At 53.7% G+C, this 57,671-nt stretch carries 15 protein-coding genes (1 of these 15 only partly in view); 2 read left to right on the plus strand and 13 right to left on the minus strand.

The window, feature by feature from the left end; all coding sequences use genetic code 11:
* Positions 1-18 precede the first annotated feature (18 nt).
* The 7 genes from M2298_RS18780 to M2298_RS18810 all read right to left on the minus strand — a co-directional run bounded on the left by M2298_RS18780 (position 19) and on the right by M2298_RS18810 (position 38,672).
* Positions 19-753 (minus strand): thioesterase II family protein, encoded by a 735-nt coding sequence (locus tag M2298_RS18780; protein WP_173599363.1) that lies wholly within the window; start codon positions 751-753, stop codon positions 19-21.
* Positions 754-812: 59 nt separating this feature from the next.
* Positions 813-2,612, minus strand: coding sequence for an ABC transporter ATP-binding protein (locus M2298_RS18785; RefSeq protein ID WP_280648874.1), 1,800 nt, complete (start codon positions 2,610-2,612; stop codon positions 813-815).
* Between the two features lie 4 nt (positions 2,613-2,616).
* The gene (locus tag M2298_RS18790; RefSeq protein WP_280648875.1) at positions 2,617-4,404 is read right to left on the minus strand and encodes an ABC transporter ATP-binding protein; all 1,788 of its coding nucleotides are present in this window, start codon (positions 4,402-4,404) and stop codon (positions 2,617-2,619) included.
* An 85-nt stretch (positions 4,405-4,489) separates the two neighbouring features.
* The gene (locus M2298_RS18795; protein ID WP_280648876.1) at positions 4,490-23,950 is read right to left on the minus strand and encodes a non-ribosomal peptide synthase/polyketide synthase; all 19,461 of its coding nucleotides are present in this window, start codon (positions 23,948-23,950) and stop codon (positions 4,490-4,492) included.
* 105 nt (positions 23,951-24,055) lie between these two features.
* On the minus strand, positions 24,056-34,822 hold the full coding sequence (locus tag M2298_RS18800; protein ID WP_280648877.1) for a non-ribosomal peptide synthetase: 10,767 nt from the start codon (positions 34,820-34,822) through the stop codon (positions 24,056-24,058).
* 94 nt (positions 34,823-34,916) lie between these two features.
* Complete coding sequence (locus tag M2298_RS18805; RefSeq protein WP_280648878.1) at positions 34,917-38,183, minus strand: amino acid adenylation domain-containing protein; 3,267 nt, start codon at positions 38,181-38,183, stop codon at positions 34,917-34,919.
* A 174-nt stretch (positions 38,184-38,357) separates the two neighbouring features.
* Positions 38,358-38,672, minus strand: coding sequence for a hypothetical protein (locus M2298_RS18810; RefSeq protein WP_122966491.1), 315 nt, complete (start codon positions 38,670-38,672; stop codon positions 38,358-38,360).
* 859 nt (positions 38,673-39,531) lie between these two features.
* Between M2298_RS18810 and loaP the strand changes: the two genes are divergently transcribed.
* Together loaP and M2298_RS18820 are read left to right on the plus strand one after the other, a co-directional pair.
* Entirely contained in the window at positions 39,532-40,146 is a 615-nt protein-coding gene (gene loaP / locus M2298_RS18815) for an antiterminator LoaP (protein WP_173597330.1), read from the plus strand.
* Positions 40,147-40,208: 62 nt separating this feature from the next.
* On the plus strand, positions 40,209-40,901 hold the full coding sequence (locus tag M2298_RS18820) for a 4'-phosphopantetheinyl transferase family protein (protein WP_217020937.1): 693 nt from the start codon (positions 40,209-40,211) through the stop codon (positions 40,899-40,901).
* 160 nt (positions 40,902-41,061) lie between these two features.
* Here the strand turns inward: M2298_RS18820 and M2298_RS18825 are convergent, their stop codons facing one another.
* The 6 genes from M2298_RS18825 to M2298_RS18850 all read right to left on the minus strand — a co-directional run.
* Entirely contained in the window at positions 41,062-41,643 is a 582-nt protein-coding gene (locus M2298_RS18825; RefSeq protein ID WP_280648879.1) for a GNAT family N-acetyltransferase, read from the minus strand.
* Between the two features lie 236 nt (positions 41,644-41,879).
* Entirely contained in the window at positions 41,880-50,351 is an 8,472-nt protein-coding gene (locus tag M2298_RS18830) for a non-ribosomal peptide synthetase (RefSeq protein WP_280648880.1), read from the minus strand.
* 39 nt (positions 50,352-50,390) lie between these two features.
* Positions 50,391-54,686 carry a non-ribosomal peptide synthetase gene (locus M2298_RS18835; protein ID WP_280648881.1) on the minus strand — a complete coding sequence of 1,432 codons (4,296 nt, stop codon included), beginning with the start codon at positions 54,684-54,686 and terminating at the stop codon, positions 50,391-50,393.
* A 109-nt stretch (positions 54,687-54,795) separates the two neighbouring features.
* On the minus strand, positions 54,796-55,980 hold the full coding sequence (locus M2298_RS18840; RefSeq protein ID WP_254223105.1) for a DegT/DnrJ/EryC1/StrS family aminotransferase: 1,185 nt from the start codon (positions 55,978-55,980) through the stop codon (positions 54,796-54,798).
* Entirely contained in the window at positions 55,977-56,918 is a 942-nt protein-coding gene (locus tag M2298_RS18845; RefSeq protein ID WP_280648882.1) for an ROK family protein, read from the minus strand. The genes M2298_RS18840 and M2298_RS18845 overlap by 4 nt, the downstream gene beginning before the upstream one ends.
* Positions 56,915-57,671, minus strand: partial view of a Gfo/Idh/MocA family protein gene (locus M2298_RS18850; protein WP_280648883.1) — the 3' portion only. The gene runs 329 nt beyond the window's last position; 757 of the gene's 1,086 nt are visible here — the last part of the coding sequence; its start codon lies off the right edge, out of view; the stop codon is at positions 56,915-56,917. Before M2298_RS18850 ends, M2298_RS18845 begins: the two co-directional genes overlap by 4 nt.

Raw genomic sequence — 57,671 nt, forward strand, 5'->3', positions numbered from 1 at the left:
TTGTGCCATTCCCCTTTGCTAGAAAGAGGAATGGATTGCCACCGTTTTTTCTTCCTTCAGGACATTTTGAATGATTTCGAGAATCGAACTTGTTTGGTGGTGAATGAAAAAATGGCCACCAGACACCGGGAAAAACTGGCACGCTCCCTGGCAGTAGTCGCGCCACGCCCAAATATCTTCGAGTGCAATCGTATCCTCCGTACCGTACAGCACGGTCATGTTGACAGGCACCTGGCGAGGAAGATCGGGATTCATTTCGTATGTCTGCACCGCTTGAAAATCGGCACGCAGGATCGGTAAAAACAGCTCCAGCAGCTCTTGATTTTCCAAGACGTCGTCAGGAGTGCCGCCGAGCTTGCGCAGCGCTTCGACAAACTCGTCATGCGGCAGGTTGTACGTCTTGGCAAGTTTGCCATACGCATGCGGTGCGCGAGAGGCGGACAGAAACAAGTGCTGTGGCAACAGTGCGCCCTTTTGCATCAGCTTGCGGGTCAGTTCAAATGCGACCAGTCCGCCCATGCTGTGGCCAAAAAAGGCAAACGGCGTCTCAGCCAGTGCGGGCGTGATCCGGTCGCATACATCCTCCAGCAGCTCATAAAAGCTGGTTGGCAGGAACACGTCCCGGTTCGGCTGGGGAATGTGTGGGCGCACCTCGAATGCGTCGATTTCCAAAAAGGTCGGCGGAAGTCTCGACTTCCAGCTGTAGTAGATGCCGGGAAGTCCGCCTGCGTACGGAAAGCAAAACAGCTTCATTTCTTTCCTCCCATCTTTGCTGATTGATCGATTGATAGTTTGGCAGATGGAAAACAGGGTCAGATGAGACTTGCGCTGCTTTCCGGCGCCGACAAGGCGGGAGCAGGTCTGTCCTTTCTTTGCTGTACTTCATACATGCTGGCGTACAAGCCGTTTTGCGCCAGCAATTCCGCATGCCGTCCCTGTTCCATCACTTTTCCTTCGTGCAGCACGTAAATCATGTCCGCATGCTCGATGGTCGACAGGCGATGAGCGATGACCAGGACGGTTTTTTCCTGCATGAGAGCCGCCAACGCTCGCTGCACCCAGAACTCCGATTCCGTATCCAAAGCAGAGGTTGCTTCATCCAGTAAAAGAATCGGCGCATTTTTCAGGATCGCTCTGGCAATCGCGATGCGTTGGCGCTGTCCTCCCGACAGCTTGGCCCCTCGCTCGCCTGTGCGGGTCTGATAGCCGTCCGGCAGTTCCATGATGAAATCGTGAGCGTAGGCGGCTTTGCTCGCTCTTATCACCTCTTCTTCCGTGGCGTCGAGGCAACCGTAGCGAATGTTTTCTTCGATGGTTCCCTCGAACAAAAAGGCGTCCTGCGGCACGTAGGAAATCAGGCTCCGCATCTCCGCGATGGAATATTGGCCGATCGGTTTGCCCAGCAAGGAAAGCGAACCGGCAGAAGGCGGGTAATAGCCTAACAACAGCTTCATCACCGTGCTTTTTCCGCCTCCGCTCGTCCCTACCAGCGCAGCCATTTGACCTCGCCCGACTTGCAGCGACACACCTTGGAGCACCTTTGTATCGGCGGTGTAGCCAAAGTCGACCTGCTCCATTGTCAGCATGCTGTCGTATATCCGGGTTGCCGTGGGGGTGGAAACTGGTTCGTACCGTTTCGGTTCGAGCGGTTCCTGGAGAAAGCCGACAATCCGCGAAGCGCCTGCCAGCGAGCCTTGCAATGTCGTGATGACCTGCCCAAGCTGCAAAAAAGCCAGTGTCACCAGCATTTGCTGCTGAACCATCGCGACCAGCACACCGAGTCCGATCATTTGTTTGGCGACCATCATGATGCCAAACACAAGCATTCCCCCGAAGCTGACAAACTGGATGAAAAAGTTGGTTCCTTCCAACAGCGCGTGTTTATGTCCTTGCTTGATCGCGGACAAGGTCACTTGTTCATTGGCTTCCGTGTAGCGTGCCGTCACAACCTTCTGTAAATGAAACATCTTGATGACGGGCAAGCCTGCCAAAAAATCGCTCAGCCGTTCTGTGCCCGTTCCAAGCTGCTGCTGCATTTGGTCGCCAATGCGCCGCACCGACTTGGCAAACTGCGCATTCACGTAAAGGGTCAGCGTGCTCACGAGCAAAAGAACCGTGGCAATTTTCCCATCCAAAGCAAACATCCCGACGATCGAGCCAACCAGCGACAACATAATGATGCACAGCGTTTTCAACTGTTCGGCATACGCCCGCTCCATCAGCTGGACGTCGTTGCCCAGCCGCGACATCGTATCGCCCGAATGATGCTGCTCGTAGTAGGCGAAAGGCAAGCGGCTCAATCGCTGAAAGACAAGCAGCCGAATGTTGGCAACCACCTCGCGGACGCAGCGCCGATATATGTAGCTGAAAAAAGGCGACAGCAGACTGAACAAAAGAAACATCGCAGCCATGGTCACGATCGCTCTGGTGAGCAGTGCCGGGTCTTTCGAGCTCGCAAAGTCTGTCAAATCTTTAAACACAAATGGCAAAGCGACCAAAACAGCGGCTTGACCGATTCCATCACCGAGTAGCCCCAAAAAATACGCGCGCTTTTTCGCTTTCATCAGCGACAGCAGTTGCAGCAGCTCCTGCGTTAACTTCTGGATGAACACAACACTATACCCCCTCTGCTGCCAGCGCTTTTTGTTCATCTGTAGCAAACTGTTTTTGATACAAGCGGGTGTACACGCCGCCTTGGGCAAGCAATTCGTAGTGCGTGCCTCTTTCGACGATTTGCCCTTGCTCCAGGACAAGCACTTCATCCGCGTCTTTGATCGTGGAGAGACGATGGGCAATGACCAGCACCGTCCGATTGCGCATTACATTTTCCAGCGCTTCCTGAACGAGTGCCTCAGACTCTGTATCGAGGGCTGACGTCGGTTCATCCAGCAGCAAAATCGGTGCATCCTTCAAAAGCGCGCGGGCAATGGCAATGCGCTGTTTTTGCCCGCCGGAGAGACGGGAGCCTCGTTCCCCGACTTTTGTTTCATAGCCTTGGGGCAGCTCCAGGATGAAATCATGCGCATTGGCCGCTTTCGCCGCTGCGATAATCTCGTCTCGCGTCGCATGCACCCGGCCGTACGAGATATTTTCCGCAATCGATACCGGGAAGAGCGTCGTATCCTGCGAGACTAGCGACAAATAGTGGCGCATCTCCGCGGTATTCCAGTCGTTCAGGGAGTGTCCGAACACTTTCATGCACCCGTTGCCTGGCTCGATGCGGTAAAACCCGCACAGCAATTTCAGGATGGTGCTCTTGCCGCTGCCGCTCGCTCCGACCAAGGCAACGGTTTTGTTTGGCGGCAACACAAAGCTTACATTTTCGAGTATCTTCGTCTTTTCGTAGGCAAACGAGACGTTTTCAAACTCGACCGGAACGGCTGCTGGATCAATCGGAATAGCTGTCCGGCCATTTTCCTCCACAGGCTGCAAAAAAATGTCTTGCAGGCGCTTGGCTGCCCCGGAAGTCTCCTGAACTTGGGCAAACAGCAAAGGGGCGAGTGACAGCGGCTCGATAATAAAGTGAAGCAAATAGCTGAAAATGACCAGGCTGCCCAAGCTCAGCTCCCCGGTCTGAATCAAGTAGCCACCGTAGGCGACAAAAAACAGGATCGGCGCAGAAAACAGCAAAATTCCGGGAGCGGTCATCCAGGCGCGCTTTTTCTCAGCCAGTATGCCGTTTTTCAGCACCTGCTTCATGCCCGCTGCGTATTTGCGGTACATCACGTCTTCCAGTTGAAAAGCTTTCACCATGTGAATCCCGGACAAAGTGTCCTGGGCAACGGTATTGGCTTGCCCCAAATGCTCCTGCATGCGCTCGGCATACGTTTGCAAAGGTCTGCTCATTCTCCCTGTAATCACGATAGCAATGGGCAGAATCGCGACGCTGAAAATGATCAGCTTCCAATTGATCGACAGCAGCAAGGTCAGTGCCCCGGCAAACACAACCGGCAAATAGAACAGTTGGAAAAAGTGCTGCTGCAAAAAGCTTTGCAAGATTTGCGCATCGCTCGTCAAGCGAGAAACGAGATCGCCCGAATGATATTGATCCATCGTGGACATCGGGACTTTTTCGAGATGCGCCGCCATTTTGTTTTTCAAATCCCGCATGGCTCTGGCGCTAAACCGCGCGGCTGAGTATGTAATAAAATACTTCGCAAGAAAACCGACGATGGTGAGACAAAAAATGATCAGGGCGATATGGAGCAGCTTGTCAAAGTCGTTTGTATGTTCGACCATGCGCTGAATCAGGACCCCCATCAAAATGTCTGCCACCGCGACGAGCAGTGAAGCAAGGATGCAGATGACTACCCAATTTCGGTACGGCTTGACAAACGACAATACCCAGCCGAATACGGCGTTTTTCCTTTTCCTTGTCTGTGGATCTTGCTTGGTAACAATCATGTGCGGCTCCTCTCCAAGGATGTTAGGGATGGACTCCCCTCGGAACAGCTTTCTCCCAAGGGGAATCCCTTACACATTTGCCGTCTTATTTCAGGATGAACAGTTCTTGCAGGATGTTTTGCAAAATCGAAGCATTTTGCGACGCGTAATCGCCCGCCAGCATGCGCGAGTGGATTCCGTGCCCGCTGTACGTCAGCAGTCGTTGCGTTGCGTTTGCCCAGGCTGATTCGTTCCACTTGGCTGCCACCGGAGCTTCCTCGTCTGCTTCCAGCTCGGATTGGATGAGGTGGATCGCGGCAGTGGTCATTCCGGTATTGACCAGATTGTTATGGAACATCACATAGCTGACCGTTTTGCGAACGAAGCTTTGCTTGACAAACTCATTGGCGGCGTACAGCTGGAAGTCTTCTTGCGTCATGTTGAACATCTCGGTGTTTTCGCCAATCTCGGCGAATAGCTGGGCAATGTCGTTTTCTGTTTCCGCGACAGTCCGCTCAATCGCCTTGTCTTTCCAGTACGAGTCGAACAAGATGATGTCGGTGACGCCATAGCCCCGCTCCTCCAGTTCTTTCGCCACTTCAAAAGCCAGATTGCCTCCCGAGGAGTAGCCCATGAGCGTGTACGGACCGCTTGGATCAATTGCGGTGATCGCCGCGATATACTGCTCCATCCGGTTGTCATCCTGGATGAAATCAAAGCTGTACAAAGAGACGCCTTGAATTTCCGCCGCAAGCTTCTGGTAGTACACGCTTTGTGCGCCGATCGGCGTGAAGCAAAATACGTTTCGCGCCGTCTCCTGATTTAACAAAATGGCTGTGCCGTATCTGCTCTCAAAGCGCTTATGCGTGATGAAATCGGCCACCTTTTCGATCGTCGGATACTGGAAGATGAGATTCAGCGGCAGCTCGATTTGCATGTACTCATACACTTTGGCAATCAACAGCGTAGCTTTTAAGGAATGTCCTCCGAGTTCAAAGAACTGGTCGGTGATGCCGATTGGCTCTACTCCCAAAACTTCTTGCCAGATGGCTGCCAGTTGCTGTTCGGTCGCATTCCTCGGGGCCACGTATTCGCGCGTGGTCGCATCGGACTGTTGCGGCTTCGGCAAAGCTTTGCGATCCACTTTTCCATTGGCGGAAAGCGGCAGCTGATCCAGCTCGACGAAATAGCTCGGAATCATGTAAGCAGGCAGCTCTTTGGCCAGATGGCTTCTCAAGCCGGATACGGACACGGCTGTTGCTGCGACAAAGTAGGCGCAAAGATAGGAACCAGCCGTAGCGTCATCGTCTCGCGCAACGACCACCGCTTGATCGATGCCCTGGTAAGCGAGTACGGCGCTCTCGATCTCGCCGATCTCGATGCGATACCCTCTCACCTTGACCTGTTCGTCTGCGCGGCCGATGTACTCGATCGTGCCATCCGTCCGCCATTTTACCAAGTCGCCTGTTTTGTACATGCGCTCGCCTGGTCGGAACGGATTTGCGACAAACTTCTCTGCGGTCAGCTCCGGTTTGTTCAGATAGCCTCTGGCAAGCCCGGCTCCGCCGATGCACAGCTCACCGACCACGCCAATCGGCTGCAAGTGATGCTGCTCATCTACAATGTAGACTTGGACGTTCGCAAGCGGTCGGCCAATCGTGATCGCTTGCCCCGCTTCAATCGAGCGCGAGATGGTGGTGACGACGCTGTTTTCCGTCGGGCCGTACTCGTTGTTGATCTCGATTGCCGGATGCTTTTCTTTTGTTTTTTGCACAAGCTGCACAGGCAGCTTCTCGCCGCCCAAAGTGACGCAACGCAACTGATTGAAGTCGGTTGTCGTCGAGCAATCGAGAATGGCCTGGAACAGACTCGGTACGCCGTAGTAATGGGTGACTTCCGTTGCGGCCATCAGTTTTTTCAGCGCGACCGGGTCTTTGGCAGCTGCTTCTTGCGGCAACACGCACGTTGCCCCTCCGAGCAGCGGAGCGAACAAGCTGGCTACAAAACCGTCGAAGGCAAAGGAGAACACTTGCAACGCCTTGTCACTCGGCCCGAACCCGTATTCGTCTCTTCTCCACTGCAAGCAGTTCACGATTCCTTGATGCGGGATCATGACACCCTTCGGCTTGCCGGTCGTACCGGATGTATAGATGACGTAGGCAAGGTCAGTCGGTTGGTTGACAGCTGGCAGGTTGGAGCCGCTCAGTCCGGCATCCAGTTCAGCGTTCAGATCAAGGCACTCCGGCAGCTCGCTTGACACCTGGGCCAACAGCGGCAACAGATGCGCCTGGCTGAGCAGCAGGGCTGCGTTGCTATCTTCGAGCAGGTACTGAATGCGCTCCTGCGGATAGCCGGGATCGACGGGAACATAAGCGCCGCCTGCCTTCAAAATACCGAGAATACCGATCACCATTTCCGGCGAGCGCTCCGCCATGATCGCTACCAGACGGTCCGGTCCGACTCCTTTTGCGCGCAGGACCCTTGCCAGTCTGTTTGCTCGCTCGTTCAGTTCGCTGTACGTCAGCGATTGCTCGCTAAAGAGAAGCGCTGCCTGATCCGGTGTTTTGTCGACCTGCTCTTCGAATAGCTGGTGCAGCGTTTTGTCCAGCGCATAGCTGACTGCCGTATCGTTGAACCCGGCCAAAATCTGCTGTTTTTCTTCTGGCAAAAGCATGTCGATCTCGCCCAGACGGATGTGCGGATTTTGCACGATGCTCGCTGCAATCGTCAGGAAGTGGCGGCTGAACCGTTCCATCGTTTCCCGCGTAAACAAGCTTGTGCTGTACTCCACGCCAATCGTCATTTCTTCCCGCTCTTCCGTAGCGCTGAAAGTCAAGTCGAACTTGGCGTGCTGGCCTGTTTCGTCCGTCATAAACGGCGCAAGCGTGCATTCAGGCAGCGTCATGACCTCTTCCGTGCTGTTTTGGAACGTAAACACGGTGTCAAACAGCGGATTTCGGCTCAAATCGCGCGCGATCGCGAGCTTTTCCACCAGCTCTTCAAACGGGTAGTCCTGATGGCCGTACGCATCCAGCGCATTTTGCTTGACTTCTTGCAAAAACTCGCTAAAAGTCTTTTCGCGCTGCGGTTTGTTACGCATCGCCAACGTGTTCACGAACATGCCGACGATCGGTTCGAGATCGGCATGGGATCTGCCTGTAATCGGCGTGCCGACGATGATGTCCTCCTGCCCGGCATACTTGGCGAGCAGCACGTTGTACGCGGCGAGCAAAACCATGTACAAAGTCGTTCCCGTCGCCTGCGCCAACTGGTGCAAGCCTTCCGTGAGCGCTTTGCCCGCGCCGATCGTGTACTGATCCCCGGCAAAGCTTTGGGTGCTGGGGCGGGTGAAATCGTTCGGCAAGTTCAGCACAGGAATGTCATCGGCAAACGTTTGCAGCCAGTACGCTTCCTGCTTGTGGAAGGCGGTCGACTGGGAAAACTCTTGTTGCCACACAGCAAAGTCCTTGTACTGGATACGCAGCTCCGGCAAAACGTCGCCTTGATACAGCTGCACCCACTCTGCCAGAAGAATGCCGGAGGATACGCCATCGGAAATGCTGTGATGCATGTCGGTAAAGAGCACGTAACGATCCTCGCCGATTTTCAGCAGCGAGACGCGCAGGAGCGGTGCGACCTCCAGATCGAACGGCTGCACGAGGGAAGAAACGAGTTCGCGCGCCTCCTGTTCTGTGACTTCCGAATAGGCAAGCGCAAACGGAACGTCCTCGTGAATGTTTTGCACAGGCTCTCCGTTGACGACGGCAAACGAAGTGCGCAGGCTTTCATGTCGCGCAATCAAGCGCTGGAACGCCGCTTCCACCCGTGTTCGCTCCAGCTTGCCTTCGATCAGCATGGTCGATGGCATGTTGTAGCTGATGCCGACTCCCTCAAATTGATCGAGGATGTACATGCGCTTTTGTGCCGAGGAAACCGGATAGTACGCTTGCTTTTGCACAGGCTCGATCGAGAAGACATTCCCTTTGGCTGTCTCTTCGATGAACGCCGCCAGTTCCTGAATCGTCGGTTTTTCGAACAAGATGCGCAGCGGGATGTCGACCTGGTATTCGTTGTGCATGCTGGAAATGACGCGCATGGCACGCAAGGAGTGACCGCCGAGCGCGAAAAAGTCGTCTAGCGCACCCACTTGCGGAACATTCAGCACCTGCTCCCATACTTGGGCCAATCGGGCTTCCCAGACGGAGCGCGGCGCTACATACTCGGTCGTTCTCAGCATGGTGACATCCGGCGCTGGCAAGGAACGTCTGTCTACTTTGCCATTGGCAGTCAGCGGCAGCGCATCCAAGGTGACGAAATACGCTGGAATCATCGCTTGCGGCAGTTCCTTCAGCAAATTCGCCCGCAATTCTGCGGTGTCAAGCTTGTGGTCCGCCACGACGTATGCGCACAATTCCTTTTCCTGCCCGTGATCTTCTCTTGCGACCACGACTGCTTCCGTAATTCCGTCCAGCTTGCGCAGCTGTGTCTCGATCTCGCCCAGCTCGATGCGAACACCCCTGATTTTTACCTGGTGGTCATTGCGTCCGAGGAACTCGACATTGCCATCTGCGCGCCACTTCGCCAGATCACCTGTGCGGTACAATCGTTCACCTGGGGCGAACGGATTCGGCACGAACTTCTCTTCCGTCAGCTCAGGTCTGTTCAAATAACCGCGCGCAACCCCTGCTCCGCCGATGCACAATTCGCCTACGACGCCGACAGGCTGCAAATTCAAATGCGCATCGACCACGTACATCGTCATGTTCGGAAGCGGTTTGCCGATCGGCACCGTTCCCGAGCGGATGGCGGTGACGTCTGTTTCTTCGTAGTAGCTGGTGTCAATGCACGCCTCTGTCACGCCGTAGCTGTTGATAATGCGCATCTTCTGGCCGAAGCGCGCGAGCAACGTTTTGAAGTCTTCCGCCGGGCAGCTGTCTGCTCCGAGAATCAGCAGCTTCATTTGACTCATATCCAGTTCGTTTTCGTAAACGTAGTGCATCAACGGCATGATCAAGGCTGGTGTCGCTTCGAAAATGGTAATTTCGTGACGCCTGATGATCTCGTACAGCGAAGCTGGGTCCATTTTGACCTCATTCGGGCAGATGACCAGTTGCCCGCCTGTCAGCAGCGCCCTGGCAAAATCGCCCGTCGAGACGTCGAAGGCGAAGCTCGCCATTTGCAGCAAACGGACCGGGAAGCTGTCCAGGTGATATTCGTCTTTCCAGGCAAACGCGACATTGGCATAGCTGTGGTGCTCGAGGACGACCCCTTTTGGCTTGCCCGTCGTACCGGATGTGTAGATGATGTAAGCGGCGTTCTCCGGCTGCGCAACGTGCTCCAGATTGCCCGTCTCCTCCTGATCCACTGTCTCTGTATCCAGATAAAAGGTTTCATAAGGGAAGGCAACTTGACTGTTCATTTTTTGCAAGGTGAGCAGCAGCTTCGCCTCGCTGTCTTCGAGCATGAACGCTTGGCGCTCCAGCGGGTAGTCTGGATCAATCGGGACGAATGCCCCGCCTGCTTTCAACACAGCCAGCATGCCGATGACCATGTAGAGCGAGCGGTCTACGAGAATGCCGACGGTGCTCTCCGGCTTGACGCCTTTTCGCCGCAGGACGCGGGCGAGCTGGTTTGCTTTTGCATTTAATTCCTGATAGGTCAGCTGTTCATTGCCGAACAGAACGGCAATCTCGTTCGGTGTTTTTTCCACTTGCTCCTCGAACAGCTTCTGGAACGTTTTGTCCGTCGGATAGGCCGTTTTGGTTGCGAGGAAGCTGTGCAGCATGTGCTCCGTCTCTGCTTTGGACAACACGCTGATCCGGGCGAGCTCGATGTCGGGATCGGCTGTGATTGTTTGCAACAGCTGAACGTAATGGGCGGCCAGTCGATCAACCGTTTCTTTTGCAAACAGCTTCGTGCAATAGCTGAATTGAACAAGAAGTCCATCCTGTTTTTCCATCGCATCCAGGGAAAGGTCGAATTTGGCGATGTGGCCGTTCACCGGATAAGGCGACACTTTCAGATCCGCTACTTCTCCTTCGGCTGATTCGGCAAGCCCCAGGCTGAACATCGTATCAAACAGCGGGTTTCTGCTCAGATCGCGCCGCACTTGCAGCTTCTCGACCAGATGCTCGAACGGATAGTCTTGATGCTCGAAGGCATGGAGCGCATTTTGCTTCACGTCTTCCAAAAAGGCGCGGAAGCTCAGGCTGCCAGCGGCCGTATTTTTCAAAGCGAGCGTGTTGACGAACATCCCGACAATGCGCTCTACATCTGCGTGCGAGCGGCCTGCGATCGGTGTGCCGACGACGATTTCTTCCTGTCCGGCGTACTTGGAGAGCAACACATGGTAGGCAGCCAGCAGCACCATGAACAAGGTCGTGCCAGTCTCGGCAGCGAGCTTGCGCAGTTGTTCCAGCAGGTGATGTCCGGTGCCAAGCGCGACCGTGTCACCGTCAAAGCTCTGCACAGAAGGTCTTGGATAATCATGGGGCAGATTCAGCAAAGGAATCTCCCCGGCAAACGTCCGGGTCCAAAAATCCTCCTGTTTTTGGAAGCGATCCGACTGAGCCAGCTTGGTCTGCCACACAGCAAAGTCTTTGTACTGGATGCGCAGGTCGGAAAGCTGTTTTCCTGCATACAAGCTGGCAATTTCCTCGACGATGACCGCAAGCGATACGCCATCGGAAATAATGTGGTGCATATCCATGAAGAACAAGTGCCGCTCTGCGCCAAGCTTGATCAGATTCACTCTGAACAACGGGGCTATCTCCAGATCAAACGGCTGGATTAGCTCCTGGATGAGCGATTCGCTCTGATCTTCTGTCGCCTCCAAAAGGCGGACAGGCAGCTCGACATCCGGATGTACTCGTTGCAGCGGTTCCCCGTTTACCGAATGGAACGAGGTGCGCAAAGATTCATGCCGTTTAACCAGGCTCTGGATGGCAGCAGCAAAGCGGTCATAATCGAGCTTGCCTTCCAGCACCAGCACACTCGGCACGTTGTAGCTGATCCCGCTTCCTTCGAACTGATGCAGGATGTACATTCGCTTTTGGGCAAACGACACGGGATAAAACGCGGCAGGCTCGACTGGCTGGATCGTCTCGAACTGCTCGAATGCGCTCTCGGCAATATGCGCAGCCAACTCATGGATCGTCGGAGTGGCAAACAGCGCTTTTAACGGCAGCTCCACCTGGAATGTTTTATGGACTTGCGTGATGACGTTCATCGCCTTCAAGGAATGACCGCCGATTTCAAAGAAGTTGTCGTGAATGCCGATTGCCGGAATGCCCAAAACTTCTTGCCAAATCTGTTGCAGCTTCGCTTCGGTATCATTTTGCGCAGCGACAAAGGCGCTTCCTGTCGTCCGCTCGCCGGATGGCTGCGGCAATGCCCGGCGGTCGACCTTTCCGTTCGCGGTCAACGGCAGCTTTTCCATTTGCACATAGTAAGCAGGGACCATGTAGCCAGGCAATTGTTTGGACATCGCTTCTCGCAGCTCTGCGGCGTCGACGGCCTGTTCTGGCACAAAGTAAGCGCAGAGAGCTTTTTGCCCGTTCGCCTCCTCGATCACGGCCACGACTGCTTCTTTTACTTGTGCCTGCTGGGACAAGACCGTCTCGATTTCCCCAAGCTCGATCCGGTATCCCCTGATTTTGACCTGCTGGTCGATTCGGCCCAAATACTCCATCGTCCCATCCGGCAGCCATCTCGCCAAATCTCCGGTGCGATACATCGTTTCGCCAGGCGCAAACGGATTGGGCACAAACTTTTCGGCGGTTAATTCCGGCTTGTTCACATAGCCTCTTGCGACACCGTCACCACCGACGCACAGTTCACCCGGTACGCCGATCGGCTGCGGCTGATTGTTGCCGTCGACGATATACGCGGTGGAGTTTGCAATCGGCTTGCCGATCGGAATCTGCTCTTCAAAATGCTGCTCAATCAAATAGCACGTCGAGAAGGTCGTGTTTTCGGTCGGGCCGTATCCGTTCCAGATTTCCAGGTCAGGAAGGGCACTTTTTACTCGGTTGATGTGCTTCGGCGACAACGCTTCGCCACCGACGATCAAGGCGCGCAAGCTGTCAAACATCGCCGGATTGTCTTGCGAAAGCTGGTTGAAGAGCGGCGAGGTCAGCCACATGGTCGTAATCTGATTCGTCCGCAGGAAGTCGCCCAGCTTTTCGGCATCCAGCAAGACGTCCTTGCTCACCAAATACAGGCTGGCCCCGTGCAGCAAGGCTCCGAAAATCTCAAATGTCATGGCGTCGAAGCCAATCGCGCCGGTTTGAATCATCCGGTCGCTCTCGCGCACTTGCACGTAATTCGTATGCGTAACCAAGCGGGTGACGTTGCGATGCTCGACCATGACTCCTTTTGGCTTGCCTGTAGAGCCTGAGGTGTACATCACATAAGCCAGGTCACTCGCACCGTTGACAATCGCCGGATTGCTGCAATCTTCCCGGTGCAGGCTCTCCTCTTCCAAAACGATTGGCATCAGCCCTTCGCCGACGAGCGGCAGCAAGTGCTTTTGCACGAGGACAACTTTCACGCCGCCATCTTCCAGCATGTAAGCCAGGCGTTCGGACGGATGCTCCGGGTCCAGGCCCAGGTAGGCGCCGCCCGCTTTGAGAATCCCCATGATGCCAGTTATCATTTCCAGCGAACGATCTGCGAGCAGACCGACGATGCTCTCTTTCCCGACTCCGTTTTGACGAAGGACATGGGCGAGCTGGTTCGCTTTTTCGTTCAGCTCCCGATACGTCAGCATCTGTCCGTCCATCACGACCGCAGTATGCTCCGGAGTTTTTGCTGCCTGCTGCTCGAACAGCTCCTGAATCGTCAGATCGCGCGGATACGCGGCAAACGTGTTGTTGAAATCAACGGTCACAATTCGGCGCTCTTCCTCGCTGAGCAGGCTGATCTCGCGCAAGGCAGTTGCTTGGTCGGCAACGACTTGGCGCAGCACTTGCAGGAAGTGACCCGCCATTCTTTCGATTGATTCTCGCTGGAACAATTTGGTCGAGTAGACGAGCGCAAAATGAATGCCTGTCTCGTCCTCGTGCGCTTCCAGCGTGAGATCGAATTTGGCGTTGCCTGCTTGTGCCGGATATGCCTCCAGTTTCAGCCCATCCAGCTCGTAAGCTTTTTGGTCCAGGTTTTGCAAAATAAACATGGTGTCAAACAGCGGATTGCGGCTGAGATCCCGCTGGATGTCCAGCTTTTCGACCAGTGCTTCGAACGGATAATCTTGATGGGCGTATGCTTGCAGCGTATTTTGCTTGACCTCTTCCAAAAATGCCTGGAAGTGTTTCATCTCGGCCGGATAGTTGCGCAAAGCGAGCGTGTTGACAAACATCCCCAGAACGTTCTCGATATCGGCGTGCGATCTGCCCGCAATCGGTGTGCCGACGACGATGTCTTCCTGTCCGCTGTACTTGGCAAGCAGCACATTGTAAGCCGCCAGCAATACCATGAACAACGTCGATTGGCTCTCCTGGGCGAGCTTGTGAAGATCGTCCAGCAACGCTTTGTCTGCCTGGAACGAAACGCAATCTCCTTCAAAGCTCTGTGTCAGCGGACGAGAAAAATCGGCTGGCAAGTTAAGCACCGGAATGTCGCCAGAAAACGCGTTCAGCCAGTAGTTTTCATGCTCGGTATAGACGTCGCTCTGGAACAGTTCAGACTGCCAGACGGCGAAATCTTTGTAATGGACGGAAAGCGCAGGCAGTTCTTCGCCTCGATACAGCTTCGAGAACTCTTCCATAATGATTCCGGCCGAGACGCCATCCGAGATGATGTGATGCATATCCAGCAGGAACAGATGCCGTTTCGCTGCCAGCTTGAAAAGTCCGACCCGCAATAGCGGAGCTTTTGTCAGATCAAATGCTTGCACGAACGACTCGACGGTTGGCTCCACTTGCGCTTCCGTCACTTCCGCGTACTGCACATTCAGCTCGACATGCTCGTGTACGCGCTGGACAGGCTCGCCATTTACGGTGTGGAAGGATGTGCGCAGCGATTCGTGCCGCTGGACCAATCCGTGGATGGCGGCTTCAAAACGCTTCCGATCCAGATCGCCTTCGATATACAACGCGCTCGGCATGTTATAAACCGTGCCTGTGTCCGCAAACTGGCGCAGGACATACATCCGCTTTTGCGCAGATGAAACAGGATAATACTCTTGCAACGGTGCAGGCTCGATCGGCACATACGTCTCTTTTCCGCTCGTGGCGACATACTGGGCCAACGCCTTGATCGTAGGCTGCGCGAACAGCACTTTCAGCGGAAGCTCAACCTGATACTCGCGATGCACCTGTGCAGCGACAGCCATCGCTTTCAAGGAATGTCCGCCGATCTGGAAAAAGTTGTCGAGAATGCCGATGCCGCTAACACCGAGCACGCGTTCCCAAATCTCTGCCAGCTTGCTTTCCACCGCATTTGTCGGCGCGACATATTGCGCTTCGGTTACGGGCTTGCCTTCTGGCTTCGGCAAGGCTTTCTTGTCGACTTTGCCGTTTGGCGTAAGCGGAAGCTGATCGAGCTGCACAAAATGCGCAGGAATCATGTACGACGGAAGTCGCTTCGACAGATGCGACCACAGCTTCGTGACATCAAGCTGTTCGTCGGCGGTAAAATACGCTGCCAGAGCCGACTGGCCAAGCTGATCCTCATAGACGACCACAACAGCCGCTGTCAGCTTTTCCGCTGCCAGCAGAGCCAACTCGATCTCGCCGATTTCAATTCGGTAGCCTCGGACTTTGACCTGTTCGTCGATGCGCCCAATGTATTCAATCGTTCCGTCCGGGAGCCACTTGCCAAGATCGCCCGTCTTGTACATGCGCTCGCCTGCCGCAAACGGATGGGAAACAAACTTCTCTTCCGTGAGCGCTGGCTTGTTCCAATAGCCTCGTGCCAAGCCGCGGCCGCCGATGCAAATCTCCCCGACCACGCCGATTGGCTGTAGCTGGTGATATTGGTTCACGATGTACAGGCTGGTGTTGGCAATCGGCCGCCCGATGGTGATGGCAGCATCCGGACCCGCAAGGCGCTGCCAGGTGGCGACGACACTGCTTTCTGTCGGGCCGTACTCGTTGACGATGACCAGATCGGGATTCAGCTGCTTGCATTTTTCAACAAGCTGCGCCGTAATTTTTTCTCCGCCGAGTGTGACGGTTTGCAGCGGACGGATATCCGCTGGCGTGCTGCATTCCAGAATGGCCTGGAACAAGCTCGGCACGCCTGTCATCAAGGTGCAGCGCGAAGCGGCGATGAGCTTTTTCAAAGAGACTGGGTCCTTGGCTTCTTCATCCTCCGCCAGTACGACAGTTGCCCCGGAAAGCACAGGCGTAAAGAAGGACAGAACGAAAGCGTCAAAGGCAAAGGACAGAGACAGCAAGCTTCTGTCGCCAACCTTCATTTGGTACTCCGCTTTCTTCCACAGCACGTTGTTGACGATGCCCCGGTGCTCGACCATGACCCCTTTTGGCTTGCCAGTCGTACCCGATGTGTAGATGATGTAAGCCAGATCGGAAGCGGTATTGATCGGCTGCAAATTCGAACGGTGCACACCATAGTTGCTCTCGTCGTCGAGATACAGGCATTCCGCGGTCACGCTGGAACCAAGCTTCGCTCCCAGATGCTTTTGCGTCAGCACCAGGCGGGCTTGGCAATCCGTCAGCATGTAGGCGACACGCTCCTCCGGATATTCCGGGTCGATCGGCACGTAAGCTCCGCCTGCTTTCAAGATGGCGAGGATGCCGACGACCATCTCCACAGAGCGGTTCGCCATAATCCCTACAGGTTGGTCAGGCTGTACTCCCCGCTCCCGCAGCGTAGCGGCAAGCTGGTTGGCTCGCTCATTCAGCTCCTGATAGGACAGGGGCTGCCCGCTGATTTCCACGGCTGTTGCCTGCGGCGACTTTTCCGCTTGTTCTTCAAAAAGCGCCTGAAGCGTTTTGTTTTGCGGAAAATCTTTGTGCGCACCGTTGAAGTCGACCAGCAAGCGCTGCTTTTCCGCCTCTGTGAGCATGGTGATCTCGGACAACGGCATTTCCGGTTCCGCAATGACCGCCCGCAAGATTTGGATAAAATGGGTCGCTATTTTTTCGATCGTCTCGCGCGAAAACAGCTTGGTGCTGTAATCCAGGCTAAAGATGATTTCCGCGTGTTCTTCGTACGCCTCCAGCGACAGGTCAAATTTGGCTTGCTTCACCTCTGCCACATAAGGAGTAATCGTCAACTGCTCCATTTCGAACGGCTTTTGCTCCATGTTTTGCAAAATGAAAACCGTGTCAAACAAAGGGTTGCGGCTCAAATCCCGTTGCATGTCCAGCTTGTCGACGAGTTCATCGAGCGGATAATCTTGATGCTCAAACGCTCCCAGCGTGTTGGTTTTCACTTCGGCCAAAAAGTCGCGGAAAGTTTTGCCCCCGGCTGGCTCGTTGCGCAAGGCCAGTGTGTTGACAAACATTCCGACGATGGACTCCGTTTCGGCATGGGACCTGCCAGCCGTAGGAGCGCCGACGATGATGTCCTCTTGCCTGGAGTATTTGGACAGGAGCACGTTGTAGGCGGCCAACAGAACCATGTAGAGCGTCGTGCCTGTCTCTTGGGCGAGCTGATGCAATTGTTTTGGCAAAGCAGTGCCGGAGCCAAAGACGAAGCGATCTCCCTCAAAGCTTTTCACAGACGGTCTTGGATAATCCGTCGGCAGATTAAGCACGGGGATTTCTCCCGTAAAGGTGTTGAGCCAGTAGGCTTCCTGCTCGGCAAATTCCTCGGTCTGGAACCAGTCCTGCTGCCACTTGGCAAAATCTTTGTACTGAATGCGCAGCGCTGGCAGCTCTTCCCCGTGATAGAGCTGGGCAAATTCCTCGATGAGCAGGCCGATGGAGACGCCATCGACGACAATATGGTGCAAATCGAGCATGAACAGGTGACGCTCTGGCGCCAGCTTGATGAGTCCGGCGCGCAACAGCGGGGCTGTTCCCAGATCGAACGGCTGGATAAACCGCTCGGCTATTTGCCGGGTCTCTGCTTCGGTCGCTTCGCCAAACGAGATAGCCAGTTCGACATCGTCATGCACACGCTGAACCGTCTCGCCTTGCACGGAGTGGAACGAGGTGCGCAACGATTCGTGGCGTTGCACCAAACTTTTCAGCGCCTGTTGCAGCCGCTCTGTATCCAGCTTGCCGTCGAGATACATGAAGCCTGGCATGTTGTAGCTGATACCTGCTCCTTCCATTTGCTGCAGAATGAACATTCGCTTCTGTGCCGCGGAAACCGGGTAATACTCCTGCTTTTCGACAGGGGGGATCGCTGTGTACGTGCCTTTGCGGGCAGCCGCAACAAGTGGGGCCAGGCCCGCGATCGTTGGCGATTCAAACAGGACTTTCAACGGTACGTCCACCTGGAAGCTGCGCTGGAGCAAAGAAATGACGTGCATCGCTTTCAAGGAATGTCCGCCCAGTTCAAAGAAATGATCGTGAACCCCGATCGGCTCGACCCCAAGCACACTTTCCCATATCGCTGCGAGCTTGGCTTCCCATTCGTTGCGCGGCGCCACATACACGGCAGCAGAGGCGGCGGCATCCTCCGGTTGAGGCAATGCCTTGCGATCCACTTTGCCGTTCGCTGAAAGCGGCAACTGCTCCAAGAAAACAAAAGCGGACGGAACCATGTAGGCTGGCAAGGTGGCAGACAGGTACGTTCTCAGCTCCGCTGTCTGGATGTCCTGTTCCGCTACGACATAGGCGTACAGGCTGTTTTGCCCTTTGCCATCCTGGCGGGCCATGACGACGACCGCTTTGACCGCTTCATGCTGCAAAAGCGTGGCTTCGATTTCCCCCAGCTCGATGCGGTGACCTCTGATTTTGACTTGATGGTCGATGCGTCCCAAATACTCGATATGGCCATCGGGCAAATAACGGACCATGTCTCCGGTACGGTACATGGTGCCGCCCGGCTCAAACGGGTTGTCGACAAAGCTTGCTTTCGTCAGCTCCTCGCGCTGCCAATAGCCGCGGGCCAAACCGTCTCCGGCAATGCACAGCTCTCCCGCTACGCCTACTGGCTGAAGCTGGTTGCTGGCATTGACGACATACAGCCGGACGTTGTCGATCGGTTTGCCGATCGGAATTGCGCTGTATTCCTGCTGGCGCGGGCAAGGCCAATAAGTCGCATCAATGGTTGTCTCTGTAGGGCCGTACAAGTTGATCAACTGAGCTTGCTGTGTCTCGTAAAAACGCGAGACGAGGGCAGGCGTCAATGCTTCCCCGCCGCAGAACACTCGCTGCAAGCTCGTGCATGCGCTCCAGCCCGGGTCGGTCATGACCAGATCCAGCAAGGACGGAACCATCTGCAAGGTCGTGATTTTCTCATCTCGAATGAGACGAGTCATGTAGGCGATGTCGCGATGCCCGTCCGGCTTTGCCAACACCAGTTGTCCGCCGGTGATGAGCGGCAAATAAAACTCCCATACGGAAGCGTCGAAGCTGAACGGCGTTTTTTGCAGGACAGCATCCTCGGTCGTCAGCGGGAACGTCTCTCTCATCCACAACATGTGATTGCAAATCGCCTGATGGGAGATCATGACGCCTTTCGGATTGCCCGTCGATCCCGATGTGTAGATCACATAGGCCAAGTCGTCTTTGCCAGCGACGTTGTCCAGGTTCGTGTCGGCTCCGGTGTAAATCGCTTCCTCGTCTACGTCGATGATCTCCCCTTGATAAGCAGCCAGCTCCTGCAAATGACGCTGCGTCAGCAAAATCGGCGCCTGGCTGTCGCTGAGCATGTACTGGATTCGTTCTGGCGGATAGCTTGGGTCGATTGGCGTGTACGCGCCGCCTGCTTTGAGCACAGCCAGCATCCCGACGACCATGCCTGGCGAACGGTCCACCATAATGCCGATCAACGTATCTGGTCCGGTTCCGTGACTGCGCAACAAACGGGCCAGCTGGTTCGCCCTGGCGTTCAGCTCGCGATAGGTCAAGGCATATTCTTCGTACACGACGGCCACTTCATCAGGCGTGCGTGCTGCTTGCTCCTCCACTAATTGATGCAAGGCGGTCGCGGCGGTACGCTCGACAAACGTATCGTTCACGTTCAGAAGGAGTGTGCGTTTTTCCGCTTCCGTCATCATGTCGATGTCCGCGAGGCTTGCCGTTGGCTGCTCACTGATCCAGCGCAAAATTTCCAGGTAATGCCGGGCCATTCGCTCGACCGTTTCTTTCTTGAACAGCTTGGTTGCGAATGTGAGCTGGAACTGAATGTCCGCTGGCGATTCGCTTGCGTTCAAAGCGAGATCGAACTTGGAAATTTTGTTGAACAGCTCATAGGGCGACGCTGTCAGCTCGGCGATGGCAAGCGACTGCTGGTTCGCGTTTTCCAAAGAAAACAACGTGTCAAACAACGGATTTCGGCTAATATCCCGCTGAATCGCCAGTTTTTCCACGAGTTCTTCAAATGGATAATCTTGATGGTCATAGGCTGCAAGCGCGTTTTGCTTGACTTCCTGCAAAAATTGCGCAAACGTTTTGCTGCTGGCAGGCTGGTTGCGCAGCGCCAATGTGTTCACGAATATGCCCATGATGTCTTCCACGTCCGCATGGGAACGTCCAGCGACAGGCGTGCCGACGATGATGTCTTCCTGGCCGGTATACTTGGACAGCAGCACATTGTAGGCGGCAAGCAAAATCATGTACAAGGTGGTGCCAGTCTCTGCCGCTACCTGTTGCAACCGCTCCAGCAGTTCTTTTCCGGCGGCAAAAAGGACGAGATCGCCTGCAAAACTTTGCACGCTAGGGCGCGGATAGTCAGTCGGCAGGTTCAAGAGCGGAATTTCATCAGCAAACGTGTTCAGCCAGTGCTGCTCCTGCTTCTTGTATGCCTCCGTCTGAAACAGCTCATTTTGCCAAGCAGCAAAATCTTTGTATTGCAGCGAAAGCGGCTGCAAGTCTGCTCCCTGGTACAACTCGGCAAATTCACGCAGCAAAATTTGCGAAGAAACGCCGTCCGAGATGATATGGTGCATGTCGAGCAAAAACAAATGGCGGTCTTTGCCCAGCTTGAGCAAACCTGTTCGCATCAGCGGAGCGACCCCGAGATCAAACGGACGGACAAACTCGCGCATGATTTTCTCCGCCTGGTCTTCGGGAGCCTCCAGCATGAAAAGCGGCACTTCTACTTCCTCGTGCACTTTTTGCACAGGCTCGCCGTCGATCCGGTGGAACGAGGTGCGCAAAGCTTCGTGGCGCTCTGCCAGCTGTTGCACAGCGCTGGCAAACCGGGCGTAGTCCAGCTTTCCTTCCAGGAGAATCGCACCCGAAATGTTGTAGCTGATTCCGTTGCCTTCGAACTGTTGCAGGATATACATTCTTTTTTGCGCAGATGAAACCGGGTAAAACTCCTGCGCTGCCACGGGTTGAATCGCGGTGTACTCGGTTTTTTCCGACCGCGAAAGGAAGCGGGCCAGCTCCGCTACGGTTGGATGTTCGAACAAGGCCTTTACGGGCAATTCCACTTCCAGCGCTTTCGAGACTTGGAAAACGACAGTCATCGCTTTCAACGAGTGTCCGCCCAAGTCAAAGAAATCGTCGTGAATCCCTACCTGGCTTATGCCCAGCACTTGCTGCCAAATTTCGGCCAGCTTTGCCTCGATTTCATTTTGCGGAGCTGCATACGCGGTGCCTGTAACGACTGCGCCAGCTGGCTTCGGCAATTTTTTTCGCTCTACTTTTCCGTTCGCGGTCAGCGGAATTTCCGCCAAGCGAATAAAGAAGGAAGGAATCATATAGGAAGGCAGCGTGCGCCCCAAAAATTCTCTCAGCTCAGCTACCGTCAGTTCCCGCTCGGAAACAAGGTACGCGTACAGCACGTTTTGGCCGCTCTCATCCTTTTCCACGATCACGACCGCTTCCTTGACCGCCTCATGCTGCGTCAGGCGCGTTTCGATTTCGCCCATCTCGATCCGATGGCCGCGAATCTTCACTTGATAGTCCATTCTGCCTGCATACTCCATGTTTCCATCAGGCAGCCATTTTGCCAGGTCGCCTGTTCGATACATTTTGGTTCCCGGACGGAACGGGTTGTCGATAAACTTTTCCTTCGTCAGCTCCGGTCTGTTGAAATACCCTTTGGCTACGCCGTCTCCGGCTATGTACATTTCGCCAAGCGAGCCGACGGGCACCGGCTGCATGGAAGCATCGAGCAAATAAAGCTGGACGTTGTCTGCCGGGACACCGATTGGCACCGACTCCTGGGTCGTTGTTTGCGGGTCATACAAGTAAATCATGCAACCGACAACGGTTTCGGTCGGTCCGTACTCGTTGAAAATTTGCACGTTCTCTCCGAAATGGTCGTAAATTTGCTTCGCCAGCTTTGTCGGCAAGTTCTCGCCGCCGACGATGAACCGCCTGATGCTGCTGGCCTTGCCGTCGATGTGTTCAATCAGCTTCAGGTGTGTCGGCGTCAGCTTGATGATCCCGACTTTGTTATCTTTGATGATGTCCAAAATGACCTGTACCTTGTCTGCCCCTCTGTACACATGGATCGTGTTGCCGGACAGAAGCGGCGTGAAGATCGAGGTGACAGTCAAATCGAACGAAATGGAAGAGTACAGCGGAAAGTCCACCGCTTCGCCTTGGACGTACACCTTGTTGGCCCACCAGATGTAATTGACCAGGCCTTGATGAGTAATCATCGCCCCTTTTGGATTGCCGGTAGAACCGGAAGTGTAGATCATGTACGCCAAATCATCAGGCTTGCTCTCGGGTGCGAAGGATGTGCTGCCGCCTTCGTACAAGGAACGATCGTCCAAATAAAGCACGCTGCCTGCAAACTGGATGTTTGGTTGCAGATGCGACTGGGTTAACAGCAGCGTGGTCTGGCTGTCATCGAGCAAATACTGGATGCGATCTTGCGGGTACTCGGGATCAATCGGCAAGTAGGCAGCACCTGACCGCAGGACAGCCATGATCGCCACGATCAGCTCCAGTGAATGTTCCGCCATAATCGAGACGATGCTGCCGCTGGCGATTCCTTTTTCGCGCAAAGCATTGGCAAGCTGGGCAGAACGCTCCATCAGCTCCCGATAGGTCAGGGTGTCCTCGCCGCAAACAGCTGCTGCTTTCGCTGGTGTCCGGCTCGCTTGTTCCGCGATCAGCTCGAAAATCGTTTTGTCCCGCGGATATTCAGCAGCCGTGTCGTTGTAGGCGACGAGCAGTTGCTGCTTTTCCTCTTCGGTGATGATGCCGATCTCGTGCAGGTGTACATGCGGATTGCCGATCACCTGGTCGATGACGGTGCGGAGATGCCCTTCGATTCTGTTTACGAATGACGATTCATACACCGCGGCATTGTAGCTCAGTTTCACGTACAGCTCGTTCGAGGGAGCGAGGGCGACGACCACGTTCAAATCATAGGAGGTCTGCTCATCTCCGCTTTCTACGGTAAATTGAAACCCTAATGATTCTTCCAGATGCTTCATCGAATGATCGGGGTAATTTTCAAACGTGACCAAATGATCGATCAATTCCTGTTTCAGCACCGTTGTGCTCTGAATTTCGTACAGCGGCGCGAAATCGTAGGTGGCAGACGCCAGGGCTTGCTTTTGCACAGTTTGCAGCAGTTCGCTGAACGTCTGTTGTTTGTTCGTCTGGACGCGGGTCGGAATCGTGTTGATGAACAAGCCGACCATGCTCTCAATTCCTTGGATTTGCGGCGGGCGGCCTGATACGACCGAGCCGAAAACGACATCGTCCGCATTTTTGTATGTGCTGGCCAAAATGCCCCAAAGAGCTTGAAACACGCTGCTCATCGTCGCCTGATTTTGGTTCGCGATCTGGATCAGCTGCTGCGTCTTCTCGGGAGCGATCGTGAACATCGCCTCGACATGTTCATAGCGGCTTGCTTCCGTTCCAAGCTTCTTTTTCGGAAAAGCAGCCTGATGGTCATACCCTGCCAGGTAGTTTTGCCAATAAGCGAGGGCCTCGTCCTTGTTTTGCTTATCCAGCCACTTGATATATTCGCTGTACGGCTTCGTCGCTTCCCGCGGAATCGGCTCGCCTTTTCGCAGCGCTGCGTAATAGGTCAGCAGCTTATGCAGCAAGACGCCCAATGTCCAACCGTCCACGATAATATGATGGAAGGCCCAAACCAATCGGTACTTGTTCTCGGCCGTTTGAAAAATGGCTGCTTTCATCAAGTTGTCTTTTGTCAGGTCGAATGCATGATGTTGCTTCGTGTACGCTTGTATGTACGCGTCCTGCTCTGCGCTTGGCAAATGCGCGATGTTTTCGCAAGGAACGGTCACTTTTCTTTCCTTGAACACGACTTGGCGAGGTCGCTGCATGTTTTGGTATACAAAAGCCGTGCGCAATACTTCGTAGTTTTCCACGAGCTTGTTCAGACTCTGCTCAAAAAGCGGCAGGTGAAAATCGCCCTCGATCGTTGCAGACATCTGGAGGCAATAGGCGCTGCTGCCCGTGTCCGTGACAGCGTGAAACAACATACCCTCTTGCAATGGGGTTAGCGGGTAAATTTTTGCGATGTTTTCCTGCTTTTTCATTTGGCACCTCAACTCTGTGATTTATCGGTTCAAAGAGGGTTCCTCCAATAAAAGCGCCGCGTGCCCCACTTTTATTGGAGGAAAATCAATTTTGTTGTCGCCGGATCAAATCCATTCCAGGATGTTTTCCAGCTCCTCCATGGACAGCTCTTCATCTCCCAGGTCGCTCGGGGTGTACTCGCCTTCTTCTTTTGCCATGCAATGCTCGATGATGCCTAGCAAGTGCTTCCGGTAGCTGTCTGCCAGGCTGGCAATCGTTTTTTCCTCATATTGGAGACGGCTGTACCCTACGCTGATCCGCAGCTCGCCGTCCTCGATCATGGCGGAAATGTCCAGCAGGAACACTCGCTCCGATTCCGGGCTGAACAACTGCCCTGTTCCGAGCGGCGAGAATGTAAACCCGCCTGTTTTTCCGTCCGACTCGAATTGACCGAGGTAGTTAAAGCTGATTTCCGGCCGTAGCGTAAAAGCTAATGGCGGTTGCAACTGGCTTGTCGTCAGCGTGCGCAAAATCTCGTAGCCGATCCCTTTTTTCGGAATCCGCCGCAAGTTTTCTTTGGTTTGCTTGATCTGGTACGGCAAGTCCTCGGCTTTTTCCATGTCGAGCACCACCGGATATTGAGAAGTGAACCAGCCAATCGTGCGCGTGACGTTCATTTCGTTCTGGATGTCTTCGCGCCCATGGCCTTCCAGATTGATGACGACGCCATTCGTATGTGCCCAGTCTTTTACGGCCAAGCCGAGCGCTGTCAGCAGCAGGTCGTTCATCTCTGTGTGATAGGCATGATGAACGTGACGCAAAAGGTTTTCTGTCTGCGGGACTGTCAGCGCGAACGACAGTGTCCGCGTATGTTTTTGCTTGCGATCTGCCGTGACAAAATCTGTTGGCAGTGCCGCAGTCGTCGTTGTAGTCTCCAAGTTGTGCCAATATGCCACTTCCCGCAACAGCTCGTCGCTGTCCGCGTACTTTTGCAATTGAGCCGCCCAGTCTTTGAAGGAGTCCGTCTTTTTCGGCAAGACGATCTCCTGCTGATGGAGAGCCTGCGAGTAGGCTGAGGAAAAATCTTCGAACAAAATGCGCCAGGAGACGCCATCCACGACAAGATGGTGGATCGCGACCAGCAAATGATCCCCGTCTTTTGTGGCGAACAGAGCCACGTGAACGAGTGGGCCGTGCTCCAAATCGATGCTGCTCTGGATCTGATCAGACAGCTCCAGGATGCGAGCTTCGCTGTTCGCGTGATTTTTCAAATCATAAGAGTAGAAACGGAAGCGCTCGTCGATCAGTCCGCGGTTGATTTGCTTGATCGCCCCGTCCTCTTGCTTGTAGACCATGCGCAGCGCATCGTGATGCTCGACGATTTGCTGGAACGCTTGCCGCACGAGTCCCTCGTCAAAGCCGTCCTCGCGAAACAGCATGACAGCCTGATTCCAATGGTGACGATCCGTGAAGTTGTTCGCGAAGAACCATTTCTGGATCGGTGTCAAGGCAATCTCGCCTTCTACGACACCCTGCTCGCTCTCTCGGCTGTTCGGGATGACGCGCAGAGCAGCTTCTTCAATCGTCGGGTACTGGAACAATTCTTTCATCGCAAGCGTCCAGCCTGACGCATTCAGGCGGGTGGATACCTGGATCGCTTTAATCGAATCGCCGCCCAATTCAAAGAAGTTGTCTTTCGTTCCGACTTGCTTGATCCCCAGTACATCTGCCCAGATGCCAGCCAGCAACTGTTCCAGCTCGGTTTGCGGCGCTGCATATTGCTCAGTCCGGTTCTCCTCCTGGTTCGGCTTCGGCAGCGCTTTTCGGTCAATCTTGTCATTCGGTGTCAGCGGCATCTTTTCCAACTGGATAAAGAAGGCAGGAACCATGTAGTTCGGCAACTCGTTTTCCATATAGGCTCGAAGTTGCGCAGGCGTGGCTTCTCCCTCCGCCACGTAGTAGGCGCACAAGTAAGCTTGGCCGCGGTCGTCCTCGTGTGTGATGGCAGCTGCCTCTTTGACCGTGTCGTACCGCAGCAGCACGCTTTCCACTTCGCCGAGTTCCACACGATGTCCGCGAATTTTCACTTGGTGATCGATTCTGCCCAGATACTCGATAGTTCCATCTGGCAGCCATCTTGCCAGGTCGCCTGTCCGGTACATCTTTGTTCCTGGCACAAACGGGTTGTCGACGAACTTCTCGGCGGTCAGCTCTGGACGATTCCAGTAGCCTCTCGCCAGCGACAAGCCGCTGATGCACAGTTCTCCCATCTGCCCCGGCGCTTTCAACTGCAACTGGTCATCCACGATGTATAGCTTGGTGTTCTGAATCGGTTTGCCAATCGTGATCGTTTCGACTGGCTCATCCGGTTTGGCTTTCCACAGTGTCGCGCAAACGGTGCTCTCTGTTGGGCCGTATCCATTGACATAGGTGACTTTTTCTTTCCATTTATCCACCAGTGCAACGGAGGAAGCCGATCCGGCTGTAATCAGGGTGCGTAACGACGGCACCTGCTCCGGCTCCAGATAAATCGCGTACGTCGGCGGCAAAGTGAGGAAGGTGATCGCGTTATCGCGAACGTATTCGGCGAATCGCTGAAAATCGTTGATGACGCCTCGGGACAAGACGTACAAGGTCGCTCCCGACAGCAACGGGCCAAACATATCCCACACCGATGCGTCAAACGAGATGCTGGCAAAATGCCCTGCCCGATCTTGCGGCGTGACGCCCAGATGATGGGCAAATACCGCTTGCAGATTCGCTACCCCTTTGTGCTCCAGCATGACGCCTTTTGGCTTGCCCGTCGTACCGGACGTGTAAATGATATAAGCCAAATCGGACGGCGTGTTTGCGCACGGCAGGTTGCCTGTCTGTGTTGCGTAGCTTCCAGGGTCATCCACATCAACGACTTCGGACTGACTGCTCACTTTGTGCAGCAAGTGCGCATGGGTCACCACCAGTTTTGCCTGGCTGTCCTCCAGCATGTAGCGGATTCGCTCTTCCGGATAATCAGGATCGACGGGCAAAAAGGCGCCGCCCGCTTTTAACGTGGCAAGCGTGGCAATGACCATCTCGGCGGAACGCTCTACCAGCAAAGCGACGATCTGCGCTGGCCCGACTCCTTTTTCCCGCAAAACGGCTGCGAGCTGGTTCGCTCTTTCATTCAGCTCCCGGAACGACATGCGCTTTTCTTCGAATACGAGCGCCGTGTGCTCAGGCATTTTTTCCGCCAGCTCTTCAAAAAGTTGCTGGATCGTTTGATCTGCCCGGTATTCTCTGTGCGTATCGTTGAACGCCACCAGCAGCATTTGCTTTTCTGCTGCTGTCAGCATCTCGATCTCTTGCAATTCATTTTCCGGATTGGCCGTGACCGCTCGCAAAATTTGCAAGAAGTGGTGCGCCATTCGTTCTACGGTTTGTTGCTTGAACAGCTTGGTGCAGTATTCCAGGCGCAAGAACAGGTCGGTTTCCCGCTCGGTCAGATGGAACGACAAGTCGAATTTCGCCACGTCAAGCGCGCTGTCCGATTCATAAGGGCGATAGACGAGCTGATCCAGCGTTTTTGCGTGCAGCTCATCGTTTTGCAGGATGAACATGGTGTCAAACAGCGGATTGCGCCCCGGATCGCGCGGAATGCCCAGCTTTTCCACAAGGCTTTCAAACGGGTAGTCCTGGTGGTCGAAAGCATCGAGCGCGTTTTGCTTGACCTCCTGCAAAAACTGCTTGAATGTCTTCTCGGCGGTCGGTTTGTTGCGGATCGCCAGCGTATGGACGAACATGCCGACGACAGGCGCAAGCTCCGCACGTGACCTGCCGGAGATCGGCGTTCCCACGATGATGTCGTCTTGCCCAGCGTATTTTGCGAGCAGCACGTTGTAGGCGGCCAGCAAAACCATAAACAGCGTCGTATTCGTATGCGCAGCCAACTCGTGCAAAGCACTGAGCAGCTCTTGGTCCATGGACAGGGTGACTTGCCCCCCTGCAAAACTTTTCACGGCTGGGCGCGGAAAATCTGTCGGCACATCGACAGCGGTGATATTTCCAGCGAACGTGCTCAGCCAATACGCTTCCTGCTGCTTGAAGGCATCCGACTCATGCAAGGCTTTTTGCCAGACAGCAAAATCTTTGTACTGGATGCGCATTTCCGGCAGTTCTCTTCCCTGGTACAATTCAGCCAGTTCATCGAACAGGATCGTGATCGATGCGGCATCGGCAGCAATATGGTGCATGTCGTACAGGAGCAGGTGACGCTCATCCGCGAGTTTCACCAGGCTCATGCGGAGCAATGGCGGCACAGAAAGATCAAACGGACGGACGAACGCGTGGAAAAGGTCATCGATCTGCTGCTCCGCTGCCGTCACATACTCCATGTTCACGGCCACGCGGTCATGAATTTTTTGCACCAGCTCGTCTCCGACCATCTCAAAAGACGTCCGCAAAATATCGTGACGATCTACCAACGCTTGCAGCGCAGACGCCAACCGCTCGCGATCGAGCTTGCCTTCCAGCATGATGATGCCCGGTGTGTTGTAGCTGATTCCGGCACCTTCAAGCTGATGGAGCAAGTACATCCGCTGCTGAGCAGAAGATACCGGATAATACGCTTGCGGCTCTGCCGGTTGAATGGCGGCGCCGGCTGCCTGTTCGCTGTGTTCGATCAAGCGGGCCAAGTCCCGGATGGTTGGCGCTGCAAAAAACTGCTTCAGCAAAAGGTCGATTTGAAACTCGCGATGCACTTGCGCCACAACCGTCATCGCTTTCAAGGAATGACCGCCCAGCTCAAAAAAGTGATCCAACACCCCGACGCCGGAAATCCCCAGCGCATTCTCCCAAATGGCGACCAGCTTCGCCTCCACTTCTGTAGCGGGTGCGACATACGCTGCTCCTGTTGCAGGCTTTCCTTCCGGCTTGGGCAGTGCTTTGCGGTCGACCTTGCCGTTTGGCGTGAGCGGCAAAGCGTCCAGTTGAATCAGGTAGGTCGGCACCATGTAGGCCGGAAGCTCTCGCAACAGATGCGCGCGAAGCTCGGATTCCTCTATCGCCGCTTTTCCCGTGACATACGCAGCCAGATAGGAATCGCCGCGATCGTCCTGATAAGCAACGACGATAGCTTCATTCGTCTGGTCATAAGCGAGCAAGACCGCTTCAATCTCCCCGACCTCAATCCGGTATCCTCTCACCTTGATCTGGTCATCGACGCGGCCTATAAAATCAATCGTGCCGTCGTGGAGCCATCTGCCCAGATCGCCTGTTTTGTACATGCGCTCTCCCGGAACAGCTGGATTGGCCACGAATTTCTCCGCAGTAAGCTCCGGCTTTTTCCAATAGCCCCGCGCCAAGCCGTGACCGCCGATGCAGATTTCCCCTACCACCCCGACAGGCAGCAGTTGATGGTGCTGGTCTACGATGTAAATGGCGGTGTTGGCAATCGGCCGCCCGATGGTGATCGGCTGATCTGGCTGTGTATCTCGCAGGTAGGTGGCCATGACGCTGCTCTCCGTCGGACCGTATGCATTCATCACGCTCATCTGCGGATGCATCGCTTTGCACAGCTGAACAAGCTTCGGCGACAGCTTTTCGCCCCCGAGCATGACTGCCTGGATAGAGCGGATGTCTGCCGGAGTGCTGCACTCCAATATCGCCTGGAACATACTGGGCACGAAAACGACGTAGCTGCATTCCCAAGTGGCAATCAGGTTGCGCAGCGTGATCGGATCTTTGGCTTCGTGATCCGGCATCAGGACGACCGTGGAGCCTGATACAATCAACGTAAAGAAAGTAAGGGCAAAGGCATCGAAGGCAAAGGATAGCGACAGCGTTCCACTGTCCCGGACAGAAAGGGCAAACTCGTCCCTGTTCCACGTCACACTGTTGACGATTCCCCGATGCTCTACCATGACGCCTTTTGGCCTGCCTGTCGTACCGGATGTGTAGATGATATAAGCGAGATCAGCAGCGGTATGGATCGGCTCGATGTTTTCCGTCTGAGGCGAGTAGCTGCCCTCCTCATCCAGATACAGGCATTCCACGTTTGCGACCAGCTTTTCGGCGAGCTGCTGCTGGGTCAGCACCAGACGGGCTTCGCAATCTTCCAGCATGTAAGCAATCCGCTCATTCGGATAATCCGGATCGATCGGCACATACGCCCCGCCCGCTTTGAGAATAGCGATAATTCCGATCGCCATTTCCAACGATCTTTGCGCCATGATCCCTACGCTTTGCTCAGCCTGCACGCCTTTTGCCCGCAAAGTGTGCGCGAGCTGGTTGGCCCGCTCGTTCAGTTCGCGGTACGTCAGTCGTTTGTCGCCGAAGACGACGGCGGTTTGCTCAGGAGTTTTCTGTGCCTGATCTTCAAACAGCTGCGACAGCGTGCTCTCCGCTGGATACAGGGCGGCCGTGTCGTTGAAGTGAACGAGCAGCTCCTGCTTCTCATGCGCAGTCAGCATCTCGATTTGCGCCAGCTCCTGTTCCGTGTTTGCGCTGACTGCCTGCAAAATTTGCAAGTAATGAAGCGACATGCGCTCGATCGTCTCGCGTGCGAACAGCTTGGTGCAAAATTCGAAGCAGAAGGAAAGTCCCGCCTGGTTTTCGCTTGCTTCCAGCGACAGATCGAACTTGGCGACTTCCCCCTCTGGCACATAAGGAGTCACGGTCAGTCCATCCAGCTCGATCAGGTCGGCATCCATGTTTTGCAAAATGAACAAGGTGTCGAACAGCGGGTTTCGGCTCCGGTTTCGCTGGATCGCCAACTTTTCGACAAGCTCTTCAAACGGATATTGCCCGTGTTCAAAAGCGGCCAGCGTGTTGTCTTTTACCTCCAGCAAAAATTGCCGGAACGTTTTGGTCGGCGCAGACTGATTGCGCATCGCCAGCGTGTTGACGAACATCCCCGTCATGCTCTCCGTATCCGGGTGCACCCTGCCGGCAGTCACGGTGCCGATCATCACGTCATCCTGCCCGGAGTATTTGGAAAGCAGCACATGATAGGCTGCGAGAAGCACCATGTACAAGGTCGTGCCTGTCTTTTGGGCTACGTCCTGCAAACTTTCCAACAACTGTTTTTCTGTGCGGAACAAATAACGTTCGCCCTCAAAGCTTTGAACAGCTGGCCGCGGGTAATCCATCGGCAGGTTCAAAACCGGGATTTCGCCCGCAAATCGATCGAGCCAATATTTTTCCTGTTTTTGGTAATCGTTCGTTTGTGTCCACGCTTTTTCCCAAACGGCGAAGTCTTTATAGTGAATGCGCTGCTCTGGCAAAGCTTTGTTTTGATACAAACGGGAAAAGTCATTCAGGATGAGCTGAGAAGAGACTCCGTCCGAAATGATATGGTGCATGTCGATGATCAGGACGTGACGGTTCTCTGCGAGCTTCACCAAGCCAACCCGGCATAGCGGAGCTGTTTCCAGATCAAACGGCTGCATGAACCCCAAAATGACCTCGTTCACTTGCTCTTCCGCCGTTTCCAAGTAAACAATCGGCAAGTGGCCTTGCTCATGGATGCGCGAAACTGGCTCCCCGTTGATCGTATGAAACGACGTGCGCAACGACTCATGGCGAGCCACCAGGCTGGAAATGGCGTGCTCCAGCCGAGCTTTATCCAGCGTTCCTTCGAGGATCATCGCGACAGGCAGGTTGTAAACCGTACTGTGCGGATCGAGCTGGTTTAAGATGAGCATGCGTTTTTGCGCAGACGACACGGGATAATACGCTTGCGGCTCGGCCTGGGGAATGGCGAGATACGCGCTTTCCTCCCCGCCTTCCACATACGCTGCCAGCGCTTGAATCGTCGGTTGCTCAAACAGGACGCGCAGCGGGACATCCGCCTGGCATTCCTTTTGGATGCGGGAAATGAGCTGAATCGCTTTTAACGAATGGCCGCCCAGCGTGAAAAAATGATCTTGAATGCCGATCGGCGACACGCCAAGAATTTGCTCCCAAATCGCGACCAGCTTTTGTTCCAGCTCAGTCGTCGGGGCGACGTAATCCGCTTTCGTCTTGGCACTTCCTTCCGGCTTCGGCAAAGCTCGCCTGTCTGTTTTTCCGTTCGGCGTGACTGGAATCCGCTCCAGCGTCACGAAAAAGGAAGGGATCATATACTCCGGCAACGCTTGCGCCAAGTATGCCCGCATCTCTTCGTCGCTGAGCGGTTTTTGCAGGACGACATAGGCGCACAAAAACTTGCCGCCTGTCTCGTCTGCTCGGTCGATAACCACCGCTTCCTTGATGGCGGGATGGTTGAGCAGGCGCGATTCGATCTCTCCCAGCTCGATGCGATGGCCCCTGATTTTTACCTGATGGTCGATTCGGCCCAAAAATTCGAGCTGGCCATCCGGCAACCAACGCGCCAGATCACCCGTTCGGTACATTCTTTCGCCTGGCTGATACGGATTGTCGAGAAACTTCTCCGCGGTCAGCTCAGGCTGGTGCAAATACCCTCTCCCTACGTTTGCGCCGGAAATGTACAACTCCCCGACGATCCCTTCCGGCTTCAATTGCAGCCCTTCATCCAAAATGTAAATGCCTGTGTTGCTGATCGGCTTTCCGATGGGCGGCAGCTCTGGTATCGCCTGTCCCGGGTCCATCGTGCAGGTCGTCACCACATGCGTCTCCGACGGGCCGTAGTGATTGTGCAAAAATACGCGATGCTGGCGCAGATACTTTTGCAGCTCGTGTGTGACGACGAGTTGTTCCCCGGCCGTGATGATATGTTTGACACAACGCGGGAAGCTTTGCGCGTAGTCTTGTTCGTTAAAAATAAATTTCAGGAAGGACACCGGGAGAGACAAAATGCTGATCTGCTTTTCCTGGATGAAAGCAAACAGCTTTTCCACATGCCGTCTCAGCTCGTTCGTGATCAGGTAGAGCTGGCCCCCGGATAGCAGCGTGGAGAAAATTTCCTGGTAGCAAACATCAAAGCTGCACGTGGTATACTGCAACACTTTTTCATGAAAAGCGATGTTCGTCTGATCAAACGTAAAATGCATCAGGTTCGCCATGTTGCGATGCTCCAGCATGACGCCTTTCGGTTGTCCCGTCGTTCCGGACGTATAGATGATGTAAAACAAGTCATGCGGCTGATTGAGCGATTCGATAGGGGCGCGGCTCTCTTCCCCGATCACCGCTGTGTTGATGTCGATTGTTTCTGTAGGCGTGGTCACTTTTGCCCGCAAATGATTTTGCGTCACGACCAATGGAACTCTGCTATGCGTCAGCATGTAAGCGATTCGTTCGGCAGGCAGCTCCGGGTCAATCGGCACAAATGCGCCGCCTGCCTTCAAGACGCCGAGGATTCCGACGATCATGTCCAGCGAGCGATCCAGCAGCGTGCCGACAAGACTGCCCGTGCCAATGCCTTTTTTGCGCAAAAAGCGGGCGAGCTGATTGGATTTTTCATCCAGCTCCCGATACGTCAGGTGCTGATCCGCGAAGACCACCGCCACTTGCTCAGGCGTTTTTTCTGCCTGCCGCGAAAACAGCTCGTGCATGGTTGCGGCAGGATAGTCAGCCGCTGTTTCCGTACGCTTTGCCAACAGCTGGCTAGTTTCTGCTTCTGTCAGCAACGGAATCTGGCAAAGCTCGACTCCCGGATTGTTTGCCACGCAATCCGCGATCTGTTGGAGGTGCCCCGCCAGTTTTTGCACGACCTGTTCGTCAAACAGAGCCGCATTGTAGTCAAAACGGAAGGCAAGCTCTTCTTTTGGCATCACCATGACAGTCAAGTCGTAATTGGTCGGCTCGAACATTTCCACAGCAGTAATCGTGAAGCCGATCTGCTGGTTCAATGCTTTTTTCTGCAAAGCCTCTACCAGCGGGTAATTTTCGATGACCAGCAGGTGGTCAATCAGCTCCTGCTTCAAGACGGACTGAGTTTGAATGTCGTACAAAGGCACGTGCTCATACGGCTGTGATTGCAAAGTTCTTTTGTGCACAGCTTGCAACAGCTCGGAAAACGTTTGACCAGCTTTCGCTTGCACCCGGAATGGAATCGTATTGATAAACAAGCCAACCATTTTGTCGATTCCGACGATGTCTGTAGGGCGTCCGGATACAACAGAGCCGAACAGCACATCATGGGCCGCATTGTATTTTTGCAGGAGAACTCCCCAGATCGTTTGAATCACCGTCGATAGCGTCACTTGATTTTGACTGGCGATGGTCCCGAGCTGCTTGGTCAAGGTGCGGTTCAGCGAAAAGCGGTATTGGGTTGGTTGAAATGCTTTGGCGAAGGCAGCTTCCTTCTTCGGCAAGGTAGTCTTTTGTTCATAGGCTTCCAGATAGTCGCTCCAATAGTTGAGAGCGGCCTGTTTATTTTGTTTTTCCAGCCAGTTGATAAAGCGACTGTATGGCTGTACGGGCTCCAGGGAGAGTGCCGTCTTGTTTTGCAAGGACAAGTAGATGGCAAGCAAGTCATCAAAAATAATGCTGAAGCACCAGCCGTCCATGAGGATGTGATGAAAGCTCCAGATGACCTGGTAGTCGTGCTGGGACATTTGGAAAAGGGCGACCCGCATCAACGGGTCTTTCGCCAGATGAAACGTCTGCTCCTGATCCGCCCTTTTGTATTGCGTATAGCGAAGTTGCTTCTCGGACTCGTCGCAGGCAGACAAGTCGTAAAATTCGATCGGAATAGGCCGTTGCTTCAAGACAACTTGCAAAGGCTGCTTCAGCTTTTCATAGAGAAATAACGTGCGGAATACATCGTATCTCTCTACCAGCACATGCAGGCTATCCGTAAATAGCCCAACATCAAGATCGCCCTGCAACGAAATCGACATCTGTACCAGATGCGAGTTGTGCTCTTGATCGAGCAAGGCGTGAAACAGCATCCCCTCTTGCATCGGGGTCAACGCATACATATCCTGAACTTGTTCTTTGCTAAATACACTCATTACGGCACCTCGGATATATCTTTATTTGTTATAAATGTATAAAAATGGGAATGAAAGCACGCAGTTGCCCCTGAAAATGGTGGCCAACATCTGTTTAGCGCAGTGTATTTGCAAGCAATTCGAAGATATCGTCCATTTCTTCCATTTGGAGACCTTTGACGCTGAAATCGCTGGGCGTTCGCTCTACTTCTTTTTTCTCGGTGCAATGCGCGATGATGGCAAGCAGATGCTTTTGATAACTTTGGCTCAATTGCTGGATGGACTCTTCCCGATACTGCTCCGAGCTGTAAGAGAATGTGAGGACGAGCTCTCCGCCTTCAATCAATCCGGTTATATTCAAAGCGGTGTACACCTCCGACTCAGGACTCAGATTGTTTTTGCCATCTGCGCCTAACGTGTTGCCGCCGCTGTAGGGTGAGCGGGTAAACAGTTCCGTTCTCATGTCCGCATCAAACTGTCCCAAGTAGTTGAACGTCACTTCCGGCTGCACGCGGAAGGATAAGGAACCGCGATTTTCTGGAAGTGTCACATGCTTCAAGATGTCGTAACCGATCCCTTTACGAGGAATCTTCCGCATATTCTCTTTGGTGAGCTTGATATAGTCGGACAAGGGAGCGGTTTGCTTCAAGTCGAGCAATACCGGATATTGCGACGTAAACCATCCGACCGTTCTGGCCACGTTTGCCTGTTCGATGATGTCCTCGCGCCCGTGCCCCTCCAGATGAATGACGATTTGCGCAAGCTTGCTCCACTCGGCAAAAGCCAAGCCGAGCGCCGCCAACAACAGATCGTTGATTTCCGTTTGATAGGCCTGATTGGCGTGCTTCAACAACTGCTCGGTCTCTTCCGGGCGCAGCCGTATCCGCATGTTTCGCACGCTCTTTTGTTTGCAGTCAGTCACTTCATAGTCTTTCGGCAGGGACACATTTTTTGCTTGCGATTCGAGACTCTCCCAGTACGGAATCTCGCTCAGCAAATCCGCCTCGTTCGCATATTCTTGCAACCATTGTGACCAGCTTTGAAAAGAATCCGTTTTTTCGGGCAGACTGATCGCTTGCCCTGCAAGTGCCTGCGCGTATCCGGTTGCCAAATCTTCAAACAAAATGCGCCAGGAAATGCCATCCACGACCAAATGATGAATTGCGAGAAACAAATGATCGCCATGTAACGTCTGAAATAAGGCAACCTTCACCAGCGGTCCTTCCTGCAAATTCATGCTGCTGTGCAGACGTTGCGTCTCTGCTTCGATCGCCTGCTGGACGTCTGGTTGCGCGGTCAGATTATAAGAGAAGAAATCGTATAATTGGCCACCCAAACCGCGGTTGTGCTGAACGACATTTCCGTTTTCGTGCTGGTAGACCATGCGGAGCGCGTCATGGTGTTCGATGATTTTGTCCATGACACTTTGGATGACTTTAGGATCAAAGCCTTCCGGGCGATAGAGCACAGACGATTGGTTCCAATGGCCTGTATTCGTAAAGTTTTTCCCGAAAAACCACTTCTGAATGGGTGTAAGCGGTACGTTTCCAGCGATGATGCCCTGATCGCTTTTTCTCGTCGTGCTCTTGACAAAAAGAGCAACCTGCTCGATCGTCGGGTAATTCAGCAAGTCTTTCGTCTCTAGCTTCAATTGATAGGAATGCAGACGAGCCACGACCTGGATCGCTTGGATCGAATCTCCGCCGAGCGAGTAAAAATTATCGCGAATCCCGATCTTTTCAATTCCCAAAACGTTTTGCCAGATGGAGACGAGAATCGATTCTGTCTCGGTTCTCGGAGGATGGTAGGCAGCCTGGCTTTGGTTTGCCGTAAGATCAGGCTCGGGCAACGCTTTGCGGTCGATCTTGTCATTTGGCGTAAGCGGCATTTTGTCCAGCTTGACGAAATAAGATGGCAGCATGTAAGCCGGAAGCTTTTGGGCGGCGTAGTCTCTGAGCTGCGCAGGAGTTGCTTCTTGTTGCGAAATATAATAGGCGCACAAATACTGTCCCGCGTGTTGATCCTCTCTGGCAATGACCACGGCCTCTGTGATGTGTTCATGTGCCAACAAAACAGACTCGATTTCGCCAAGCTCGATGCGATGACCTCTGATTTTCACCTGATGGTCGATTCTGCCGAGAAACTCGATCGTTCCATCCGTCAGCCATTTGGCCAAGTCACCTGTGCGGTACATTTTTTCGCCTGGTACGAACGGATTGTCTACGAATTTTTCTGCGGTCAAGTCGGGCCGATTCCAATAGCCTCTTGCCAAGCCGACTCCGCCGATGCACAATTCGCCTTCGCTGCCAGTCGGCAGTAGCTGCAAGTCTTCATTGACGATATAAATATGTGTATTTTGAATCGGTTTGCCGATCGGAACCGATTGCACGGAGAGCTGATTGGACGGGGCTTCCCAGATCGTCGCGCAAATGCTCGTTTCCGTCGGGCCGTATGCATTTATGTACCTGAGTTTGTCTTTCCATTTGTTTACCAAGGGTGCGGAGGAAGCTGATCCTGCCGTAATCATGATGCGTAGCGAGGTGATGCGTTCTGGGGTGAGGTGAGTCAAATAAGTCGGCGGCAGTGTGATGATGGTCAATTCATTTTCACTCAAATAGTGTTCAAATGCAGCGAAATCATGGATCGTCTGTTTGGAAAGGATGTACAGGCTGGCGCCAGACAGCAAAGCCATGAACATTTCCCAAACGGATGCGTCGAACGACATGCTGGCAAAAAGCCCGATCCTGTCTTGCTCGGTGACGCCAAACGAATTTTGGAAAAAGGATTGCAAATTGGCGATGCCTTTATGTTCAAGCATGGTGCCTTTTGGCTTGCCTGTCGTGCCTGAGGTGTAAATGACATAGGCAAGATCCGTAGGCTTGCTGGGCTGGTGCAGATTGGCAGTCTCGCGAGCGTCCAACTGTTCTTCGTCGAGTACAACTACCTCTCCGCTGTACCCGACGTCATGCACGAGCTGGCTGACGCTTTTTTGGGTAAGCACGATTTTCGTTTGACTATCCTGCAAAATATATTGGATGCGATCGCGGGGATATTCGATGTCGATGGGCACATAGGCTCCGCCTGCTTTGAGAACGGCCAGAATCGCGATGACATTTTCGATGGACTTCTCCATCATCACACCGACGATGCTGTCTGTTTGCACCCCTTTTTCGAGCAAGGCTCTTGCCAGTTGATTGGCTTTCCTGTTCAACTCCTGATACGAAAGCCGCCTGTTTTCAAAAACGATGGCAACGCGGTCTGGAAAAGCCTCTGCTTGTTCCTCGAACAATTGATGGATCGACTTGCCCTGTGCATATGGAACTAGCGCATGCTGCTCCAGTTCCCGCTTGTTGTCGATGAGATTGGCCTGATTTGCTAACATATGTCCCCTCCGATAATGGAATTACTTCTGCTTATCATGAAGTGTGACGAAATGGTTGCCAACAAGAGACAGGCAAGGTCAACGTTCCATTCCCAATTTCCCATTTTCCATCATTTGGGTAATTTTAACAACAAGAAAATTTCCTGTTTCTGGGAATTTTCCTTCATACTAAAGTCATATTTTGCTCATGCTGTAGCGGAAAATGGGTGCTGGTATTCCCGCCTGCCGGATACGGCCCTGCTTACCGCCTGCGAACGAAGGAAAACTGATTTGCATGAAAACAATCACAGGAAGTTCCCCGATCGGCTGACAGGCTGAAAGCACTAGGTTACTGACGCTGAAACTCATTATAGCAGAGAAAAATTGGAAGTCGATTAAAAAATAGGGATATTTTGTAAAAAGTTCAACAAGTTTTTTTACAACCTTTTTACGTAAATCCAAGTTTTGCTTGGCAAACCTGCTCCCGCTTGCGTAATCAATAAGGGGCAAGCGTGTTTTTCCCTTTGGCGAAGCCAGTGATTGGCTCGTTTCGGCGCTGCAACATTTTTCCTTTTCAACGTGTCTATAAAAAAGGAAAGCGTAGCGGCTATATTTTGACGATAAATATTTTCATAACATTAAAATTTTTATATGTTCACAAGCCATATAATGCTTTATACTGGGAAAACAGGAATTTTCTTCTACGGAAAAACGAGAGGTTGTTTTCCTGTGTGCTGCCTATCTGGATCAGCAGCTATTGTCCTGATCAGTCCGCAGACTTTCGTAAAAAGGCATGTGATAAAAAGGCACAATTCCTACCCCCTCTTTTTTGACGTACGCAGCTTTTTAGAGAAAAGGTTTGAACCATGCTGGCTGCCAGCGAAATTTGGTTCAAGGAAAATCCACCAGCAGTTTGGCATGTACTTTGCGATCCACCAGCTGTCTATACATATTCGTCAGTATTTGCTCTCTTTCGTTCCCTGCTCACCTACAGAAGCTCTACATTCAGCCTATGGAAAATGCAAGCCCGAATAGTGACCAGAACGACTACTGTTTCTGGATGACCTTGACGATGAGTAAACTTTTCATTACCATTATTTGTAAAATAAAATAATATTATGTAAATAACTACTTATATCGCACATTATTGCGCATGGCTGATGTTGCTTCCATTTGCAGACCGAAAATCCGGTTCATGTATGCGAAGCGAGACATAAGGTTTCCCAATGGTTGTTACAGGAAAAGAGCTTCAACGAGCCGAGTCAGGAACCAACTAGAGAGCGACGAGTTTAATGAAGGCTGAGGATTTCTGAGCTGCTGCACCTGCCAATGATCTTAGAAACGTTATGAAAAGGAGTCTTGCATTTTTATGAACTGGTATGCGTTTTATGTGAAAACGGGTTATGAACATTCTGTGAAAAATTGGTTGAATAAATCTTTTGACAAAGAAACACTGTATTCCATGGTTCCACAACGTATCGTTCCCGAGAAGAAAAACGGCGAGATTATGCGGGTTGAAAAGGATTTGTTTCCAGGCTACATTTTTGTAAAAACGGACATGAATTTCTCGAAGTATTACTTTATTAGAAGTCACTCCAAAATTATTCGGATGTTGAACTATCTGAATAAAATCGACCTGATGTACGACAGATCGACTTCTCCCCGGAAAAGCCGCGATCCGGTGGAAAACAGGGAAGAGGCGCTCTGTTTCAAAAAGATTCCCGAGGAAGAAATCACGATCATTCTCAGGCTGCTGAATCACGATGAGCAGATTGATTTTTCCCAGGTCTACACGCAAGATTCCAAGGTATATGTGGAGTCTGGCCCACTCAAAGGGATGGAAGGAATTGTGAAAAAAGTGGACAAGCACAAACGGCGGGTAAAAGTGCTCGTGTCGCTCATGGGCGATGAGCGGATGATCGACCTTGGCATTGAGCTGATCGAGCCAATGGTGTCATCAGGGCATGCCCACACCCGCACATGAGCTAGACTGCACGCGCGTCCTTTTACAGAAAGTGTGTTTTCATACAGAGTTGGAGGTTCAGCATGATGCCCATATACGCAGTCTCTATTGCCGATTTTTCAGATGATTACATTCCTCACCTGCTGTCCTTTGTTGCCGAAGACAAAAAACAGCGGCTCGGTGCTTTCTTCCGCCGCGAAGATCGCGTCCGCGGACTGCTGGCCGATCTGCTGATTAGAAAAATTGCCGCCGAAACGTTCGCCGTTTCTGCGAAAAGCATTTCGTTTGGCACGAACGCCTATGGAAAACCGTCCCTGCAAGGGCCCTTGAACCGCTTGCACTACAACCTTTCCCATTCGGGCGACTGGGTGGTCTGTATCACCGGTGACTGTACCGTAGGAATCGATATTGAAAAAAAGCATCAGATTGACTTGCAAATTGCCAGGCAGTTTTTTGCGCCAGAGGAATACGAGTATATCGAGGAAGAACCGGACAGCGAACGAAGACAAGCACGTTTTTTTGCGGTCTGGACGGCGAAAGAAAGCTACATCAAAGCGATCGGCAAAGGGCTTTCGCTTCCGCTGAACAGCTTCTCCACTGTCAGCCAGGGAACTGTCGAGGGCGCGCGCGTATTTGAACAAGCGAGGTGGCACTTCAAGACATACCTTCTGGATGACGAATACACCTTGACTGCTTGTGCGCCAAACGATTCGTTTTGTGAAACCGTGGAAATCGTGCCGATGGATACGCTCGTCTCGTATTTTCTCAGCCGTTGATTGACAGCGCGGCAACAAAAAAGGTTTCATCCCCTCTTCGCTGCCGGGGATGAAACCTTTTTTTGTGAATAACGTCTCGACTTTTTTGAAATGGGATGTGACCGCTTGCGGCCGACAAAACAGCCCGATTCAGCGGATAACTGCTCGTTGCACAATCTGTCTACCTCGTTTGCAAGCTCTGATAGTCTTCCCGCAGCAAGCCGTATATTTCTAAATCGACAATTCCTTTGCCTGACCAGAGCGCTGCCTGTCTGAGCGTTCCTTCCATGACGAAGCCATTATTGCGCAACACCTTTTTGGACGCTTCATTTGGCGGCATGACTTCTGCCTGGATTCTGTTCACGTTGACTTCTTCCATCAGGAAGCGCACGACCATTTTGACCGCTTCGGAGGCAATCCCTTTTCCCCAGTGCGCTTCCGCCAAAAAGTAACCGATCGTTGCCATGTTTACGCGTTGATTCAACTCGAAGGCTTCGATAATGCCGACTAATGTATCGCTCTGCTGAACGGGGAAAATCCCCCATTTCACTCTCGATTTTTTCAGGTAATCTCTTTTAAAATGGCCGATCATGGTCAGAACGGTATCCTTTTTGTGCTTGGGAATGATGCCGCAATACTCAAAGACGCTATCGTTGCTGTAAATTTCAAACACTTCTTCCAGGTGACAATCTTCAATCTCTCGCAGTATCAAATGGTCCGATTTCAACACCGGAAACTCCTGAAATAGAGCGCTACTATTCATTCTCCAGTTCCTTTCCTGTCCGAGTTTGCTTTTTCCGCTCAGCCTAGCCTATCTGGATGAGCTGTCGTTGCTTTTGGTTGTTATGGTATATTATGCCAAAAACAGACAGGAAAAGCGACTTGTTTATCAGACGTGGTTGGCTAAAGCACGCCCTCGTATCTGTTTCAGATTAGCGTGGATGCAAAAAAAAATCCCGCCTAAGTGAAAGGCGGGATTTTGTCCGTATGCTTCGGTTGTCATGGATTGGTTGTCGCGATTTCTTCTCGATCGCGATTCGCATTCTCGACGATTTGCTGAACCAGGTCGTGAAAATGTGAGAGGAACTCATGAACTGTGTCGTCTGGAAGATAAGTCTCCCGGTACGTCATTTCCAGATGCATGGTGCGCTGATCTTCCTGTACGACGACAACGTGCAGATCGAACTTGCTTGGAGCGCCGTCATACTCGACAGGCAGCAGCTTGAGACCGTCGATTTTTTCTGCTTCATCTTGCTGCGCGAATTGGAACATGACATTGAACAATGGGTTGCTGTTGATCTCGCGTGGGACGTTCAGTTTGTCTACAAGATGGTCGAAGGCGTAGTCCTGATTTTCGTATGCTTCCAGCAGACGCTCTTTCACCTCGCTCACGTACGCGAGGAAAGACTGGCTGCTGCGTGGCCTGTTGCGAATGGCCAACGTGTTGACAAACATCCCTACGATATTTTCCAGTCCATCATGATGTCTTCCCGAAATGGGAGTGCCGACTACAATATCGTCCTGCCCAGACAGCTTGGACAGCAGGAGGGTAAAAGCAGCCAGCATGACCATAAACAAGGTTGTATCTGTCGAGTAAGCGAGATTTTGCAGCTCTGCGGCCAGTTTTTCTTCCAGGGAAACATGAAGTGTTCGGGACTTCACTTCTGCTGTCAAGGCCGCAGGGCGACTGAATGGCAAGCGCACCGGATGAACAGGTTCTTTGAATACGTCCAGCCAGTATTGCTCCTGCTTTTGCCATTCTTGCGTTTTCATCAGCTGGTTTTCCCAAACGGCGTAGTCTTTGTATTGCAGACGGAGCGTCTCTAGTTGCCTTTTCTCGTACAGGGCTGCCAATTCTTTAAGCATGATCGCTACGGACATGCCGTCGGTTATGATATGGTGCATGTCGATGATCAGAATGCTCTCTTCCCTGTCCGTCAGCTCGATCAGCGCCGCGCGAAACAGCGGTGCCTTGTCAAGGCGAAACGGTCTGACAAAATCGCGGATCATCTCTGCCGCTTCTGCTTCTGTCAGCGCATACACCGGAAACGCAAACGAGACAGCGGAATCTATTTTTTGCCGGAGTGCCCCGCTCTCCACTTCCAGTTGAAACGCCGTCCGCAGTGACTCATGCCGCTGGACAAAGTCCCGCATGGCTTGTTCAAGCCGCTTGCTGTCCAATTTTCCGTTCACTCTGCGTATGACGGGAACATTGTAAGAGGTTCCTCTTCCCAGCAGTTTATCGATCATGAACAACCGCTTTTGCGCTGATGAGGCCGGGTAATCAGGGCGTTCTTCCACTGCTTCCAAAGCAGGCAGTGTATTCATGCCCGCGTAGCTTGTGTCGAACTTGACGGCCAGTTTCTCCGCACGCTGCTTGAGCTGTTGCTCATGCTCCAGCGTAAGCGCCAAGCTTCGTTCGACCGGGTAAGCCGTGTTCGGCTGGGTCCGGTCGTCACCCTCTGCGTCGGAGAGCAGCTCGATGTCCGCAAGGCGCTGGTCGGCATCTTGGGCAAGCTTTGTCAGCAGATGAATGTAGTGGCCCAGCAGCCGCTCCATCGTGCTTGTGGCAAACAGACTGGTGCAGAACTCCAGATTCAACTGAAGACCTTTTTCTTGTTCCACGGCTTCCAGCATGAGGTCAAACTGGGACGCCTGGTTGTGGATCGGCAGAGCGACCAGCTTGATGGCTTCTATCGCTGGAAGAGAGTTTTCCATGTTTTGCAGGACGAACATCGTGTCAAACAGCGGATTTCGGCTTAAATCGCGCGTAGGTTGCAGCTTTTCGACCAGCTTTTCAAACGGCCATTCCTGGTGCTCGTACGCTTGCAGGCAACTCTCCCTGACTTCGGCCAGAAAGGTGCGGAACGGCTTGTCTGGATGCGGGAAGCTTCGCAAGGCGAGCGTGTTGACGAACATGCCGACCAGATGTTCAAACTCTGCCTGCGGTCTGCCTGCGATCGGAGAGCCGACGATGATATCGGTTTGGCCCGTATATTTGTGCAGCAGTACATAATAGACCGACAACAGCACCGTATACAAGGTCGTATTTGTTTCCTCCGCCACTTGTCTCAACTTGCGGGTTAAAGAGGGATCTAGGCGCGCAGTTACCTTGTCTCCCGCGAAGCTTTGCAATGGCGGCCGCGGATGGTCCAGCGGCAAGTTCAACACCGGAAGCTCCCCTTGCAGCAGATCGAGCCAATACTTTTCCTGGCTCTGCAATGTTTCGCGGCGCTTGCACTGCCAGTTTGCATAGTCTTTGTACTGCATCGGCAACGGTTCCAGCGTCTTGCCTTCGTACAGCGCGGCAAACTCTTGCAAGACAATCTGGAGAGAAATCCCGTCGGCAATGATATGGTGCATGTCGAGCAAAAGCAGGTGTTCCTCTGCGCCAAGTCGGATTGCTTTCACCCGAAACAGCGGACCGACACTCAGGTCAAACGGACGGACGAATTGGCGGATAAGCTGGTCGGGCTGTTCTCCGCCCGCTTCCTCATACGTGAAAAAGCCGTCTGCTTTTGGCAGCACTTTTTGCACCACCGTGTCGCCGATCAGCTCGAAGCAGGTGCGCAGCGACTCGTGCCGGAGGCTCAGTGCGGCAAAAGCTTGCTGGCAACGGGCTGCGTCGAACGGTCCAGACACATGCGCCGCCCACGGGACGTTGTAAGCCGTGCCGACGTGCTCGAACTGTTCCAACACATAAAGTCGCTCCTGCTCCGAGGAAAGCCGATGGTACTGCTGCCCTCCTGCTGTCGGTATCGCGTCCACGCTCGTTTTCGGCGAGTGGCGAATGACTTCCGCAAGCTGCTGGATTGTCGGCTTTCGAAACAGGGTGGAAATCGGGATTGATACGCCAAATGCCTTTTTCATCCGCGAGAGCAGCGCAACCGCTTTTAGCGAATGCCCACCCAAGCGGAAAAAGCTGTCCTTGTGACCTACCTTGCGGATGCCCAGCGTCTCCTGCCACAGCTTCACCAGTTGCTGCTCGATTTCCCCTTGCAGTTGGACGGTGTCTGTTGGCTCCAGTTCTGCGGACGGCACTGGCAAGGCTTTGCGGTCGACTTTGCCGTTTGGCGTCAGCGGCATGGCTTCCAGCACGATCACAAACTGCGGAATCATGTAGCCTGGCAGCTCGGTTTGCAAATAATCGTAGATTTGCTCTGTGGTCAAGGTCTGGGCTGGCACGACATAAGCGCGCAAGGTCGTGTCTCCCCCGGCGTCCTGTAGCGCGGTGACGACCGCTTCTTTAACTTGTGGATGGTCGAGCAGCTTTTTCTCGATTTCCTCGATCTCAATGCGGAAGCCGCGAACTTTTACCTGATGGTCGACCCTGCCGATGAACACGATCTGTCCATCCGGCAATCTTTTTACAACATCCCCTGTCTTGTACACGACCTGCTCAGGCAGCTCTCTGCTCTGCACGAACCGTTCTTGCGTCAACTCCGGAGCGTTGTAGTAGCCAAAACCTACCCCGACACCGCCGATGCACAGTTCACCTTCCAGCCCTTCCGGCACCAGGCGCATGTCCTTGTCCACGACATACAGCCGGACGTTGTCAATCGGTTTGCCGATCGGCAGGTTTGTTTCTCCTTGCCAGTCTTTGCTGTGTAGGCGGTAGTAGGACGCAATATCTGTGCATTCGGTCGGACCGTATGTGTTGACGATTTCCGCCTGGCAATGGGCGCTGCGCAGCCACGGCGCGAGCTGGTTCATATGGATCGGTTCGCCGCCCAAAAATACCCAGCGCAAGCTTCTCAACTTTTGATAATCGTCGTCGGCATTGGCTTCTACCAACGGGTAAAAAGCGCTGGGCGTGCAGTTGATCGCAGTAATCCCTTCGCGCTCGATTGTTGCTGACATTTGCTCGTAGTCGTAGAGACCTGGTTCGAAAAGCACCAGCCGCCCTCCGGTGATGAGCGGCGCGTACAGGTTTTTTTGCGCCAGATCAAAGCTGGCAGAAGCGATGAGCAGCATCCGGTCGTTTTCGCCCAGCGCAAATTCGCGCGTATACCAGTGCAGCAAGTTGACAAACGAATGCGAGCGGATCATGGCGCCTTTCGGATTGCCGGTGGAGCCGGACGTGTAGAGGACGTACATCAGCTGTTCCGGGTCGTAGGAAAGTGGCAAGTCTTCGCTGGGCCACGCACACTCAGCCGCCAGCAGGTCTTCCACCGCGACGACCTCGGCTTCTGAATCGGTGATGCGATCTTGCACGGAGCGCTGGACGAGCAGCAGCTTCGCCTTGGAATGACGCAGCAAGTAGCGCAGCCGCTCCGCCGGATAGCCCGGGTCCACAGGCGTGTAGGCAGCACCTGCTTTCAGCACGCCAAACAAGCCCGTAACCAGCTCCAGCGAACGCTCCGCCATGACGACCACGACATCCCCTTTGCCGATTCCTTTATGGTGCAGGGCGTGAGCAATCTGGTTGGATTGGGCGTGCAACTGCGCGTACGTCAGGCTTTGCTCGCCAAACACGACAGCGATGTCATCCGGGCGCTGCTCGACCTGCTGCTTCAACATGTGCGCAATGCTCTGCTCTGCCGGATAGGCTGTAGTTGTCTCGTTCCAGCCGTAGACAAGCCGCTCGCGCTCGGCGGCGGAAAGCATGTCCATGTCGATCAGGCGCTGGTCGGCATCCTGGGCGAGCTGTGCCAGCAGATTGACGTAGTGGCGCAGCAGCTTTTCCATCGTGCGCGGAGCAAACAGCTTGGTGCAAAACTCCAGATTCAGTTGCAGACTGCCTGCTTGTTCAACGGCTTCCAGCATGAGATCAAACTGGGACGACTGGCTGTTGATCGGCAGGGCAACCAGCTCCACTCCTGGCAGACTCGGAAGAGAGTTTTCCATGTTTTGCAGGACGAACATCGTGTCAAACAGCGGATTTCGGCTTAAATCACGCGTAGGCTGGAGCTTCTCGACCAGCTTTTCAAACGGCCATTCCTGGTGCTCGTACGCTTGCAGGCAACTCTCCCTGACTTCGGCCAGAAAGGTGCGGAACGGCTTGTCTGGATGCGGGAAGTTTCGCAAGGCGAGCGTGTTGACGAACATCCCGACCAGATGTTCAAATTCAGCCTGTGGTCTGCCTGCGATCGGAGAGCCGACGATGATATCGGTTTGGCCCGTATATTTGTGCAGCAGCACATGATAGGCTGCCAGCAACACCATGTACAGGGTCGTGTCTGTTTCCTCCGCCACCTGCCTCAGTTTGCCGACCAAAGAAGTATCTAGGCGCGCAGTTATCTTGTCTCCCGCGAAGCTTTGCAGCGGCGGCCGTGGATAGTCCAGCGGCAGATTCAACACCGGAAGCTCCCCTTGCAGCACATCGAGCCAATACTTTTCCTGGCTCTGCAATGTCTCGCGGTGCTTGCACTGCCAGTTTGCATAGTCTTTGTACTGCATGGGCAACGGTTCCAGCGTCTTGCCTTCGTTGTATAGCGCGGCAAACTCTTGCAACACAATTTGAAGGGAAATCCCGTCGGCAATGATATGGTGCATATCGAGCAAAAGCAGGTGTTCCTCTGCGCCAAGTCGGATTACTTTCACCCGAAACAGCGGACCGACACGCAGGTCAAGCGGGCGGACGAATTGGCGGATAAGCTGGTCGGGCTGTTCTCCGCTCGCTTCTTCATACGTGAAAAAGCCGTCCGCTTTTGGCAGCACTTTTTGCAACACGGTGTCTCCGATCAGTTCGAAGCAGGTGCGCAGCGTCTCGTGCCGGAGGCTCAGTGCGGCAAAAGCTTGCTGGCAGCGGGCTGCGTCGAACGGTCCAGACACGTGAGCCGCCCACGGGACGTTGTAAGCGGTGCCGACATGCTCGAATTGTTCCAGCACATAAAGCCGTTCCTGCTCCGAGGAAAGCCGGTAATACTCCTGCCCTCCTGCTGGCAGAATCGAGGCGACGTTCGTTTTCGGCGAGTGGCGGATGACTTCTGCAAGCTGTTGGATCGTCGGTTGACGAAACAAGGTGTGGATCGGGATCGCCACACCAAATGTTTTTTTGATGCGCGAGAGCAGAGCAACTGCTTTTAAGGAGTGACCACCCAAGCGAAAGAAGCTGTCCTTGCGACCTGCCTTGCGAATGCCCAGCACCTCTTGCCAGAGCTTCAGCAGCTGTTGCTCGGTTTCGTCTTGCAGCTCCGCTTCCGCAGCTTGTTCTTCCGCTTGTGCCAGTTCCTCGGAAGGTACAGGCAGCGCTTTGCGGTCGACTTTGCCGTTTGGCGTCAGCGGCAAAGCCTCCAGCACGATCACAAACTGTGGAATCATGTAGCTTGGCAGTTCGGTTTGCAAATAATCGTAAATTTGCTCTGTGGTCAAGGTCTGGGCTGGCACCACATAAGCGCGCAAGGTCGTGTCTCCCCCGGCGTCCTGTAGCGCGGTGACGACCGTTTCCTTGATTTGCGGATGGTCGAGCAGCTTTTTCTCGATTTCCTCGATCTCAATGCGGAAGCCGCGAACTTTTACCTGATGGTCGACCCTGCCGATGAAGACGATCTGTCCATCCGGCAACCTTTTCACGACGTCGCCTGTCTTGTACACGACCTGCTCTGGCAGCTCTCTGCTCTGCACGAATCGTTCTTGCGTCAACTCCGGAGCGTTGTAGTAGCCAAAACCTACCCCGACACCACCGATGCACAGTTCACCTTCCAGTCCTTCCGGCACCAGGCGCATGTCCTTGTCCACGACATACAATCGGACGTTGTCGATCGGTTTGCCGATCGGCAGGTTTGTTTCTCCTTGCCAGTCTTTTCCGTGTAGGCGGTAATACGACGCAATATCCGTGCATTCGGTCGGGCCGTATGTGTTGACGATTTCCGCCTGGCATTGGGCGCTGCGCAGCCACGGCGCGAGCTGGTTCATATGGATCGGTTCTCCGCCCAAAAATACCCAGCGCAAGCTTCTCAACTTTTGATAATCGTCGTCGGCATTGGCTTCTACCAACGGGTAAAAAGCGCTGGGCGTGCAGTTGATCGCAGTAATCCCTTCGCGCTCGATTGTGGCTGACATTTGCTCGTAGTCGTAGAGACCCGGCGCGAAAAGCACCAGCCGCCCTCCGGTGATGAGCGGCGCGTACAGGTTTTTTTGCGCCAGATCAAAGCTGGCAGAAGCGATGAGCAGCATCCGGTCGTTTTCACCCAGCGCAAATTCGCGCGTGTACCAGTGCAGCAAGTTGACAAACGAATGCGAGCGAATCATGGCGCCTTTCGGATTGCCGGTGGAGCCGGACGTGTAGAGGACGTACATCAGCTGTTCCGGGTCGTAGGAAAGTGGCAAGTCTTCGCTGGGCCACGCACACTCAGCCGCCAGCAGGTCTTCCACCGCGACGACCTCGGCTTCTGAATCGGTGATGCGATCTTGCACGGAGCGCTGGACGAGCAGCAGCTTCGCCTTGGAATGACGCAGCAAGTAGCGCAGCCGCTCCGCCGGATAGCCGGGGTCGACAGGCGTATAGGCAGCGCCCGCTTTCAGCACGCCAAACAAGCCCGTAACCAGCTCCAGCGAACGTTCCGCCATGACGACCACGACATCCCCTTTGCCGATTCCTTTATGGTGCAGGGCGTGAGCAATCTGGTTGGATTGGGCGTGCAGCTGCGCGTACGTCAGGCTTTGCTCGCCAAACACGACAGCGATGTCATCCGGGCGCTGCTCGACCTGCTGCTTCAACATGTGCGCAATGCTCCGCTCTGCCGGATAGGCTGTAGTTGTCTCGTTCCAGCCGTAGACAAGCCGCTCGCGCTCGGCGGCGGAAAGCATGTCCACGTCCGCCAGGCGCTGGTCGGCATCCTGCGCAAGCTGTGCCAACAAATTGACGTAGTGGCTCAGCATCCGCTCCATCGTACTGGGCAAAAAGAGCTGGACATCATACTCGACTTGCAAAAAGATGCCGTCCTGTTCCAAGTCGAATGCGAGCGCGAAGTCGTCCTTTTCCCCGGCTGTATCTGTATGCCGCTTTTTGATGCGTACATCAAAGAGCGGATTTCTGCTCGGATCTTGGGGCAACTCCATGGTTGCCAGCAGTTCTTCGTAAAAAAATCGCTTGGCGGCATGAACCTGCATGCATGTCTGCTCGACTGTCAGCAAAAATTCGCGCCATGTCCTGTCCTGATGCACATGACCAGTCGCAACGGCGGTGCGGGCTGTCTCGCTACCTCCAGCCTGCTGAAGCGAATCAGACGACCAGCCCACGACGACATGCTCTTGGCCTGTATATTTCGCGAGCAGGAGCATGAAAGCAGCAAGCAGAAAGACTTCCGCAGATACCGTTTCCTTTTCTGCCGCAAGCTCCAGCTTGCTTTTCAACTCCAGTCCAGTCTTGTGCGCGACGACTTCTTTCTGCGTGCCTTTAACGGCTGGCCGTACAAAATCCAACGGCAAATTTAGTGCATGTGTACCTTGCCAATCAGACATCGACTGTTCGCCGTTACTTGGTCGTTGGTCGTTCCTGTTGGCAGCACCAGCAAGCTTCTGCATCATGAGTTGCGCTCCTTTTGTATCAAAATAAGAGGATTCACATCACCCGCGCTCGGGGGCAATCGCTGCAAAAAAAGAAGCCATTTCCGCAACAGCAGGCTCTTTGAAAATGGAGAAATGATCTCCCTCGATTTCATGCAAGGTGATGGGACGATAGAAAAAGGCGTTCCACTTGTTTTCCTCGATAGCCGATTTCTGCGCTTTGACCAAATGAGCCTGGGCAAACACTTTTCGCGGCGGTTGATAGTGGACATAGGCATGCTGCAAATCGATAAACAGATGCACATAACGGTAAAAATCAACTTGCTGGCCGTGGGCATAACCCGGAATCGCCTGCATGATCTCTTTCGGCATCACGGCTTCCAGTGTTTCATGCGTCAAGTTGTGCTGCTCCATGTACTGCGCCACCTTTTTGTACAAGCCGTACAACGTCGTTTCCTGCTCCAGCTGGGCGCTCCACTCTGCTGCTGTCACTACTTGTGCCATTTGCTGTCTGACTGAAGCCACGACCGCCGGGTCAGGCTGCTGGAGGTGCTGATGCAATAGCGGCGGAGAAGAATCGATCAGGACGAGCATGTCTACCTCATCTCCGTCGGTCTCCAGCTGTCTCGTGATTTCAAAAGCGAGCAATCCCCCCAGGCTCCAGCCTGCCAAATGGTATGGACCTTCGCCTTGGACTTTTTTGACTTTTTCCAGATAGTTCTGCGCCAGCGCTTCGATGCTGATTTCCTGACTGTGCACGTCATGGTTGACCTCTGCCGGAATGCCATAACACGTAAATCTGTCGCCAAGATAGTTGACCAGTTCCAAATAAGCGTCGATACTGCCGCTTATATCGTGAATCAAAAACAAGGACGGGGCTTCGGCAGAGCCTTTGTTGATTAACACCAGGTCGTGATTGCCGTCTGCTGATGCTGGCGACGCCTCCGATTGCAGGTAGGCGGCGATTTCTGCGATCGTCGGCTTGGTGTAAACGGCGCTAACGGGAACATCCATGTTTAACTCCCGGCGAATTTGCGAAGCAATCAAAATGATTTTCAACGAATTGGCCCCGACGGAGAACAAGTTGGTGTGAACGCCAAGCTGCTCGACATGCAGCACTTTTTGGCAAATGTCTGCCAGCTTCTTTTCCAGCTCGCTTTCAGGCAGTTCATCCGCAGTGAACTCCACCTCTACAACAGGCGTCGGCAGCAGCTTTCTGTTTACTTTTCCGCTGGCCGTTAACGGGATTTCCTCTATCGCCACAATCGCATCCGGTACCATGAAGCGCGGCAATCTTTTGGCAAGATAGCTCTTCACCTCATCCGGCTTGACCTCGTCGCGGGGCACGTAATAAAGGCAGAGCAGCTTCTCTTCGGCCGCACTCGTTTTGATCGCGGCTGCGGCTGACTCAATTTCGGGAAGCTCCAGCAGCGCATTCTCGATTTCGCCCAATTCAATGCGCACGCCCCTGATTTTGACCTGCTCATCAATACGGCCGAGGTACTCGATGTTGCCATCCGGCATCCAGCGGACGAGGTCTCCGCTTCGGTACATTCTGTTGCCAGGACTCCACGGATCGTCGACAAATTTTTGCGCCGTGATCTCGGGCTGATTCAAATATCCTCTTCCTACCCCGATCCCGGAAATCATCAGCTCGCCTGCCACGCCAATCGGCTGGAGGCCGTCTTTTTGATCCACAACGTACAGGCGGATATTGTCAATGGGCTTGCCCACAGGAATAATCGTCCGCGCAGGACGCACTCCGTAGTCAGCGGAGCAATCGAACCACGACACCTCGACAGTGGTTTCGGTCGGGCCGTACAAGTTGATGAGTCTCGCCCCGGTTCGCGCATGGATCATCCGGTTGAAGGTGTTGACGGTACTCGGGAGCAGCGCTTCCCCACTCGCAAACAGGAAGCGAAGACTGGACAGCCGTTCTGTTTCCTGCTCGATGCGCGGTTCTATATAGGAAAGAAAGCTGCTCAGCATGGAGGGAACGAAGTGCATAAGCGTGATGCGCTCGCGAGCGAGCGTGGCGAGAATGACTTCGGGATCTTTCTCCATGCCAGGCGCCAGGAAGCAGACTCGCGCCCCGTGGAAATACCATCCGAACAGCTCCCAGACGGAAACATCGAAGGTAAACGGTGTTTTTTGCAAAACGCAGTCATCTGCTGTGATCGGAAATTGTTTGTGCATCCAGGCAATCCGGTTGACCACGGAACGATGCTCGATCATGACGCCTTTTGGCTGGCCAGTGGAGCCAGAGGTGTACATGATATAGGCCAGATCAGCAGGAGTGCTTCTCGGCGCCAGATTGGAATCGTCATGGGTGTAGGAGGCGGGCTCTTTTACGTTCACGTACAGCGACTTCACATGCGGGCTGCTGTCCTGCACGTCCTGATCAACGAGGACGACCTTGGCCTGGCTGTCCTCCAGCAAAAACGTCACCCGATCTGGCGGATAGTCCGGGCTGATCGGCAAATACGCGCCGCCCGCCTTCAAAATCGCCAACAAAGATACCATCATGTCGACAGACCGCTCCAGCATGACGCCTGCCGTTACGCCAGGGCCAACGCCTTTGTCCACGAGCACTCTCGCCAGCTGATTGGCCTTTTGGTTCAGCTCGCGATATGTGAGCGATTGATCTGCGCAACTAACGGCAAGCTTGTCCGCATACAGCTCAACTCGCTGCTCGAAGATCGCTTGCAACGTTTGTTCTGTAGGCAAATCAGCCGTTTCCTTGTTAAAAAAGTGCAAAATATGGTGTCGCTCGGCTTCTGTCAGCAAGCTGAACTCTTCCAGCTTGCGCGCTGGCTGCGAGAGGACCGCTTCCAGCAGGATGGTGAAGTGTTCGCCCATTCGCTGAATCGTGCCGGGATCGAACAATTCCATGTTGTATTCCATGTTCAGGCAGATAGCTCCCGAATCGAGAAAGTAGATGCCGCAGGCAATATCTTGACTGTTCCCGCTCTGTAATGTATCGCCTTCCGCTCCGATGATCGATTCCGTCACAGAATCCATCTCCGTGTGGATATTCAGCGAGACGCGATACAAAGGATGGTCTGTCTTGGACACGCCATGGTGTCGGCAAATGCTTTCCTCCAGCTCATCGACGTCGTACTCCTGATGCTCCAGCGAACGGATGAGGCTGTTTTTGACCTGTTGCAAATATTCCGGAAGCGCTTGTTCCGGAACAGCCTGAAACCGGATCGGAACGGTTCGCAAAAACACGCCGATGCTGTTTTCAAGCCCACTGTAGCGGCGTGAAGACAGCATCCCCAGGGTGATATCGGTTTGCGCGCAATATTTGGAGAGAAGCAGGCCGTAAACGGCCGTCAGCAAAATGCTTGGTGTGACTTGATGCTGTTTGGCGACGGTCTGAATGGCCTCTGTCGTCTGTTCACTCAAATAGAAGTTTTTGTTGCCATACGTCGAGATCAGGCCATTGCTACGAGGACGATCAAGCGGCAGATTCAAAACGGGCAGCTCGTCGGCAAACATATCCAGCCAAAAAGCTTTCTTTTCCTGATACGCTTCCGACTTTTCCAGTTCGTTTTGCCATACGCAATAATCGGCGTATTGCAGTTGCATCTTGGGCAGCAGTTCTCCCTTGCTGATGCACTCCAATTCGTGATACACCAGTCGAAGCGAAGAGGCGTCGAAAATAATATGGTGAAAATGCAAAATCAACAGACTGCCTTCTCCCGGCAAGCGAACCAGGCCAATCCGAAAGAGTGGGAGCTGGTCAAGTGTGTACGGCCGATTGATTTCGGCCACGCATTTTCGAATGAACTCCTCCTGCAACGCTTTTTCCGCCGGGGCTTCCCAGTAAAGCAGTCGAAAAGAATCCGCTTGCGACTCGTCGTGAACGAACTGAACGACTGCGTCAGCTTGAATGCCGACCGTGGTGCGCAGCAATTTGTGTCTTTTCATTATGTATTGAAAAGCTTGCTCCAGCTCAGACGGCTCGATCTCATGCTCCACTCTGCGAATGTCGATAACGGCATTTTCAAGCCCGTCGAAATAGGCAAAGAACATCTTTTTTTGTGTCCAGGAAACAGGGTAGTAAGGTCTGTCCGGGACAGGCTTTATGAAAGAAATCGCGTCGTCCTGCGAACTGCGGATGTATGCCGCCAGCTCCCTGATGGTGAGATGGTTGAAGATGTTTTCCAAAGAGATTTCGCTATCAAACTCCACGCCGATTCTGACCTCAAGCTCCAGCGCTTTTAGCGAGTGGCCGCCGACTTCGAAAAAATTGTCGTCAATGCCCACGTCGCTTCGCTGGAGGACATCCAGCCAAATCGCTTTCAGTCTTTCTTCGACATCGTCAAGCCTCGTCTGGGTGGTTCCGTTCATCGTCTGCTTTCCCCCTTCTGGATAAAAAGGAACGGGTCCCGGCGCTTGTGCTCCGGTACCCGTCCTTCTCCACATCAGCTATCGAGAAATTTTTTCGGCCCTGGGTGGGCTATACGAGCTTTGCTTTTGTGCTCGCTTGCAGTTCCCTGACCGTTTGGGCGATCCCTTTGACCGATTCCGCATCACCCAGCAGTGCCCGATGATGAATCCAGATGACCTCTTCGGCAATTTTCTTCGAGACAGGGCAGTGCAACTGGTTCGGGAAAGCGTAGTTATCGCCCAGATCGGCGACGAACTGCTTGAAGATTGGCGTATCGTGAATCTGCGTGTAGGCAATGTAAGCGGGAATGCCTTGTTCGTTCAGCATTTCCACAAACCGCTCTCTTGTGATCCCGCCAAATTCGACCGGATTGTAGTAGAACATGTACATGTAGTGCGTATGGATCGTGCACTCTTCTTGACGGATTTGCGGAATGATGCCATCGATTTCCTTCATTTCCGCATCGAGAACTTGCGCATTGTACTCGCGGCGCTTGTTTTGCTCAGCGAGGCGCGCGGTTTGCGGCAGCAGGACAGCAGCCTGAAATTCGGAAATCCGATAGTTGGAACCTTCGACAAGGTGCTGATACTTTTTGTCGCCAACTGGACGGCCCACATTGTGGTACAGGAAAGCCTGGTCATACAAATCTTGAGCATTCGTGATGAGCGCGCCGCCTTCTCCCGCCGTCATCAGTTTAAATTGCTGGAAGCTGAACACCCCGGCATCACCCATGCTGCCTGCGCGTTTTCCTTTCCATTCACCGCCGTGCGCGTGGCAGGCGTCTTCAATAATAAACAGATGAAACTCATCGGCAATCTGCTGGAGCTGGTCCATATCGCACAGGTGTCCCGCCATATGCACAGGAATCATCCCGACTGTGCGCGGCGTAACCGCTTCCCGCACTTTTACCGGATCGAGGCAAAAGGTGCCGGGGTCTACGTCTACAGGGACAGGGATCGCGCCCAAGCTGATGACTGGCAACGCCGTCGAGATAAAGGTAAAAGCCGGAACGATCACTTCATCACCCGGCTTGACTCCCAGGCTCTGCAAAGCCAGCTTGATCGCGTGTGTTCCGTTTGTAACGGCCAGCGTATGCTTGGCGTGGTGCATCTGGGCAAATACTCGTTCAAATTCTTTTACTTTTGTGCCGGACATGCGCCACCATTGATTGCTGCGCAGCGCTTCCAGCAATTCTTTTTCCTGGTTTTCATCTGCCATTGGCCAGCTTGGGAATCTTTCTGTCAGGTTACTCATTTGCGAACACCTTCCATTTCTTTATTTTTTTCAAACATTTGCAAACCGTAAGCGATCCCGCCCCAAAGTGCCGCATCGTCTCCCAGGGCGGAAAGTTTTACGCGGACATTCTGCTGCGGCAGGGTGCCGAGGAACTGTTGAACGCGTTTTTCCAGGGAGCGATAATGTTCCGGAAATCTGCTTGCCATGCCGCCGCCGACGACAACCATATCCGGGTCGAACAGGCGCACAGCGTTGGCAATCCCGATCGCCAGCATTCGCAAGGAATCGTCGACGATTGCCTGTGCTGTTGCGTTTCCCGCAGCGGCCAAATGAAACACGTCACTCGCTTTTGCAACCGACAGCCCTTTGGCTTGCGCGATGCGTTCCACCGCCCGGCCAGACGCGTACATTTGCAAGCAGCCGAACCCTCCGCAGGGACATTTTTCTCCCCAAGGATCGACCGTGATATGGCCCAGTTCTCCGCTTGCGCCCCTTGCCCCTGTATACACATTGCCCTGCCATACAAGCGAGCTGCCAATTCCGGTCCCGACTACTGTATACAGCAGATGTTGGACCGAATGCTCAAGGCCAAAAGCATACTCGCCGAGCGCCGCGAGATTGGCATCGTCAAACAGCACGACAGGCTTGCCTGCCAAGGCGGCGAAAGTATCGCGGAAGGCAAAGCCGTTCCATTCCGGACGATTTGGCCAAGTGACAATGGTTCCTGCGGCATCATGCACAGCAGCCAGCCCGATTACAATGCTGCGTATTTCCATCTGCGCCCTCTGTTCCCAGCCTTCGATGACGCTGATGACTTGCGAAATGGCTTGCAGCGGTTCGATTTCCTGCCCCAATTCCAGCCGGGCAGTTTCCAGCATCGTGGCGCCACCGAGAGCGAAGAGCGCCATTCTCGCCGTAGAACCGCCAAGATCAACAGCGACGAGTCCAGCGCTCATGTGACAACAAGTCCTTTGCGCACCGATTGATAGAGAAGCTCGATCAGTCGAACCACTTTTTCGCCATCTTGTGCAGAGGGAACGGGCTGGCTTTTTTCGCGGATACACGCCACAAACTGCTCCGCCTGGCGTTGAAAAGCAACAAGCGGATCTGGCTTTGCAGGCAAGGGAAAATACTGGACCTCTTGACCAGCAAACGTCAGCAGCAAATGGGGCTGTTTGTACAATCCTTGATCGCTGAAGCCGAACAAGGTATTCAGCGTCAAGCTTCCCCGCTCGCCCTTCAGATGGATTTGCACAAAATCTCCTGCTACATCGTCCTGCCAGCTTACATGCACCTTGCCGAGCATACCGTTGGCAAACTGAATCATGCCTACTGCCGTATCCTCCACTTCAACCTTTTCCGATTCAGAGCTGCCCAGCCAATTGCTGTACCCTTCCTGAGTGAAAACCGGACGGGAATGGAAGCTGCCCAGGCAAGCAACAGGCTCCTCGGCACCCGTCAAAAAAAGCAGCTGGTCGAGCATATGGCTACCCAAATCGATGAGGACGCCCCCTCCCGAAAGCTGCTTTTGCGTAAACCAGCTTCCCGGTCGGGGAATCCCTCTTTTGCGGCGCCAGCTGACTTCGCAGATTTGCACCTCGCCAATTTGCCCGGCTGCGATTCGTGAACGAAGCTCCCGGATATCGTCACGGTAACGGTTGACAAAGCCCATCATCAAAACGGTTCCGGTTTCTTCTGCCAGATGGCGC

Source organism: Brevibacillus sp. 1238, assembly GCF_029892995.1.
Lineage (GTDB): Bacteria > Bacillota > Bacilli > Brevibacillales > Brevibacillaceae > Brevibacillus > Brevibacillus parabrevis.

Bases quoted from the DNA above. Each gene is read 5' to 3' on its own strand.
- M2298_RS18780 (WP_173599363.1), bottom strand. From the start codon at position 753: ATGAAGCTGTTTTGCTTTCCGTACGCAGGCGGACTTCCCGGCATCTAC.
- M2298_RS18790 (WP_280648875.1), bottom strand. From the start codon at position 4,404: ATGATTGTTACCAAGCAAGATCCACAGACAAGGAAAAGGAAAAACGCC.
- M2298_RS18795 (WP_280648876.1), bottom strand. From the start codon at position 23,950: ATGAAAAAGCAGGAAAACATCGCAAAAATTTACCCGCTAACCCCATTG.
- M2298_RS18800 (WP_280648877.1), bottom strand. From the start codon at position 34,822: ATGAGTGTATTTAGCAAAGAACAAGTTCAGGATATGTATGCGTTGACC.
- M2298_RS18805 (WP_280648878.1), bottom strand. From the start codon at position 38,183: ATGTTAGCAAATCAGGCCAATCTCATCGACAACAAGCGGGAACTGGAG.
- loaP (WP_173597330.1), top strand. From the start codon at position 39,532: ATGAACTGGTATGCGTTTTATGTGAAAACGGGTTATGAACATTCTGTG.
- M2298_RS18820 (WP_217020937.1), top strand. From the start codon at position 40,209: ATGATGCCCATATACGCAGTCTCTATTGCCGATTTTTCAGATGATTAC.
- M2298_RS18825 (WP_280648879.1), bottom strand. From the start codon at position 41,643: ATGAATAGTAGCGCTCTATTTCAGGAGTTTCCGGTGTTGAAATCGGAC.
- M2298_RS18830 (WP_280648880.1), bottom strand. From the start codon at position 50,351: ATGATGCAGAAGCTTGCTGGTGCTGCCAACAGGAACGACCAACGACCA.
- M2298_RS18835 (WP_280648881.1), bottom strand. From the start codon at position 54,686: ATGAACGGAACCACCCAGACGAGGCTTGACGATGTCGAAGAAAGACTG.
- M2298_RS18840 (WP_254223105.1), bottom strand. From the start codon at position 55,980: ATGAGTAACCTGACAGAAAGATTCCCAAGCTGGCCAATGGCAGATGAA.
- M2298_RS18845 (WP_280648882.1), bottom strand. From the start codon at position 56,918: ATGAGCGCTGGACTCGTCGCTGTTGATCTTGGCGGTTCTACGGCGAGA.